The following is a 56,623-nucleotide window of genomic DNA, read 5'->3' as shown; positions in this document are numbered from 1 at the left end:
CGGTCGTTTGAATGAATAGAGAGTAAGAGGTGTAAGACGTGGAACATTCATCCTATGAAGGATACGTGGAGGACTTGATTTTAAACCGGTCACCGCTCTTAGCGGAGATGGAAGAGTTTGCGCGCGTTCATCACGTGCCGATCATGGACTTGACCGGCTCAGAGGTGTTATTATCGTTGCTTGCGATGCAACGGCCGCAGCGTATACTTGAAGTCGGGACGGCGATCGGATACAGTGCGATCCGCATGGCTGAGCTGTTGCCAGAGGCCGAGATCGTCACAATCGAACGCAACGCACGTCGTTACGAGGAAGCGCTCGGCTTTATCAGACGGTCGGACGTCTCGGACCGGATCACCGTCATTCACGGCGATGCGGTCGAACTGATTGGGTCGATCGAAGGACCGTTTGATGCGGTTTTCATCGATGCAGCCAAAGGCCAATATCAAAAATTCTTTGATGGGTATGGCGCTTTAGTACCAATTGGTGGTACTATTTACAGCGATAATTTGTTTTTGAGAGGAGACGTCCTGCTCGAAGACGTGTCAGTTCTTGACCGTCGGAGACGCCGGCTCGTCCGTCTCGTAAAACAGTTTACTGAGCAATTGATGGCACGGACCGATTATCACACCGCGATTTTGCCTCTCGGTGATGGCCTAGCAATCAGTCGTAAATTACGATGAGGAGGATTTAACTTTGATGCAACATAAACCCGTCATTATCGGCGTGGCCGGTGGGACTGGATCTGGAAAGACGACCGTCGCCCGTGCACTCGTGGATGCGTTCAAAGGACAATCGGTCGTCATGATCGAGCAAGATGCCTACTATAAAGACCAGTCAGAAATGACGATGGAAGAGCGATATAAGACGAACTATGACCACCCGTTCGCATTCGACAACGATTTGTTGATCGAACAGATCAAGCAGTTGCAAAATCATCAAGCGATCGAGAAGCCGGTTTACGATTATGCGGCCCATACACGTTCGGACGAGACGATTTTGATCCAACCGGTCGACGTCGTCATCGTCGAAGGGATTTTAGCACTCGAGGACGACCGTCTTCGTGAGTTGATGGATATTAAAGTGTTCGTCGACACAGACGCCGACGTCCGGATTTTACGCCGGATGCAACGCGATCTTAACGAGCGGGGACGCTCGATCGATTCGGTCGTCGCCCAATATACGAACGTCGTCCGTCCGATGCACTTGCAATTTTGCGAGCCGACGAAGCGTTACGCGGACATCATCGTCCCTGAAGGCGGCGAGAATTTTGTCGCCATCGATCTGCTCGTGACGAAGATCCGCTGGGTGCTCACGGAACGCAATCGGGCCTACTAAAATAAATCGTTTTCAATTCTGATTTGCTGTAATATACTAGGAGACAATGAAGGAGTGACGGATATGGCTGAAAAGCAACATTACATGACGTTAGAAGGACAAGACAAGATTGAACATGAATTGAATGAACTGAAGACAGTACGCCGTAAAGAAGTCGTTGAAAGTATTAAGATTGCCCGTGACTTCGGAGACTTGTCTGAGAACGCTGAGTACGATGCAGCGAAAGAAGAGCAGGCTATGGTCGAAGGACGCATCGCACAACTTGAAGAGATGCTTCGTAACGCCGTCATCATCAAAGACGATGGTGCGGACAATTCAATGGTCGCGATCGGGAAAACGGTGACGTTCTTCATTCAAGCAGACAATGAAGACGAAACATATACAATCGTCGGTAGTGCCGAGGCTGACCCGTTCACCGGGAAAATCTCGAACGAATCACCGATCGCGAAAGCGCTTCTCGGTCGTACCGTCGGAGACGTCGTGAACGTGCAGACACCTGGTGGCGACATGGTCGTCGAAATTAAAGAAATCAAATAATGACTAAAAGAGCGGCATCCAATTGGAGGTCGCTCTCTTTCTGAGGAGGCTATCACATGAAAATCGGAATCATCGGGGCGATGGAAGAAGAAGTGAACTTGCTTCGTAACGAATTGACAGAACGGACGGATACTGAGATTGCGAACTATCACTTCTATGAAGGATACCTTGGCAACGTCCAGGTCGTCATCTTAAAGTCGGGGATCGGAAAAGTGAACGCGGCCATCGGGACGACGCTCTTGCTCGACAAGTTCAAACCAGACGTCGTCATCAACACCGGTTCTGCCGGGGGCTTCAAGAAAGGGATGAAAGTCGGAGACGTCGTCGTCTCGACGGAAGTCCGCCACCACGATGTCGACGTGACAGCGTTCGGCTATGAGTACGGCCAAGTCCCGGGCATGCCTGCTGCGTATAAAGCGGACGCGCACTTGATGGACGTCTGTAAGGAAGTCATTGAGAGCTTGCACGATGTGAACGTCCACACCGGGCTGATCGTCACAGGGGACTCGTTCATCAACGATTCAAAACGAGTCGCGGAAATTTTAGGACACTTTGATGGTGTCGCAGCCGTTGAAATGGAAGCGGCCCCGATCGCCCAGACGTGCCACCAGTTCGGGGTGCCGTTCGTCGTCACACGTTCAATCTCAGACAGCGCCGACGAAGAGGCGAACTTGTCGTTCGATGAATTTTTAGAGACGGCATCGATCAACTCGGCGAAAATGGTCATGGCGGTCACGAAACGGCTCGGACAAAGTGAATAATTCGAGAGGGATGCGTTGACATCCCTTTTTCATTCCCTTATATTAGTACCAGATACTAAGAATAGGGGTTATAGCTATGAACATTGGAATCATCGGCATCGGTTCATTCCTTCCGGATAACCGGGTCACGAACGTCGATTTGGAAAAACGTATGGATACGAGCGACGAATGGATTCGGACCCGGACCGGGATCGAGGCGCGTCATTTGGCCGATGCGGACATGTCGGTAGCGGACATGGCGACTCGGGCCGCTAAACGAGCGCTTGCGAGCGCAGGGGTTGTAATCGAGGATATCGACGCGATCGTCTGCGCGACGGCGACGGCACCATCATTCCCGGCGACAGCTTGTCTCGTCCAAGCGAACTTAGGCGCGAAACGTGCCGTCGCATTTGACGTCAGCGCCGCCTGCAGCGGCTTCATCTTCGCGATGGATACGGCGAAGAGCTTGATGCAGTCGAAAGGCTTTAAACGTACACTCGTCATCGGAGCCGAAAAGATGGGCAATTTGATCGATTGGGACGACCGCTCTACTGCCGTCTTGTTCGGTGATGGCGCAGGTGCCGTCATATTAGGGGAAGATGACGTCGCGGCAATCGATTCGATCGTTCTTGGGAGCGATGGTACGGGTGGGAAGTTCTTATATGAGAATGAAGATGGTAAAATTGTCATGAACGGGCGCGAAGTGTTCAAGTTCGCGGTCCGGAAAATGCCGGACATCGTGTTAGAGGCGCTTCATCAAGCCGGTAAAGACATTGCCGACATGGACGTCTTAGTCCCGCACCAAGCGAACCGCCGCATCATTGACGCGGCGATAGAGCGGTTAGGGCTCGATGAAGACAAAGTAGTCGTCACGATTCAAGACCATGCGAACACATCGGCCGCCTCGATTCCGCTCGCACTTGCTGAAGCGGTTAAAATCGGGAAGGTCACGGCCGGACAAACGGTCGTCATTGCCGGCTTTGGTGCCGGGCTCACTTGGGGAGCGAGCTGTCTCACATGGAATAACGCTAAAATCACGGAGGAGATTTGTTCATGAAACGAGTAGTCATTACAGGGTTAGGTGTCGTATCACCGTTAGGCAATGATGTCACAGAAATGTGGGGTCGGCTATTGAACGGGGACAATGCGGTCGATACGTTGACGAAGATTGATATTAGCCAGTACCCGGCAAAAGTCGGCGCTGAAGTCAGAGAATGGAATATCGAGCATTTGGTTGAGCCAAAAGAAGCTCGGAAGATGGACTCGTTCATCCAATACTCAATTTTAGCAGCGGACGCCGCACATCGGGATAGCGGTCTAGATGTGACAGCGATGGCGGACAAAGTCGGGACGTGGATCGGGAGCGGCATCGGCGGCGTCGAGACGATCGATAAACAAGCGAGCATCTTGCATGAACGCGGACCACGCCGAATCAGCCCGTTCTTCATTCCGATGATGATCCCGAACATGGCGAGCGGCCAAGTCTCGATCTACCTCGGGGCGAAAGGACCGAGCAACTGCTCGGTGACGGCTTGTGCTTCGGGCACGAACTCGATCGGCGAAGCGTTCCGGGTCATTCAACGCGGCGATGCGCTCGCGATGTTCGCAGGCGGGGCCGAAGCACCAATCACTCCGTTGTCGTTTTCAGGGTTCTGTGCCAATAAGGCGCTATCGACGAACCCGGATCCGGCGACGGCATGCCGTCCGTTCGATGCAAATCGTGACGGGTTCATCATGGGCGAAGGCGCAGGCGTCCTCGTTCTCGAAGAATATGAGCACGCGAAAGCGCGCGGTGCCAAAATGTATGCCGAAGTCGTCGGATACGGGATGAGCTCGGACGCCTACCATATCACGGCACCGTCACCGGAAGCGGAAGGCGGGTCGAAAGCGATGAGTGAAGCGATGCGTGACGCCGGAATCGCACCGGAAGACGTCCAGTACATTAACGCCCACGGGACGAGTACACCACTAAACGATATGTTAGAAACGAAAGCGATCCGCAATGTGTTCGGGGAACATGCTGATCAGCTCGCCGTCAACTCGTCGAAATCGATGATCGGGCATTTGCTCGGTGCTGCGGGCGGCGTCGAAGCGGTCATCACGGCGTTGTCGATTCATGAGGGTCAGATTCATCCGACGATCAACTGTGACGAACCGGCAGAAAACTGTGACCTTGATTATGTTCGAGAAGGAAAGCGGGAACTTGATATTCAGTACGCACTGAGCAATTCACTCGGCTTCGGGGGCCATAATGCGACACTCGCATTCGCAAAAGTGACAGACTGATTGTAGAAAAATAGGTTAAAAACGGGTAGGGTATAAGGGTTGGTCTAACAGAAGGGAGAATGCCGAATGAAACGTTTTATCATCGGTGCCGCCTTGTTGGGTTCAGTCCTTATACTTTTTTTGATCATTTGGAACGGACAACGCGAGCAGGCACGTGAACTAGTACCGCAAGAAGAACAAGTCGTGACGATCCACGGGGAGACGTTGCCGGAGCAGCCGAACACGTTACTCGCCATCGACCCGAGTTCCCAGACGATATTGTCTCATGTCTATGAGGGATTGTATCGCTTCGGGGCGGACGGTGAAATCGAGCCAGGTCTCGTCGAGAACTTGACCCGGTCAGAGGACGGAGCAACGTACACGTTCTCGCTAAAGCCGAGTCAGACGGTGGGCGGTAAGGCGGTGACCGCCGAGACGTTCGTCGACCATTTCAGAAAACTCGCGGATGACGATACGAACTCACCGTTTAGTTTCTTACTTGAAGATGTTAAAAATGGAAAAGAAATCAGTCTCGGAACAGCCGAGCCGGAGACGCTTGGTATCAAAGCGATCGATGCGCAGACACTCGAATTGACGCTCGAACGACCGATGGAAGGGTTCGAGGAGATTTTGGCAATGCCGGCGTTTCTTCCGCAAACAGCCATCGGGGCTTGGCCAGAACTCGATGCGAACGGACCGTTTCAAATCGAATCGATCGATGCGGCCCAAGTGACGCTGACGAAAAACGAATCTTATCACGACGCTGATAATGTGACGCTCGAGCGCATCATCATGTGGGCGGACGAAGCGCTCGGGACGGAAGCAACGGGCATTCACCCGCTTCCTTATGGGACGGAAGAAAGCGTGATCGACTCACTTGAAAGTGAAATCATCGATGTACCTCGGAGCGGTGTCTTCTATTTGAAATCGAACGTCGATGAATATCCGTTCGATGACCCTGACTTCCGCCGGTCGCTCGCGATTGCGCTCGATCGAGAGGCGTTCAAAGACACACTCGCCCGCGCCGAACAAACGACGGACCGGTTGCTCGTCACAGACGGCAGTGCGCAAGACGTCTCGTTTGAAGAAGATGCGTCTAGTTTGTTCGAGTCGGTCAAAGAGCGCTACGAAGAAGAAACGATTGACATCGAATTACTCAGCTTTGTCGATGAAGAAGCGAGACAAATCGCCGAGACGATTGAAACCGAACTTGAAAAACTTCCGGGGCTGTCTGTTTCCATCACTGAACTGCCGCTCGGTGACAAAGTTAGGAAAGAAGTCGCAGGTGACTATGCGCTGTCGCTGTCTGGTTGGCAACCGGATTATCCGGCGTTCAGTGCTTATTTGACTCAATTTGAAACAGGAAATTATTTGAATTCGAGTGGTTATAAAGACGAGACGTTCGATCGGCTGATGGAGGAGGCACGCTCGACTGAGGTACTCGAGGCGCGGAACGAAGCGTATCGTCAAGCCGAAAAACGCTTGTTGGAAGAGGCAGTCGTTATTCCAATCTACCAAGCTGGAAGAACTTACGCGGTCGATTCCACCTATGCGGAAATTGGATTTCCGGTCATCGGTCCTTCGTACGTCCTAACTTTTTCAAAAGTTTATAAAAAATGAGCTAAAAGCCCGTCTCCCTAGGCGGGCTTTTAGCCTATGGTAAAAATTTTTTAGAAAAATCAAAATAAATACTTTGCAAAATTATCAGAATATTGTATTATTGCATCAACGGGATTGTGGTAACAAATTTTGTAAAGTTAACTTTCAGAATTTTCTACCATCGTTCATTTCGTTAAAACGAAAATAATCAGGGGGTCATCGTAATGAATAAGAAAAAAGGTTTTGCATTAGCAACGTCGGTAACGCTTCTATCTAGCGCGTTCCTAGCAGCTTGCTCGGGTGGGGAAGAAGAAACAACGACAACAAACGGAGACGGAGGTTCAGAAGGTAGTGCAGATGAAGCGCAAGTCCTCAACTTGCTCGACAGTGCAGACATTCCTTCACTTAACCCAACTCTCGCGACTGACGCAGTATCGTTCAACGTCTTGAACAACGTTAACGAAGGTCTCTACCGTATGGACGAAGAAGACAACCCAACACCAGGGATGGCTGAGTCACACGAAGTTTCTGAAGACGGTAAAACGTACACGTTCAAAATCCGTGAAGGCGCAACTTGGTCTAACGGTGAGCCTGTAACGGCAAACGACTTCGAATACGCTTGGAAAGAAGTACTTAATCCGGACAACGGATCACAATATGCTTACGTCATGTCTGTCATCGAAGGCGCTGAAGCTTACAACACTGGCGAAGGCGAGCGTGACGCGGTCGGCGTTACAGCAACTGACGATCAGACACTTGAAGTTAAATTGACAGCACCAGCTGAATACTTCCTTGGTCTCACAAGCTTCGGCGTATTTATGCCTAAACTTGAAGCGTTCGACGCAGAACAAGGCGAGAACTTCGGTACGTCTGCAGAGACGACGCTCTACAACGGACCGTTCAAACTCGAAAGCTGGGAGCGCGAGCAAGGCTGGAAAATGGTCAAAAACGACGACTACTGGGATGCTGAAGCCGTCAAACTCGACGAAATCGACGTTAAAGTCGTTAAAGAAGTTTCAACGGGCGTCAACTTGTACGAAAACGGCGACGTTGACCGCACTGGTTTGACTTCTGAACTCGTTGCTCAATACCAAGACAGCGAAGAATTCTCGACTGTCGTTGAACCGACACTCTTCTACCTCCAGTTCAACACTGAAGTTGAAGCGTTCGACAACCAAAATATCCGTAACGCGATCGACCGTGCTTACGATAAAGCAGCAATCTCTGAAACGCTTCTCGCGAACGGTTCAGTACCTGCGAACTACCTCGTGCCGAAAGACTTCGTAACAGGCCCAGACGGTGCAGACTTCCGTGACGCTAACGGCGACATCGGTGGTTACAACGTTGAAGAAGCACAAAAACTTTGGGAAGCAGGACTTGAAGAGCTCGGGACAGATTCTGTCGAAATCGAACTCCTCAACTACGACTCAGAGTCTGCGAAGCAAATCGGTGAGTTCATCAAAGGTGAACTTGAGAAGAACCTTCCAGGCATGACGCTTACGATCAAGCAACAACCGTTCAACAACAAACTCGACCTCGAGAACAAAGGTGACTTTGAGCTTACATTCGCAGGCTGGGGACCTGACTACCAGGATCCAATGACGTTTGTTGACCTCTTCGTAACTGACGGACCATACAACCGTGGTAAGTGGTCGAACGAAGAATTCGATGCACTCATCGAATCTGCGAAAGCGAACACAGATGCTGAAGCACGTTGGAAAGAGCTTCAAGATGCAGAGAAAATCGTTCTTGAAGAGAACGCGATCTCGCCAGTTTACCAACGCGGATCAGCTCGTCTCACGAAGCCGTACGTTAAAGGAATCGTTGAACACGGGTTCGGCGCTGACTACTCGTACAAGTGGGCATTCATCGAAGGCAAAGAGCAATAAGCAACATTCACCAGAAAGAGACAGGGACGCCTGTTTCTTTCTTTTTTTGTGTTCTTCCATAAAGAAGCCGCCCAACGCATGCGTTGGGCGGCTCTGTCTTATTTTTTCACTTTGGCACGTTTTCGGCTTAAGCCCATCGCTTTCTCGATCTTGGCGAGGTTCTTGTTCGCGACTGCTTCGGCTTTCTCACGGCCGACATCAAGGATCGCATCAAGCTCTGACGAGTCGACGAGTTCGTGATAGCGCGCTTGAATCGGTTCGAGCATGGCGACGACCGCTTCGGCGACGTCTTGCTTGAACGTTCCGTAGTTCGAGTCTGCGTATTGAGTCACGAGATCTGTTATCGAAGTACCCGTCGACAACGAGTAAATCTCGAGCAAGTTCGAGATGCCCGGCTTATTCTCCCGGTCGAAGCTGATGACGCCGCTCGAGTCCGTGACGGCGCTCTTGATTTTTTTACGGATGACGTTCGGTTCGTCAAGCATCGAGATGAAGCCTTTAATGTTCGCGTCCGATTTCGACATCTTCTTCTCGGGGTTCGTCAAACTCATGATCCGAGCCCCTTCTTTTTGAATGAGCGGCTCAGGAATCTTGAACGTCTCATAATAGCGTTTGTTGAACCGTTCGGCCAAGTCGCGCGTCAGTTCGATATGTTGTTTTTGATCGTCACCGACCGGCACGAGCTCTGTCCCATAAAGTAGAATATCCGCCGCCATGAGTGTCGGATAGATGAACAGCCCGGCCCCGACGTTATCGCTACCTTGCGATTTATCTTTGTACTGCGTCATCCGACCGAGTTCGCCCATCCCAGCGATACACGTCAACATCCATCCGAGTTGGGCGTGCGCTTTTACTTCTGACTGGACGAAGATCGTTGCCTTCTCAGGGTCAAGTCCGCAGGCGAGATAGAGCGCCGCCAGCTTGCGGGTGTTGTCCATCAGCTCGACGCGGTCAAGTTGGACCGTGATCGAGTGAAGATCGACGATACAATAGTACGCGTCATGTTCTTCTTGAAGATCGACGAATTGTTTCATCGCCCCTAAGTAGTTACCGAGCGTCACGACGCCGGTCGGTTTAATGCCTGAAAATATCGTTGCCATGCCTACACCTCCATAAAATATAAAAAACCGCAGTTCTCCGCCCGAAAAATCGGGACGAATAACCGCGGTGCCACCCAAATTTGCATGAAATCATGCCACTTGATCGCGTTAACGGGCGTAACCGTCTCACCGTACTACCATTCAGGTGAGCCACTCTGAAGTCCATTCGCTTGAACGCTCTCCGTCTACTCGCAGCAACGTAGACTCTCTGGGGGAGAGGGAGTTCGAGGTACTTGTCTTCTTCCTTGTGTTTCCTATGTTCTGCATTTAGTTTAGCATATTGGTGGAAAAACAAAAAGGTCAAACGAGGGTGATGACGTATGACAGGATCACACTGCCAATCCCGACGTATACCCAACGCCAAGCCGACTGTTTACGGGCGGAACGTTCTTCTTTCATCTCGTCGTCGTCTTTTTCGTCTTCTTCATAATCGGAATCGATTTCCTTTAGTTTGGCGCGGCGATTTCGTTTAAACCCGTACATGATCCCGTCGAACAATCCTGAAGCGCTCATCTGTGAGAACATCCCGTACGCGAAGACGATCATGCCGGCGACGAACAAGCCGCCGCTCAAATGAAACGCGAACGATTCCGCACGGTAATACGACACATACGACCAAACCGTATAGGCAATTGTGACAATTCCCCAAATGATTAATATACTTCTAAAATTTTTCAATGTGACAAACTCCTTTCAACGTGACGACGTCAATTTGTCACGTTTGCTTATGGTTCTATGATACGCGTAGTCCCGCTATTATGGCGAGAAGGAAGTTTTTCAAATGACAGCGGTTTATTTCGTAGTTGACAGTTTGATTAAAAATTTTTTACAATAGCCCTAACGTTCTTTCGTCGGATACTTTATGTAATATTCAGAAAATTAAAGAAAAAGAGTAAGATGTTAGTCCGACGGAATGATAAGCTTCACGAGATTGGAAAGGGGACATCGCAATGAAGAAAAAATCGATTTTGCTAATGATGACACTCATCTTAGCGCTCGGTTCAGTGCTCGCCGCTTGCTCGACTGGCGGAGACTCTGACGGCGGTTCGTCTTCGAACGGAGAGAAAGTACTTCGTTTGACGGACACGTCTGACATTACTACAGCCGACCCGGCGCTCGCAACGGACGCAGTCGCGTTCAACTTGATCGCCAACACAATGGAAGGTCTTTACCGTCTTGATCAAGAAGGTAAAGCTGTTCCAGCCATCGCCGAAGGAGAGCCGGAATTGAACGAAGACGAAACTGTCTACACGTTCACGCTTCGTGACGCCGAATGGTCGAACGGTGAGCCGGTCACAGCGAATGACTTCGTTTACGCTTGGCAACGTGCCGTGGACCCAGAAACTGGTTCACAATATGCGTATATCATGAACACGGTAAAAAATGCCGAAGCGATCAACACGGGTGACCTTCCTAAAGAAGAACTTGGTGTGAAAGCAATCGATGAGAAAACGCTAGAAGTTACACTCGAGCGTCCGGACCCATCGTTCGTCTCACTCACATCGTTCGGTACGTTCACACCGATCAATGAAGCGTTCGCAACTGAGCAAGGAGCGGACTTCGCAAAAAACACAGAGAACCTTCTCTACAACGGTCCGTTCACATGGTCAGAGTGGGATCGTGAACAAGGCTATGTCTTGACGAAAAACGATACGTACTGGGATGCCGACAACGTCGCCCTCAACAAAGTCGACGTTCGCGTCGTCAAAGATACGTCAACGGTCGTCAACTTGTATGAAGCAGGCGATGTTGATTACGCAGGCCTCGCGTCTGAGCAAGTCGCTGCTTTCCAAGAAGACGAAGACTACAACACAGGACTTCGTTCAGCGGTCGGTTACTTCAAGTTCAATCATGAAGATGAAGTATTCGCTGATGTGAACGCACGTAAAGCAATCGCTCGTGCCGTTGACCCAGCCGGAATTGTCGACCAACTGTTGAACAACGGTTCGATCGCAACGACTTCGTTCATCCCGAAAGAATTCATCAAGTATGAAGACGGAACGGATTATACGGAAGGCGTCCAACACTTCGAGACAAACACTGACGAAGCAGCAACGCTTTGGGAAGAAGCAACTGGTGGCGAAGCGATCACAATCGAATTGCTTTCATTCGACAGTGAAGTTTCAAAACAAATCTCAGAGTACATGAAAGGCCAAATCGAGTCGAACTTGCCGAACGTAACGGTCAACATCTCGCAACAACCGTTCAACAACAAGCTCGAACGCGAAGCGAACGGGGACTACCAGATGTCATTCGCTCTTTGGGGACCTGACTATCAAGATCCGCTCACAAACCTTGGCATCTTCACGTCAGATAACGGTCAAAACGATATCAAGTACAAGTCAGCAGCATACGACAAGTTGATCGATGAAGCTTCGGCTGAAACAGCGATCGATGCCCGTTACGACAAATTCAAAGAAGCGGAAACGCTCTTGATCGAACAAGACCAAGCGATCATGCCGATCTATCAGGCCGGTGTCGCTTACTTGATCCGTCCGAACATCGAGAACTTCAACCGTCAACTTTTCGGTGCTGATTACCAGTACAAATACGTTGATATAAACTAAATAGGCGAGGGGACATGCGCAAGCATGTCCCCACTTTTCTAAAAAAAATATCGAATTCAGAGAAAATACTATTCAAATGTTTTGTTGGTAAAGTATAATGGAGTAACAGTGAAAATTCAGAATACTTCAGAAACTGAGAGTTTTTTGATTTTCATATGCTGTGCTAAGAGCCTTGAGATGACGTTTGACCTATTCTTTCAGAAAATTCCTTTCATTTTGTGAATTCAAGAAAAGGGAAATATGTCATAGTGACGCTGTTGGTGCAAGCATAGAAACAATTAGAAAAACAGGGGGTTTTTATTATGGGACGTTATATTCTTCAGCGGCTGGTTTACGGCCTCATCACGTTCTTCTTGATTGCGACGTTCACATTTTTCCTGATGGACCTGCTTCCAGGTTCACCGTATCAGAACCAGGAAAAATTGACGGACACGCAAATTCAGATCTTGAACGATCGTTACGGACTCAATGATCCACTTCCAGTTCGTTATGCGACTTACTTAGGGAACCTTGTCCAAGGAGACCTCGGCGTATCGTTCCGTACGGCCAACCGGCCAGTGACGGAGTTGATCATGGAACGAATCGGACCATCGGCCCAGTTAGGTATTCAGGCACTAGTGCTTGGTACGCTGACAGGACTATTGCTCGGGATCGTTGCAGCGATTCGCCATAACACGTACATCGATTATGGTTCAATGTTCGTGTCGGTAATCGGGATCTCTGTCCCGTCGTTCGTCTTTGCGGCCCTCCTTCAATACTACGTTGGGGTAAAATGGGGCGTATTGCCTGTCGCGTTCTGGGACTCGCCGGCGCATACGATCCTTCCGACCATCTCGTTGTCGCTCGGGGTCACCGCGTCGATCGCCCGTTTCGTACGGACCGAGATGCTAGAAGTGACCGGACAAGACTATGTCACGCTCGCGAAAGCGAAAGGATTAACCGGGAATGCAATCGTGTGGAAACATATGGTGCGTAACGCGATGATTCCAGCAATCACAATCCTTGGACCGATGACGGCTGCGCTACTCACAGGTACGTTCGTTATCGAGAAAATCTTTGCTGTTCCTGGACTTGGTGAATTGTTTGTAACGTCGATTACGTTGAATGATTATTCGGTCATCATGGGTACGACGCTCTTCTTCTCGGCTCTGTTCATTGTAATTATTTTACTTGTTGACTTGCTCTACGGAGTCGTTGACCCACGTATTCGTCTTGGGGGGGATAACTGATGATTGAAAATAAAAAAGATTTCGAGCAGTTCGACCAAGACATGTTCCAACGTGTCGAGATGAACGAACAGCTCGGTGAACGAATTGCCGGGAAAAGTTTGAACTTCTGGCAAGATGCATGGCTTCGTCTCAAGAAAAACAAAGCGGCCATCTTCTCGTTGTCTATCATTTTAATTTTAGTGTTGCTCGCGTTGTTCGGTCCGATGCTTTCAGCCCGTGACGCCTATGAACAAAATATCTCACAAGCGAAACTACCGCCTAAAGTCACAGGACTTGAGTGGGCCGGATTTGACGGCATGGCCAACCTCGGTGGGCGTGACATCAACTTCTATGAACAGAAAAACGTCGAAGAGAACTTCTGGTTCGGTACCGATTACCTCGGGCGTGATCTTTGGTCGCGCGTTTGGGAAGGGACTCGTATCTCGCTCTTCATCGGTTTGATGGCCGCAATCATCGATACGGTCATCGGTGTCGCTTACGGCGGCGTCTCGGCTTACTTCGGTGGCCGCATTGACAACATCATGCAACGGATCGTCGAGATTTTGACTGGCGTTCCTAACTTGATCTTGATCATCTTGTTCATCTTGATCTTTGACCCAGGTGTCTTCACCATTATCTTGGCGATGGCCATCACCGGCTGGATCGGGATGAGTCGACTCGTCCGCGGTCAGATTTTGAAACTGAAAAACCAAGAGTTTGTGTTGGCTGCCCGTACGCTCGGTGCTTCAAGTAACCGTTTGATTTTCAAACACTTGATCCCGAACACGCTCGGTGCGATCATCATCACACTCATGTTCACGATTCCATCTGCCATCTTCTTCGAGGCGTTCCTCAGCTTCATCGGGATCGGACTTCAACCGCCACAAGCGTCACTTGGTACGTTGATCAACGACGGATACAAAGAGCTACGGACGTTCCCGTACTTGCTCGTCATCCCGTCAATCATCATCGTCTTGCTCATGGTCAGCTTCAACTTGCTCGCCGATGGCTTGCGTGATGCGTTCGACCCGAAAATGCGTAAATAATTTAAACAGAGGGGGACTCGTGCATGGAAACGATTTTATCTGTCCGAGACTTAGCGGTCTCGTTCCATACGTATGCCGGAACGGTACAAGCCGTCCGCAACGTATCGTTTGATTTGAAAAAAGGCGAGACGCTCGCAATCGTTGGTGAATCGGGTTCTGGTAAATCCGTCACATCGAAAGCGATCATGCGTCTCATTCCGAACCCGCCAGGTGAGATCACGAACGGAGAAATTTTGTTCGAAGGAAAAGACTTGGCGAAGTTGTCAGAAAAAGAAATGTTGAAAATCCGCGGGCGCGACATCGCGATGATCTTCCAAGATCCAATGACGTCACTCAACCCAACGATGACAATCTTCAAACAGATTGCCGAAGGATTGAAGCAACACCAAGGATTGACGGGTGAAGATGCGAAGAAGCGTACGCTCGAATTGCTCACACTCGTCGGGATTCCGAACCCAGAGGCACGTCTTAAACAATATCCGCACCAACTTTCAGGTGGTATGCGTCAACGGATCGTCATCGCGATCGCGCTCGCATGTAACCCGAAAGTGTTGATTGCCGATGAGCCGACGACGGCACTCGACGTGACGATCCAAGCCCAGATTTTAGAATTATTGAAAGATATTCAGCAAAAAACGGGTACGGCTATCATCTTCATCACGCACGACCTTGGTGTCGTCGCGAACATGGCTGACCGTGTCGCCGTCATGTACGCCGGTAAAATCGTCGAAAGAGGAACGGTCGATGAGATCTTCTATGAGCCGCGTCACCCGTACGCTTGGGGACTGCTCGGATCGATGCCGCGTCCGACCGATGATCCGAACGAAGCGCTCCCGGCCATCCCGGGCACGCCGCCTAACTTGCTTGACCCACCGAAAGGTGACGCGTTCGCACCGCGTAATCCGTATGCGATGAAGATTGATTTCGAGAAAGAACCGCCGATGTTCCAAATTAGCGATACACACTATGCAGCGAGCTGGCTCTTGCACCCACAAGCACCGCAAGTGACGCCGCCGAAAGCGATCCGCGATCTCGCACTCAAGTATCGTCCTGACAGCGCGTTCGCGAAATCGATTTTGAAAGGTGGTGCTGAATAATGGAACGTGAGAAATTATTAGAAGTACGAGACCTGAAGCAGCACTTTAAAATTGGCCGAGGCCGCGTCGTCAAAGCGGTCGACGGCATCTCGTTCGATATTTACAAAGGTGAAGTGCTCGGTCTCGTTGGAGAGTCGGGTTGCGGTAAATCGACGACAGGTCGTACGATCATCGGCCTTTACGATGCAACCGACGGCGATGTTCTTTTCAAAGGTGAGAACGTCCACGGGAAAAAGAATAAGGCTGAGAAGTTGAAATTCAACCGGGCTATGCAGATGATCTTCCAAGATCCGTATGCGTCGCTCAACCCGCGGATGACGGTCGCTGACATCATCGCTGAAGGCATCGATATCCACGGCCTTGCCAAGACGAATGAAGACCGGATGAACCGTGTGTACGACCTTCTCGAGACGGTCGGCCTCACGAAAGAGCACGCGAGCCGTTACCCGCACGAATTCTCAGGCGGACAGCGTCAGCGGATCGGGATTGCCCGGGCGCTCGCTGTTGAACCGGACTTCATCATCGCCGATGAGCCGATCTCAGCACTCGACGTGTCGATCCAAGCTCAAGTCGTCAACTTGATGAAAGAGTTGCAACGTGATCGTGATCTCACGTACTTGTTCATCGCCCACGATTTGTCGATGGTCAAGTATATCTCGGACCGGATTGGCGTTATGTACCAAGGTCACCTCGTCGAGCTTGCACCGGCAGAGCGCCTGTACGAGAACCCGATTCACGCTTATACGAAATCGCTCTTGTCTGCGATCCCGCTTCCGGATCCAGAACATGAACGGACACGTAAGCGGATCGTCTACGAGTCTGGCTCACTTGGTGCTGTAGGACGGTCGGATGAAGATTCGAGCATCCCTGCGCTTCGCGAAGTCGAACCAGGTCACTATGTTTCGCTCACAGACGCAGAATATGAGGCGTATAAAGCCCAGCTCGTCTAATACGAAAAGCCCCAAAAATCCAATTGGATTTTTGGGGCTTTTTTGCTCAAACGAAAACACCGTGGGAGACCCGGACGGTGTTAGGCGTTTGAGATGCGCGGCAAGTTCGAGAGACGCTCGACGACGGCATCGATTAAACGGACGCGAGCGAGCGCGTCTTCAATCTCCATCGTCTCGTAGTGGTGGAGGCCGCCCGGCTGTTCGACGAACGTATCGGCGTCATGGACGAGCTGTTGGAGCGGGGTCCGTTGGATGCGGTTAGGCGGAAGGTAAGAATCCGTATGAAGCAGGATCATGACGGAAATTTCCTTGGCCCGAGCCGGATCTTCTCCGAGCCGGATCAACAGTTTATGTGCTCGTTCCGCGCCTTTGATGGCGTGGATATCGTTTTGGCGATACAAGTCGTAGTTCCACTTGCCTTCGGTGTACCATTCGTAATGACCGATGTCGTGGAGCAGTGCAGCCTTCGTTGCTAGATCGGTGTCGAGCCCTCGTCGTGTCGCCAATTCGAGAGCGCGTTCACAGACGTCAACGGCATGTTTTAATCCAGATCGTGTCAAGTATTTCTGGGTGACGTGATGCTGCATGATCGTTTCTAACGTGATTCTCATTCGTGCTCTCCTCCTTGGTGATTTCAAAGATTATTTCTATTAACTATACGGGAATGGATAAGCAAATGCAAATTTGGAACATGTGAAATCATGATTTTTTACGAGATTGTTCAACATTTTTCAATAGAATGTGCTATAATTTAACTATAGATTAGTGCAACTTTAAGATTTTCAGATACAGTAATGGTTGGTTTTTTCCTTTCGTCCATGGGGGTGAGAGACCATGAAAGAGCGTGACAAAGTACTGCAACAGAAAAAGAAACTGTTAAAAGAAGTGCTCAAGAAGAAATTGAAAGACTTGCAAGTGAAGCCAGGGAAAGAAACGGTGTCACAACCGGTTTCTCGGATTCCAGCTTCGTAGAACGGTCGATCAAGGTCGCATTCTTCTGAATGCGTCCTCTTTTCTTACCCCGATGAGAAAGAATATCATTGAAGTTTCTATAAATAAGAATTATTATAATTACGTGAACGAGATTTTGGGTATACAAGAAGAGTCACTAAAAAAATGGACGAACATTTGATCAGGGAGGAACGAAAATGGTCACACTTTATACGTCTCCGAGCTGTACATCGTGCCGAAAAGCACGGGCTTGGCTCGAAGAGCATGATATCCCATTTACAGAACGAAACATATTCTCAGAACCACTCTCACTCAATGAGATTAAACAGATTTTACGCATGACAGAAGACGGCACAGATGAGATCATCTCGACCCGCTCAAAAGTTTTCTCGAAAATCGATGTATCGGTCGACGCACTTTCGCTTCAGCAGTTGTACGATTTGATTCAAGAATATCCGGGCCTCCTTCGCCGTCCGATTTTGATTGATGAAAAACGCCTTCAAGTCGGATATAACGAAGATGAGATTCGTCGATTCTTGCCTCGCAAAGTTCGTACGTTCCAACTTCAAGAAGCGCAACGACTCGTCAACGAGTGAGGAAGCATACTGTCTAAGCAGTGTGCTTTTTATTATCTCGTTTTTCCGATAAAATAGTGGTACACACCCCATCATCAATAGATTGACAGGTCAAAAAAAGGGTACTATGATAACAAGACAATTTCCCCTCTCCTCCTTAAGAAGTAGGAGTGAGGTCAGAAGGGAGTGGACAATCGTGAAAATTGAGCGCATCAATGACAATACCGTCAAGTTTTTCATCACTTATGTCGATATCGAGAAACGCGGATTCGCCCGGGATGAAATTTGGTACAACCGAGAACGTGGTGAGCAGCTGTTCTGGCAGATGATGGACGAAGCGCACGAACGGGAAGATATCTCGTTTGATGGTCCACTATGGATACAAGTACAAGCGTTCGAAAAAGGACTTGAAGTGACCGTCACGATCGCGAAAAATGTGATCGACACAGAAGACGACGCAGAACTCGGCTCGCTCTTGCGCAACGCAATCGACGAAGCACGTGATCAACAGTCTGTCCTTGACCAGTTGAGTGAACTCGATGAAGTCGAAGTTGAACCGGAGGCGTGGGCCCCGTTAGCTATGGATACGGATGACTTTGAGGCCATTATCGCTCTGAGTAAACGGGCCGGTGATACGTTGAGTAACGTCACCCTCAAGTTATTCCATTATGAAAACCGTTACTACTTGTGGATCGACTTCCCGGACGAGATGGAGCCGGAAGAAGAAGAGAACGTCCTCAGTCTTTTAGCCGAATATTTGTCGTTCAGTACGCAAACCCTCGCTATGCTCGAGGAGTACGGTAAACCGATTCTCGACGGCGACGTGTTCTCGAAAGTACGTCACTATTTCTAAACTCGAATCGCCTGTTCAAGCGGACAGGCGATTTTTTTACTAATCTATACATATTGAAGAGGTGACTTGATGCTCAAACGTTTACAATTGACGTTGTCAGACAGTACGTGGTTCGTCCCGTTTTTGTATGGGACAGGTGGTATCGTATTAACGTTTCTGACGCAATACTTCGGTAGCTTTTTCCGCGAACTGTTGCCAGAAATCATTTATTTGGATCAGGATTCAGCGGCTTCCGTCCTTTCGTCGTCGTTCACGAGTCTCATGACGATGATGACGTTCAGTTTTTCGACGATTTTAGTCGTGCTGACGACGTATTCATCTCAATTCTCGCCCCGTACGATCAACAACTTTTTAACAAACTCGGCTTCGAAACATACGCTCGGTATTTTCATCATGACTACCGTGTACGGGATCACGAATTTATTTCTCATTCGGACATCAGAAGAGGACGCCGTCCTCGCCTCAGGTGTCAGCGTCGTATTGGTCGTCAGTTCGATCTGGGCGTTCGTCAAGTTCATTCAGACGATCAGCGTCTCGATTCAAGCTGAACGCCTGTTATCGTCCTTACATCGAGAGGCATTATCCGTCATCGAAAAACAGAAGCAAGCGGTCGAAGATGGGAAGGTGAGCATCGTGCTGAAGCGATCGGTCCATACGTTCGAAGCAGGGCAGGCGGTGTACGCCTCACGGACCGGCTATGTTCAACTGTTCTCGAGCGAGAAACAAGAAGATCACGACATCAGTTTCGAATCGGTCGTCGCGGTCGGCGACTTTGTGGCGGAAGGAGATATTCTCGGATATTGGCTAGGGGATGACGCTCTCGACAAAGACGTGTTTCAAATCGGCGAGATCCGTTCATCGATTCAAGACCCGGCGTTCGTCATCGAAAAATTGAGTGAGATCGCCCTTAAAGGAGTGTCACCGGGAATTAATGACCCGAATACGGCGATTCATGCGATTCACTATATCGGGGACATTTTACGGGAATTGAGTGAACTTCCGGAAGGGGATTTCGTCTTCTCAAACGGCAAGAGTGATTGGCACATCAAACGGAAAGCGATGGAAGCGACGTTGTTCGAGGCGCTGGCGCCGATCAAGACGTACGCGAGCCATGACATTTTCGTGATGGCGTCGATTTTCGAGGCGATCCGAATCGGACGCCTGCGCGCTCATCCAACGCATCACGACACGTTTGAAGAGTTCGTCGATTACATTGAAGACGTGATCAACTGGGACGACTTACATCCGCGCGAAAAGGCGTTCTTGACGACCCAGATGATGCAAGCGAGGAAGATCAAGGCATAATATACAGCTGTTCGCACAAAAGTGAAAAGGGGGCCGTCTAATTCGTAGACGACCCCTTTTTGCGTTCAAGACAGGCTGTAGCCACCGTCGATGGTGATGGCTTGGCCGTTAATATAGCTCGACGCATCACTCAATAAGAACGTGACGACCGGTGCGACTTCTTCCGGTGAAGCGGCATTCCCACGGAAATGATGGCTCATCGCGTCTTTGAATTTTGCCTCGCCGCCGTACAGCTTATGGCTGAGCGGCGTATCGACCGGTCCGAAACAGACGGCGTTGAAACGAATCTTTCCTTTCATCCGATGGGCGAACGTCTTCGTCAACGCGATGACGGCCGCTTTCGAAGCGGCGTATGGACCGAGCATCGGCGGGAATTTGACGTGTCCGACGATCGCTGCGTTGTTGACCACGCTTGAACCGGTCGCGAGGAGCGGAATCGCGCGTTGAATGAGGCGGTTTGTCGCCAACACGTTCAGTTCGAACACTTCGTCAAAAGCAGAGGCCGGCAACCGTTCAGGCGTACCGGGACGACCGAACGTCGCGGCGTTATTGAATACTCCGTGCAGGACGACTTGATCGGCCACGAGGCGATCCATGAGCGCCTCGACCTCATCAGCTTGAGATAAATCACATTTCAGGAACGTGATCGTGTTATCCGATTCGAGTTCGAGTGCCGCACCTCTCGTCTCATCACGTCCGACGCCTAAGACGTCGTGTCCTTCTTCCGTTAACCGTAAGGCGACCGCACGACCGATGCCACTCGTCGCCCCCGTCACTAGAAAAGTCCCCATATTTTCTCCACTCCCCTCAAAAAGATATCGTTCCGATGTATAATTAATGATAATACATGACAGAAACGGGGTCAGCTTATAATATGTTGCGACGCATACAAGTACTATTATCCCTTCTTTTGCTCGCAGGGCTCATTGCCGTATTATCTTATTACTGGAGCTCGCAAGTGATTGGGCTGTTCACGATCCTCGTCTTTCTGACGACGTTTAGCATCCTGCTCGTCATCTTGCTCGAGAACCGTAATCCGCAACGAACGCTCATCTGGGCAATCGTCATGCTCGGATTTCCGGTTGTCGGTTTATTCGCATACTTCGTCTTCGGTCAAAACTATCGGCGGAGACGCATGTTCAATGAGAAGGCGATGTTGGATGAAGAAACGTATCTCGCTTATCGTCAAAAAGCGATGACACTCTCGCCATCGCTCATGTTTCCGCACGATGATTACGAGAAGTTGCTCCACTTAACGTCTTCATTGAATCAATTACCCGTCTCGTCGAACACGTATACACAAATCCTCACGAACGGAAAAGAAAAGTTTTCGAAACTATTGCCAGCCTTGAACGGGGCGACGCGTCACATTCACCTCGAGTATTACATTTTCCGGGAAGATCGTATTTCTCGGGAAATTCAACGTATTTTGATTGAAAAAGCGCGGTCAGGGGTCGAGGTCCGGTTTTTGTACGATGCGGTCGGATCGATCCATACGAGCAGTTCTTTTTTCGAAGAGATGCGACAAGCTGGTGTTCACGTCCAGGCGTTCTTTCCCGTCGTCTTACCGCTCGTCTCGAGCAAGACGAACTACCGGAACCACCGGAAAATTGTCGTCATCGACGGGACCGAAGCGTTCACAGGCGGTTTGAACGTCGGGGACGAGTATTTAGGAGAGCATACGAAGTTCGGATTTTGGCGTGACACGCATCTCTACGTCAGAGGGGAAGGGGTATCGGAACTGCAGCTGATCTTCCTACAAGACTGGTACTATATGACGGGTGAGCGCTTGTTCACGCCGTTCTACCTAGAGCCGCTCGAGACGGTGCGGAGCGCGAGCGGCGGTGTCCAAATCGTCGCCAGCGGACCGGACGAGCCGTACGAGACGATGAAGTCGATTTATTTCGCACTTATCAATGCCGCCAAAAAATCGGTGTACATCTCGTCACCGTACTTGATTCCTGACGAGGATATTATGAGTGCGTTGAAGACAGCTTCTTTGTCGGGGATCGACGTCCGCATCGTCTTACCGAGCTTCCCGGACCATAAAATCGTCTTCTATGCGAGCCGATCTTATTATGAGGAGTTGCTCAGCTCTGGCGTCAAGATTTATTTGTACGAGGAAGGATTCATGCACTCGAAAGTCATCGTCATCGATGACGGCCTGGCGACGATCGGGACGGCGAACATGGACTTCCGCAGTTTTCATCTCAATTTTGAAGTGAACGCACTACTGTACAACACGAACTCGGTTCATCAACTCAAGCAAGACATCTACAAAGATTTTGAAGGGTCTCATGAGTTGGAGTTGGGCGCGTTCGCAGAACGATCTTATTTCATCAAACTCGTTGAATCTTTGGCACGAATGTTTTCACCATTATTATGAGGGGGAAGCGGGATGCGATTCGCAATCGATCAGACAGGGGAGTACGTCGATGCCCATACGTTGAGTCGGAGGCAAATCGAACCGGCTGCCCCTTTTTCATGTCCACAGTGCGGAGAACGGGTCATTGTAAAACGAGGAGCGAAACGACGGCTCCATTTTTCCCACGTTCAAACGTGTGGGCGCGGAGAGTCGGCTGGTCACCGAACCGATAAATGGGGCGTCAGACAATGGCTGCAGGCGGGCGGATATGATGTCGAGCAAGAAGTGGATCTGAACGGGAGACGGGCTGACTTGGTCGCGACAAAAGCGGAGGCGTCGTTCGTCGTCGAAATACAGGCCTCACCGTTAGCAGTCGATTCTTACGTAGAACGGACGAGACACTATGAGCGAAACGGTCTTGCCGTCATCTGGATCGCGAGCGGATTGCGTCTTGAACCGGTGCCGTCCTTCTCACCGTGGATGAGGTGTGAGATCGCACGGCGACGTACGCTGATCGTTCCGGTCAAGAACGCGTTGTACCGGTTCGTCGGGTGTCCGATCTCGCTCAGACGGGCACAAGGCACGTGGGTGCCCGTGACATCTTTCGACGTCTCGCCGTTCGAACCTTTTTATCGATTTGATGCGCACCGATGGATTCAACTCGTGCGGCGTAAGCGTATGGCGCCGCCTTATCCGACACCGCTCTACAGACGGCTGATCTTGAATCGTCTCTATCCGCTCGGCATGTTACCGTCACTGTTGCCGACGGTCTGTTATTTGCCGCTCCCGGCGCTGTGGGGTGTTCATGTTCATCCGTTCGAATTTCAAACGGTCTTGTATTTAAATCGACGGGAAGCGCCCAAGGATTCGCTCGCTTGGAGCATCGAGAAGACATGCCGCCAGTTCAACGCGACCCCGACAAGCGACTTTGTTTCTTCGTTTCAGTTACAATGGAGACAACTCTTGAACGTATTCGGCTTGTCAGAGTATGTCATCGACTGGCAAGTCCCGGTCACGCTCGAAGCAGCACTTCGTGACGATATTCGTTTGTTTCAAGGGTTTCAGCGATTCATGGCGAAATCGTATATAAACTGAGAAAAGGAAGTGGACATATGTCAGAAGTACTAACACGACAACAAGTACCCGTCGAGGAGACGTGGAACTTAGAAACCATCTATGCAGACGACAAAGCGTGGGAGCAAGACTTTGAGACACTCAAAGCCCGAATCCCTGAACTCGTTGAATTCAAAGGGAAACTCGGGGAATCGGCCGAGACACTTTACGCGGCGCTGCAGCTCCGTGACGAGATCTCGCGTCAACTGCATAAGCTGTATACATACGCCCATATGCGCTATGACGAAGATACGGCCAACAGCCATTATCAGGCGCTGAACGACCGTGCCGGGTCACTCGCCGCTCAAATTTCGGCTCAACTCGCCTTCATGACACCAGAACTGCTCGCCATCGACGAAAGTGAGATCACAGCGTTCATGGGCGGCCACGAAGGGTTGACCGTCTACCGTCATGCGTTCGATGAGTTGGCGCAAGAGCGGCCCCACGTCTTGACGGAAGCGGAAGAAGCGATCCTCGCCCAAGCCGGCGACGTGCTCGGGCAATCGAGCTCGACGTTCGGCATGCTCAACAACGCCGATTTGAAATTCCCTAAAGTAAAGAATGAGCAAGGAGAAGAAGTCGAACTGACGCACGGACGTTACATTACGTTTTTAGAGTCGGCAGACCGCAGCGTGCGTGAGACGGCTTTCAAAGCGATGTATGGGACGTACAAACAATACTTGAACACGTTCGCGTCAACTCTGTCTGGGAGCGTGAAGAAGGACAACTTTTATGCGACGGTGCGCAAGTTTGAGAGTGCGCGTCAATCGGCACTCCACAACAACTCGATTCCTGAATCGGTATACGATGGACTCGTTGAAGCGGTGAATGAACGGCTCGATCTGTTGCACCGTTATGTCGCGCTTCGTAAACGAGCGCTCGGTGTAGACGAGGTGCACATGTATGACCTGTACACGCCACTCGTCAAAGACGTCGAGATGAAAGTGCCTTATGAAGAAGCGAAAGAGCTCATGGTCCAAGGTCTGGCTCCACTCGGAGACGAGTACGTCCAAATCGTCAAAGACGGTCTCGACTCACGTTGGGTCGACGTCCGGGAGACTCGCGGCAAACGTAGCGGTGCCTATTCGTCTGGCGCGTACGACACGCAACCGTTTATCTTGATGAACTGGCAAGACAACGTGAACAACTTGTTCACACTCGCCCACGAGTTCGGTCATTCGGTACACAGTCACTACACGCGTGCCACGCAACCGTACCCGTATGGGGACTATTCGATTTTCGTGGCAGAAGTCGCCTCGACGACGAATGAGGCGCTCTTGAACGACTATTTGTTGAAGACACGGACGGACAAAGCCGAGCGTCTTTACTTGCTCAACAATCAACTCGAGACGTTCCGGGGGACGCTGTTCCGTCAGACGATGTTCGCCGAGTTCGAACATAAGATCCATCAAGCGGCCCAAGATGGCATCTCGCTCACACCAGAATACTTGAACGAGACGTATCTTGAGTTGAACAAGCGTTACTTCGGCGACGACATCGTCATCGACGAAGAGATCGCGTTCGAGTGGGCCCGTATCCCGCACTTCTACTACAACTACTATGTATATCAGTATGCGACAGGAATTTCGGCGTCAGCGGCGTTGTCGCAACAAATCATGGACGAAGGCGCGCCTGCCGTTAAACGTTATATCGATAAGTTCTTAAAAGCCGGGTCGAGCGATTACCCGATCGAGGTGTTGAAGGCGGCTGGCGTTGACATGACGACGAAAGCACCTGTGTTAGCGGCGCTCGATCAGTTTGAATCCGTCCTCGATGAGATGGAATCACTCCTGTTTTCGTAAGCGTGCATGCGCGTGAACATTATGTGACAATATGAACAAAGTGCTTGTCAACAGGCGAGCCTATGGTTATATTATAAGTGTGAAATCAATCACAAACCCCTTTATTGACCGTAAACTTTCTCCCGTCTTGACACCTTCCCCGGGTGTTAAGATCGGCGTCTCTTGTCCCCGCTTGAGACGTCAAAAACCCACGGCTCCCCGGCCGTGGGTTTCTTTTTGTATCCGTTTATTTTTGTGTGGCCCATGCTTGACCGCTGCAGCCGGGAACAGGGCGGCAACGTTGCTGGAGCGACAGTTTTTTCAGTTCCCGCTCGATGATCGGCTTGTCGAGCTCTAAGATGAACGCGAGCTCAGTGATTGTCGAGGCGTCGTAGTGACGTAACACTTTTTCAACGTTCCAACCGGTTTGCCGATTCGGTACGTATCCGAGCAGTTCACTCATAACGGCTTGGTACACGTCGTAAGGATAGACGCCTTCGATTTTGAGCGCCTCGTCACGGGTGACGAACGTCATGGCGGGAAGTGATTCGATTTCCCAGTCTTTTAATATTTGATGGTCGACAGCGAGGGCGCTCAAGAGTTGATTCGACTGCATATCTGCCGCCAACTCATCGATATCGAGTCCGTATCCAGCGTAAGAGCGCGCGATCTCCCACAGGTCGGCATCGTTAGAAGCATCCTTCGTAAAGGCGTCGTTAATATGAAGGTGACGCAAAAAACGCATCGCATGGCGTTTCCCTTGTAATTCCATAGCCTTGATCATCGTGAGAAGGCGAACCTCTTCCTGACATCCGCCAACACAACTAGGAACCGTCGAGACCATCCGAAAACGAATCAAGTGCCCGTATTCGAGCTCGAGTTTTTTAATGAGTGTCATCACGTGAAAACCGTCGGGATCAGAGATGTCCATGAAATAGAATAACTCTAATGGCTTATATGTTACTTGGATAGAAGATTCTTCCAGTGAACAGGATGACTCATTACATTGTTCAAGTTCCATTGTGTCGCCTCCTCTCGTAAACAAAATCAAATATATCGTATGCTCATTGTAGCAACGAAAAAAAAAGGTTGGCAACGTATCTGCTCAACCTTCACTCCGTCCCATCTTTTCTTCCATGAATCGGACGATTTTATTTTTGGCCGGACGTAACGGGATATTGTGGCTCGAGAGCAGCTTTTCAAACGCGATTCGGCCTGCCGCTTCGTCCGTCACTTCGAATTCTATTTCATAATCACAAATCTCCAAATAATGACTTTCATCGAGCACGAGCAGACCGTCTGCCGTCTCGATTTCAGCACGCTTCGTCTCGAGGCGGCCCAAATGTTCGAGCGGTCCGGTCAAATTGAACGTGGCGAGGGCTTGTTTCATCTGTTCGTCGTGGACGATGCCGTACTTGAACAAATTTTCCGCCGCTTCTTCATTGATCGGTGCATGCGTCTCAAGCAGTCCGACATCGTGCGGTTGTTTGAGCGTCAAAACTTGACCGGTCTTCTTCTCGCGGATGCGCAAGGCCGCGCCTTGGCTGCGCAGTTCAAACGTGGGCGTATCGAAATAATCGTTGGCTTGCCATTTGACTTGGTCGGATAACTGATACGATTCGAGCAACGTCTCATACTCATCTTTCGTCAGCATCGATTTAAACTCAATTTCCACTTCTTGGGTCATTCATCATCGCTCCATTCTATGAACAATTGTTGGTTTATGATACCATACAATCGGATACATACGGAAAAAAGCAAGGTTTTCCGAAACGAACGAAAGTGGTGACAGCATATGCAATCAGTGGACTGGGATCAATTTTTAGTGCCGTATCAAATTGCGGTCGATGAGCTGAAAGTAAAGTTTAAAGCGATCCGTAAGCAATACAACTCGCAAAATGACCATTCTCCGATCGAGTTCGTCACCGGCAGGGTCAAGCCGGTCGGTAGCATCCTCGAGAAAGCGAAACGCAAACAGATCGCCTATGATCACTTGTCGACCGAGATGCAAGACATCGCCGGGCTTCGAATCATGTGTCAATTTGTGGACGATATCGTGCAGGTCCTCGAGCTGTTGCACCACCGGACCGACTTTAAAATCGTAGAAGAACGGAACTACATCACGAATCAAAAAGAATCGGGTTATCGGTCGTATCACATCATCATCGAATACCCGGTCCAGACGATCCACGGGGAATTCCCGACGCTCGTCGAAGTCCAAGTTCGGACGCTCGCGATGAACTTTTGGGCGACAATCGAGCACTCGTTAAACTATAAATACGATGGCGACATGCCGCAAGAAGTCCAAGAACGGCTGCGTCGGGCCGCGGAGGCGGCGTTTCTGCTCGATGCTGAGATGAGTCAGCTCCGCGTCGAGATTCAAGATGCGCAGCAAGTGTTTCGTGATAAAGAAATGAACGTCCAAACGGACCAAGACTAGGGGGGTGAGTGTATGCAGTTTGCGATTGTGTCAAGGGGAGATGCGCGTTCCGCGGAGATCGCGCGTGAGTTGACAGACAAGTTGACCGAGGCGGGACATTCCGTCTCAGAACAACCTCGGATCGTCGTTTCGGTCGGTGGGGACGGGACGATGCTACAGGCGTTCCATGAATATGTCGATCGGTTAGACGACACCCTTCTCGTCGGCATCCATACGGGCCATCTCGGTTTTTACGCCGACTGGCAACCGGACGAGCTCGATGAATTGACAGAGATGATCACGAGCGAGTCGTTTGAACCGGTATCTTATCCGCTCGTCGAAGTGTTGATCGACTATGAGGACGGGACGACGGAGCGGCAGTTGGCGATGAACGAGTGTACGATTAAAAATTACAAGCGCACGCTCGTGTGTGACTTGTCGATCCGTGATGATTACTTTGAAACGTTCCGCGGAGACGGGCTTTGCATCTCGACACCTTCCGGCTCGACCGCCTATAATAAAGCGCTCGGCGGTGCGATCGTCCATCCATCGATCGAGGCGATCCAAGTGACCGAGATGGCGTCGATCAATAATCTCGTCTACCGGACGATCGGCTCACCACTGTTGTTGCCGAAGCACCACCAAGTCAAAATCAAACCGCATACGAAAACGGAGTTTGAGCTCGCGTTCGACCATCAGGAAGCACTGTCGTGGTCGAACGTCCAGTCGATCCGTTGCGCGGTCGCGAGAGAAAAAGTGACGTTCGCCCGGTTCCGCCCGTTCCCGTTTTGGCGTCGGGTGCGCGAATCGTTCATCGAGGAAGGGAAGTAACATATGTACGGTTTTACATTACGTCGTGTCGCGGAGACGAACGTCCCGCTGCGCGATTTTTTGATGGGGGATTGTGGCATCTCACGCAAGATGTTGACGCAAGTCAAACACGGTGGCCTCATCTTAGTGAACGGGGAGCCGCGGACTGTTCGCTTTGATGTGTCGAGCGGCGATGAAGTGACGGTTCATTTTCCGCTTGAGCAGCCAGCGGAAACGATGGTCCGTTCACGGCGTCCGCTCACGGTCATCTACGAGGACGACTATTTGCTCGCCGTCGATAAGCCGGCAGGCATCGCGACGATCCCGTCTCGGCTTCATCCTGACGACACGCTTGCGAACGCTGTGCTCGGTTACTATGAACGAATTGGATTGCACTCGGCGATTCATGTGATCAATCGGCTCGACCGGGATACGTCTGGTGTCGTCTTGTTCGCTAAATATGCGTACGTTCACCATCGTTTCAGCGAACTTCAAAAGCGAGGTGGTTTGTCCCGGACGTATATCGCCCTCGTCGAAGGACTGGTCGAACGACAGACGATTGATGCGCCGATCGGTCGGGCCGAACACTCGATCATGGAACGTGTCGTCACAGACGACGGGCAACGAGCCGTCACACACGTCCGTCACGTCGAGTCGCACGGTGACTATGCGGCGTTGACGATCCAACTCGAGACCGGACGGACCCATCAGATACGCGTCCACATGCGCCACATTGGTCATCCGTTACTCGGGGATACGATGTATGGCGGACGTCCCGTGCTCGCCCGTCACGCGCTTCACAGCTCGTCTGCCGCGTTCAATCATCCGTTGACAGGGGAGAGTATCGTAATCGAAGCGGCTTACCCCGTCGACTTTCAACTCGAACACGAGTGAACAAAACATAGCCCCGCGCTCAAATGAGTGCGGGGCTATGTTTAATCGTCGTCAAACATATACGTTTTTGATTTTGAGGCGACGTTCATGACGAGCCCGATGGCAATCATGTTCATGATGATCCCGGTACCCCCGTAACTGATGAACGGCAAGGTTAGGCCGGTGATCGGGAGGACACCGATTGTCATTCCGATATTTTGGAAGATCTGGAACGTGAACATGGCGATGACGGCGGTCACGATGTAACTTCCGAACGGACTGCTCGCTTCGAGCGCGATATGAATCATCCGGTACAAGAACAAGAAGAAGACGATAATCACGATTGCTGCACCGATAAAACCATAATGCTCAGCGATGACGGCGAAAATAAAATCGGTCTGCGACTCTGGTAGATAGACTAAACCTTGACCATAGCCAGTTCCGAACATTTGACCAGAACCGATGGCTTGAAGCGATTTGATCAACTGGAACGCTAAATCGTCAGAGTACTCATATGGGTAAATCCATGCTTGGAAACGATTCAAGGCGTGGCCCGGAACGAAGCTTTGAAGCACCTCGAAATGCGAGAAAAACAAGTACATGAACCCACCGATCGTCACGGCGGCAGCGCTAAATAGGCCGAGCAACCATTTCCAACCGATCCCTGACACGATGATGATGGCACCGAGCATCGTGATTAAAACAAGCCCGGTCCCTAAGTCTGGTTGCGTGACAATCAGCCCAAGAGGTGGGATGGCGAGTAATACTAGTTTCATTAACAGCCACGCATCCTGTTGAGACGAACCGTAACGTTTATTGTGGTCGTAGACGATTGTGGCCATGGAAATAAGTAAAAACAACTTCATAAATTCAGCTGGTTGAAAACTGAAACCAGGCACATTATACCATCCATACGCCCCATTAATATTTGGAACGAGTGTGGTATCCCGGAGCGGAATTAAGCCAACTAAAAGCAATAAACCAAAGGAATAGAGATACCAATGAATTTTTCGCAACTGCTCGTATTCGATTGTCATGATGGCAAACATGGCGACGAATCCGATGATGTAACGGATTCCTTGATCGAAGGCGAAGTTAATATGTTGTAATCGTGTTGGCAACATCGGTTGTGCCGTGTAAATGGCACCTAGGCTAATGACCATCAAGAAAAAGACGATTGTCAGAAGTGTCGTGTCTAAACTTTTTAAATAAGATTGAATGTGGTTCATGATGAAGTCGTCTCACCCTTTCTATACGTAGTTTATCTTACCGTAACTATAAAAAATCGCAATACGTTACGAGGCGGTTGACAAAACAGACACCATTCTGTAATCTGATAACAGATGTTATAACCAGGTACTAAAAAGGGGAGTTCACAATGTCAATTTATCCAATGTTAACGAACAAGACGTACGTCGTCATGGGGATTGCCAATAAACGCTCGATCGCTTGGGCGATCGCGAAAACGCTCGACGCGGCAGGAGCGAAGCTCGTGCTCACTTATGCGTCTGAACGTTTCAAGTCAGGTCTCGAATCACTCGCTGCTGAATTGAGCCAAGAAGCACTGTTGCTTGAGTGTGATGTGACGAACGATGAAGCGATCGACACGACGTTCCGTTCGATCCATGAGCAAGTCGGTCTGATTCAAGGGATTGCGCATTCAATCGCTTTCGCGGATAAAGAAGCGTTGCGCGGTGAATTCTCGGAGATGACGCGCGGTCAGTTCGCACAAGCGCTCGATATTTCGGCGTACAGTTTGACGGCGGTCGTCAAGGCGGCAAAACCTTACTTCGCAGAGAACGCTTCGGTCATCACGCTCACGTATCTCGGCGGGGAACGGGTCGTACCGAACTATAACTTGATGGGTGTCGCTAAGGCCGCGCTCGATTCGAGCGTCAAATATTTGGCGAACGAATACGGCCCGCAAGGCGTGCAAGTCAACGCGATTTCGGCTGGACCGATTCGGACGTTGTCGGCGAAAGGTGTCGGCGACTTTAACAGCATCTTGTCTGAGCTCGAGCAAAAGGCACCACTGCGCCGGAACGTCTCGGCTGAAGAAGTGGCCTCGACCGGTCTGTTCTTGTTATCGGGCATGGGGAGTGGCATCACGGGAGAAGTCATCCACGTCGACAGCGGCTACCATATTTTATAAGTTTGGGAAAGGGCGCGTAAATGCGCTCTTTTTGTATTATAGCGTAACCGTTTGGGGTAAGGACTTGTGAGGGAGGGAAGATCATGGGTCCTTATCAGATTGATTTTACGGTCGTCCAATATGGGAATCGCCAGGTCCAACCGACAGAACGGGCGAACATCGAACCGGTCACTCGCATCCAGCGGGTCCAGCGGATTATTCCGCGTCAAGAAGAATGGTTAGAAGCTGAACAAGAAAAAAGCCCCGGTCGTTTCGTCGACCGGAGCGTATAATATTAACCTCGGAACCGGAACGTCTCATAGACGTTCCATGTTTCGTTTTCGAGCTCATACATGACGGCCATACGGTTGATCGTCTCTTCAAAATGGACTTGTTCCATCCGCATCCGTTCGAGCACATCGAACAGCTCGGCGTCGGTCAGATCTTGTCCGATCGTGATGTGCGGGAGGAACTCGTACTTCGGAGGCTGATCGAGTGCACCTTCGTGTAAGCGAGTTTGTAGCGCTGCGAGTTCGCGCGTCGGCAACACTTTTAAGTAAAGGACGTTGTTCGTCGGCGCGAACGAGCGGGCACCGTCGATCTTCAACTGAATCGGCTTCGTCGTTTCAGCGATTTGTTGTAAATACTCGAGCACTTTTGGTAACTCGGCTTCGTCGACTTCGGTACGTTCTTTGATCGTCACGTGTGGCGAAATCAAAGCGTACTTCGTATCGTACCGTTTTCGATACGAGTTGGCGAAGTCTTGAACTTGTTTTGATGGAAATAAGACTACCCCAATCTTCATTCCAGTTCCCCCTTTATGAATGGTCTACTAGTTTATGATGACCGATTTATCGAATGAAGTCAAAGTGGGCTTAGTGTTTTTTTTTAAGTTTTCAGTATAATAGAGAATGAGTACTTCGAGACATGCTGTTCTCGAGATGAAGGGATGTGACGCGGGTAATTGCCCGCAACAATTATGAAACAAGTACCACACTCACGAGACGTAACAGAGGCTGCACGGGCCCGTTTGATTGAACGGGGCGTATCGATCGAATCGATCGCAGAGATCGTCTACCAAATGCAGGCGCCCTATTCACCGCACTTATCATTAAAAGACTGCATTGAGTCGGTTGAGGCCGTCCTTGAGAAACGCGAACTCCAACACGCGATTCTCGTCGGCTCAGAGCTCGATATGTTAGCCGAAAAAGGGCAGTTGTCAGAACCGCTCCTTTCTATCGTCGCTTCAGATGAAGGCTTATTCGGCGTCGATGAGACGATCGCGATCGGGGCCGTCAACACGTACGGATCGATTGCCGTCACGACGTTCGGTTACTTAGATAAAGCGAAGATCGGGATCATCAAGCAGCTCGATACGAAGATGGACGACGGTCAAGTTCATACGTTCATGGACGACCTTGTCGGTGCGATCGCGGCTAACGCATCGGGCCGTCTCGCGCACCGGTTGCGCGACATGAACGATTTCGGTGAAGACGAGATGCGTGAACGCAAAGGATTATATTGATGCATCGCGCAAAAACACTGACAATCGCCGGGACGCTTGGCTTCGCCATCGTCTCGGTGATTGTCATTTTAGGTGGGGCGGTTTCGCTCGACGGGTTCGTCTATCGGATTGTCGCGCCGTTGTCTGGCCCGCTGTTCGTCTATGTGACGGAACTCGGCAGTGTGAAGGTGTTGATCGCCCTCTCCTTTGTCGGCATGCTTTATTGGTTATGGCGCGGGGACAAACTTGAAGCGTTTCGATTACCGCTCGTCGTCATCGGGACGTTAGTTTTGACTCAACTATTGAAGCGCGTGTACGGGATTGACCGGCCGCTCATCGATGCCGCTCTCGATGCGACGACGTATAGTTTTCCGAGCGGGCACGCCTCGGGTTCGCTCGCCTTGTACGGTTTGCTCGCTTTTAGTTTATACCGGCGAAAGTACTCGCCCGTTTGGGTCGCGGTGCTCGTCGTGCTGCTCGTAGCCGTCTCGTTCAGCCGGGTCATTTTGAACGTTCACTATTTCAGTGACGTCGTGGGCGGATGGCTCGTCGCGTTCACGGTGATTGCCGGATCAGAATGGATCATAGGGAGGAAGAATCGTTGATACTCGTGTCTGAAGTTGAAAGTTGGTTGTTTATGGGAAGGGATCAAGCGGACGCGGCGAGTTCGCCGACGATATTGGTCGAAAAAGATGCGACTGGCGCGAAGTCATTTGCGTCGATGCGGACGTTGTTTCAATTGAAGAAATGGACGGGACAACGCCGCTTCGTTCCGCTCCTATCATGTGATGAAACGGGCTATCGCGCCTACGAGGTGTTTCATGTCGACGCGAAGCCACCGTTCGCGCTGCTCGAGCACGGACGTGTTCTGTTGAAAGATAATGAGGTGGACGCGGCCTATGCAGCGGCTCTTGCGAACGAGGGAACAATGTCTGCGGATGAAGTGATCACGTTTGCTTCCGACTACATCGAAGCAGCACTCGGTGAACCGGTCGTGCTCGCAATCAATCGAGAGATTCCGTCGCATGCACACGTGCCGATGGAACTGTTCGTACCGGGCGACGCGATTCAAACGGGTGAGTACTTATTTGCCTGGGCGAACGAAGCACAGAAGGAAAGGAATGAAGCAAAATGAACGAGTGGGAACAAAAGGTAAAAGCGTTACTCGACGGCTCAATCGATGAGTTGCTCGTACCGAAAGACGACTTTTTGACAGTACGGTCACTGTTGATCGAGAAAGAGTGGTTGTTCCAAGTCGTGGGCGCCGCCAAACATGGGGGCGTCACCATCTATCGGAGGAATGAACAAAGCGCGCCCTCATGAGGACGCGCTTTTATTAAGCGTTTGAAGCCAATTTGATTTTTTGTCGTTTTAATTTGTGAAGCAGCCATGCATATAACACTTCACAAGAATGGTGAGGAAGGGTCAGTTCCACGAGTGGGCGCGACTGACCGAATATAGTGAAGCGCGAATGGTCCTCGTCGAGCATCGAGACTTGAATATCGGTCGCTTCTTGAAGCGAAATCCGCTGCTCGCCGGCAATTGCGTCTTTTAATTTCAGCATGTTTCCATTCGTCGCAAACTTGGTGAACGAAGAAATTCCCTGTACTTTCAGTTGTTCCATTTCGTAGATCTATCCATCGACAGATGAATAGATTTTCACCTCGCTTTCTCTATATTGCCTTCCGTCCCTCAAGAAGGTTATTCCTAGTATACCGTCCTGTCGTTAAAAGAAAAGACTTAATTTAACGAAAAATTAAGACAATTTGTTATCAATTTTTAAAAATAACGATAAAGTCGTTGGACAAAGCGATTTGGAACGAAATAAAGACGAGCGCGATAACAAAAAAGAGCCTGAATTCTACAGGCTCTTTTGACTTTCATACACGTATGAACTTAAAATCGTTCGATTTCCCATGTTCGGCGGCGATAGGTCAATTGCCCTTTTAAGGCGATCGATTCCTTTTTGGCGTCAAAGTCTTCTTCAAGCACAGACATGTCCTCGTATCGTCCGGCGACGTAAAACGAGATGGCGACTTGTCGATTGAACAGACTGCGTTTCGTGTGGTCGAAATCGATAATCAGCCCTTGTGGGGATAAAGCCACGATTTCATCGATGACAGGCAGCGGGATCGGGACGAAGCTGATATTACGGATGTCACGGTCGAGTTTACTTTGAAGCACGCTTTGCAGGAACTGATTGATCGTCGACCAGTCTTTTATGTAGAGGCTACTGTGACGATCGTTCGACTCGTTGAAATAAGCGATCTCATTTTGAATCGAGTTGAGGAACGGCGCTTTCAGCCCTCGTTCCATGTGGCTCAAAAACAATATTTCCGCAATCTCGTGGTCTGATAATGACTCGAGTAAATTATAGTCGGGAAAGTCGATGGCGGTGAAACTCGTCTGGTTGTTCAAATATTTCGTCGAGAACGTTGAGAGTTCGTGTGCCTCGATATAGCGAAACCTCGTCCGGGATGATTGTCTCATCCCTTTAATGTCTGTTCGACAGATGATCATCGGTCGGGCGAGTGATAACGCTTCGACGACATCCGTCAGTGTCACCCCATGAAGGGTAAAACGTTGTAGTTCCCGGTCTTGTTTAATGTAGAACAACTGTTTTGACATATTAATCCCCTCAGTTCGAAGTCACTACAATTTGATTTTAGCAAATCCGTCTCGAGTGTGCCATGTTGGAGCGGTCGAGATGATTGAGATGATGGTTTTTGAGGAAAACTAGGTATAATTAGAGAAAAGGTAGAAGAAAGGCGGGTTCAGCATGTGGGGGTTGAAGAAGAGTTTTCCAGAGCTCGCTACAGATCGCTTTATCCTGAGAGAACTCGAGCCTAGGGACGCACGGGCACTCTACGTGATCCTCTCGACCGAGGAAGTCATGCGCTATTACGGATCTGATCCGTTGCTTGCCGTGTATGAGGCGAAGAACGTCATCGCCTATTTTAAAGATCAATTTCAACAAGGGAAAGCGATTCGATGGGCGATATGTGACCGTGTGACCGATGAGCTCGTCGGGACGATCGGCTTTCATAACTGGACGCCCCAATATTTCAGGGCTGAAATCGGATTTGAAGTCGCGCCTAGTCATTGGCGCAGAGGTGTCGCCTATGAAGCGGCGACAGCCGTCATCGGGTACGGGTTCGACGAGTTCAAGTTTCACCGGATCTCGGCGCTCGTCGCACCAGAGAACGATGGGTCAAATCGGTTGGTGCGAAAGCTCGGCTTCACCGAGGAAGGCTTGCTGCACGACTATGCTTACAGTCACGGCCGTTTTATGGACTTGACGATGTACCGTCTACTAAAAGACGAATGGTCACAGAGAGGGAGATGACGATGAGACAAGTTGTATTGCTTCACGGCCTATGTGGGTCACCGGATTATTTTGACGAGCTTGTCCCGATGCTTGAAGCGGATGTGTACGCGTTGACGCTTCCAGGACATGATGACACCGAATCGGGTCCCGAGACGATCGATCAATTCGCGGATTGGGTGATCAAAGAGATTCGTTTGCGCGAGCTCGATCGTCCGGTCGTACTAGGACATTCGTTCGGCGGATACATCACGACGAACCTTGTTCGACGCTATCCGGATGAATTATCTGGCTTCGGGTTGATTCATTCGACGGCCGGCGCGGATTCGGATCAAGCGAAGGCGAAACGAAACGCCGCGATTGAGAAAGTGATCGAAGAAGGTGTCCATCCGTTCATCGACGAGATGATTCCAGGCGTGTTCGCCCCGGATTCTGATCAGACACTCATCGAACGTGCGAAACGAATCGGCTTCAAGATGTCGAAAGAAGGAATCATTTCAGCTCAAGAAGCGATTCGGGACCGGAATGACGAGACAGGAACGGTGCGCGAGACGAACCTGCCCGGATTGTTTATTTACGGCTCGAAAGACCCGAACATGGACGCGGAACGAGCTTTCATAGGGGCGGAGCGTCATACAAAACAGACGGTGCAAGCCAGTCATATGGGGATGATGGAGGCGCCTGAAACCGAAGCGCAACTCATTAACGCTTGGCTCGACGCGGAAGTGCGCTCGGTGCATAAGTTCAAGCTGATCGCCGTATCAGGCAGTTTGCGTAAAGCATCGTTCAATACGGCGCTACTTCATTCGATCATCGAACTCGGTCGTGATCGGTTTGACGTGGAGGTCGCATCCATCGAATTGCCGCTCTATAATGACGACTTGATCGACCCGGATGAACCGGACGCCGTTGTCGCGTTCAAGCGAGTGGTCAGAGAAGCGGACGGTCTGCTCGTCGTTACCCCGGAGTACAATCACAGCATACCCGGCGTCTTAAAGAATGCGATCGACTGGCTATCGCTCGAACCGGGAACGCCACTTCGTGATAAACCGGTCATGATTGCCGGCGCCTCACCCGGCATGCTCGGGACGGTAAGATGCCAAGTCCACCTCCGACAAGTATTTGCCACAAATCGGGCAAACGTTTTACCAGGAAACGAAATCTTTATCACGCATTGCAAAGAGAAGATTGGTGCTAAAGGACTTGAGCATGAACCATCAATCCAACAAATTGATAGAGTGTTATCTGAGTATTACAATTGGATTGATTTTTGGAAGCGTAACGCAAAAAAATAACTTGAAGTCACGACCTTTGTCTGATAGAAATGAATTGTGAAAACAAACACAAAGGGAGCGACAACACATGGAAACGTATATCGAACTGTACAACGGCGGCGAGTTAGGGGACCAGGCAGTCATCAATGACGGGATGACGTTCGGCCGGGTCACGATTGTGGAATTATTTTATCAGACGAACCACATCTTCGGTTACGTGAAAGCTGACGGGGAGAAACGCTTCTTCCTAGAACCGATTGCTGGAGATGACACGTTCGACGTCGAAGGAGAGCGCTATTCCCTCCAACAGTTCATCGCCCTATTTTGATATTCACGACGCAAGCGACTCGCTTGCGTTTTTTTGTTGTTTTCGTCACGATTGGTGTGAGGTGATGAAGATGAAACTTGTAGCAATTGAACCAACACCAAGTCCGAACAATTTAAAGATCATTGTCGAACCGGCTTTTTCTGGCCGCGGGATCACATATGACAAGGCGAGTCAGGACGTCCCGGAGACGATCCGAGACATCATCGCATTACGAGGCGTCAAATCGGTATACGCTGTCTCCGATTTTTTAGCGGTCGAACGGCATCCGAAACACGATTGGCACGACGTCATGAACGACATCCGTCGTGCGTTCGGCGAAGACGTCGCTGAAGGAGAAGCGAGCCAGTTGACGGCAGACTATGAGCCGGTCCACGTATCGGTCCAGTTCGTATTAGACGTCCCGATGCAGTTGAAACTCGTCAAAGGCGACGAGGAGAAACGGGTCGGTTTGTCTAAACGCTTTGTCGACGCAGCGATGCAGGTACAGCAGCAAGTGAAAAACGTCATTCAAGATCGCCGCTGGGTCGAACAAGCACCTCGCTACGGAGAGCTTGAAGACGTGAGCGGTGTCGCCCAAGAAGAACTTGAAGCGGCCTATCCAGAAGATCGCGTCGCTCGGATTGTCGCCCGTGCTTTCGGGCGCGAGGCGGATTACGAGGCCAACGTGTCGCAACTCCAGTCGGAGGACTGGAAAGCACGGATGGCATTCTTGGATGAACTGCAAATCGAACCGGAGAACATGAATTACTTCCGCCGGGCACTCGAGGACAAGGTGATGGCGATCCGTCGTCAAGCAGTCGTCATGATTGGTATGTTTGAAGAAAATCGGGAGGATTACGTCACCTATATCGAGCAGGCACTCGTCGATCCGTCACCGATCGTGAGACGGACCGCGGGGGACACCGTCTCTGATTGGGCGTTGTCAAAATCTCAGCCATCGATGATCGAGGCGCTCAAAGATAAAAGTAAGCTTGTCCGTTGGCGGGCCGCACGCTTCTTGTTCGACTGTGGTGATGAGCAGGCCGTACCGGCTTTGAAAATCGCCGAGGACGACCGTGAGTTCGAGGTTTCTCTCCAAGCACGTCTCGCCAAAGAGCGAATTACGAGCGGAGAAACGGCACTCGGAACGGTATGGCAACAAATCTCGAACCGTTCGAAATAAACCATTCGACAAGTCAGGTTTGTTCAAATTTACAATTATAGGAAGTGAGAGGAGTTCGCTTGGCGAATTGCCTCTCTTTTTCGTTTGTCCTTACATAATTCAACCAATCGGTTAACAATCGGTGCCAGTTATTCGACAGACAAGTCGAGCTCGGAGCGGGACTGTCGAACGATAGGACGTTTTTATTTGAATAACGTTGGTACACTGAAAGTATCTTATTTGGACAAAGGAGCAACACTCATGATTCTTTTTGCAGAAACAACTGAACTCGTAGCTTACAAAGAAGTGGTCGATGGCATGATCACCGTCATTTTTGAGACGATTCATAGTGAGACGTTCTCAATCTCTGCACAAGTTCGTTCTGACATCGACGTCGCTGACTCGTTGTTCGTGACCGGTTGGCAGCAATACGTGGAAAACCTACAAGTTTCTTAAAAAAGGTAAATAATATAGGGAAATCCATTACAAACGTCTGCACGAACGTATACACTAGTGCTATAGACGTTTTTTTATTTTGTTGAGGAGAGTGGAATACGTGAAAAAAACTTGGTTGCTAGTCGTGGTCGCTGCGATGATGCTCGTGGTAGCGGCGTGTGGTAAAGAAGAAGCAACTCCGAGCGATGTGGACGGGAACTCGTCGGCAGCTCCAGCTTTATTGACGCTTGAGACGGACGCGAGCTACAATGCCGACACAAAACAATTATCGGCGACGGTTTCGATGACGAACCCGAATGAAGGACCGGTCAAGGTGACCTTCAATTCATCGCAACGTTTTCAGTTGACGGTCATGAACGGAGAAACGACCGTTTTTGATTACGGCAGCGAATATATGTTCACTGAATCAATTATCGAAGAGACGTGGGAACCGGGTGAGACGAAAGTGTTTGACGAAGTGTTCCCGCTCACACTCGAGAGCGGAGAGTATACGGTTGATTTCGTCAGTCTCGCTCAAGTCGAAGGCGCACCAGAGATGGCAGCCACCGATCAAAAAACGTTATCAGTTGAAGCGGTAGAGGCGCCGCCTGCGGAAGAACCGGCAGAAGAGCCTTCTGAAGAGCCAACGGATGAGCCGAGCGAGCAGCCGGCCCAAACGGACGGTGCGTTCAGCGATGTCTCGATTAAGAGAAACGGGAATTTGATTGAAGTGGCTGGGTACACGAACGTCGAGGAGTTCGAATGGAGCGTCTCGGACGGGCATAACGTGTTTGCGCAAGGGGCGTCGCAACCGACGGCCGGCGGCTTCACGTTCGGCGTGTTATTAGATGAGGAACCGACATCAGGACAGTCGCTCTTCCTAGAGATGACACCGATCGGCGGAGACGTCGCATCGTTCCGCGTTCAATAACCGTTAGACGGAAACTCACGTTTCCGTCTTTTTTTTGGAATCCAAACGTATTGACGACAAAACCAGATTGTCAGACAATAAGGCAAACCGACTTACAAACAAGGAGGAAACGAAAGATGCAACAACACATCATCGAATCGACTCATGTGAAATCGCACATCGATCCAGTTCAAGAAGTCCGTCGACGAATCGACTTTTTAAAAACGTACGTCAAACGTGTGGGGGCGAAAGGACTCGTCCTCGGTATTTCAGGTGGACAAGACTCGACACTCGCGGGCAAGTTATGCCAACACGCGATGGAAGAGTTGCGGGCTGAGACCGGCGGCGACTATACGTTTTATGCGGTGCGCCTCCCATACGGCGAACAACATGACGAAGACGACGCCAAGCGGGCGCTTGATTTCATCCGGCCTGACAAGACGTTCACCGTCAACATCAAGCCGGCCGTCGATGCTTCGGTCGAGGCGTTCAAACAAGCAACGACGCTCGAACTCGGCGATTTCCATAAAGGGAACACGAAAGCGCGTGAACGGATGAAAGTCCAATATGACATCGCGGCGACGTTCGGGGCGCTTGTCGTCGGGACTGACCATGCGGCAGAGTATGTGACTGGATTTTATACGAAGCACGGGGACGGGGCAGCCGATTTGACGCCACTCACGGGACTGAGCAAGCGTCAAGGAAAAGCGTTGCTCCATGAGCTCGAAGCGCACGAGAGTCTGATTTATAAAGTGCCGACGGCTGACCTCGAGGACGACAAACCGGGTCTTCCCGATGAAGTCGCACTGGGGATGACGTATGACCAACTCGACGATTATTTAGAAGGGAAAGCCGTCGACCCGGCTATCGCCGAGCGGATCGAGACGATCTTTAAACGGTCGCGCCATAAGCACCATATGCCGGCGTCGCTCTATGACGAGTGGTGGCAATAAGCTAAATAAAGAGGAGACGCGGTCAATTTCGACCGTGTCTCCTCTTTCCATTCAACGAACAGTACGTTTTGGAACGAATTGAATAGCTAAAATCAGCGTGAACGCGATGAAGCTCAAGAGCGGGATCGTGACGAACCCGAAGTAGTTCACCCAACGGATGAGACAGTCGTTGCTGCAAAACGCATCCCCGTTCGGAATCCGTTCGAGCACGACGTGGTATAGGCTGATCAGCCAGCCGGCACCGGCCATCAGTCCGATGAAGAGACGGTTGACCTCACGGTTCGTCAACATGATAGTCAAGTAATAAATCGCGAGCGGGTACATGAATATGCGCTGAAACCAGCACAGCTTGCAGGGCAGATAAAGCATGACTTCGGAGAAGTACAAACTTCCGAGCGTCGCGACGGTCGCGACAATAAAGGCAAAATGATGACGTTGCATACGATTTCCTCCTGACGACTCAAAAATTGCGAATGAACATGATATGATACAGGTTAGCAACAATGAATTTAGTATACAGTCTTAGAAACGATATAGAAATAGGTGACGTCATGCAAGTATCAGAAGTGGAAGTGTTGATCGTCCTCGCCGAAGAGTTGAATATGAGAAAAGCCGCCGAGCGGTTGTTCGTCTCCCAACCGGCTTTAAGCCAACGCCTCGTCACAATCGAGCATCAGTGGGGCAAAAAGATTTTCGTCCGCTCGACGCGAGGCCTCGCCCTCACCCCGGACGGTGAGAAAATCATCGACTTCGCGAAAAAGATGTATAGCGAAGAGCAAGAACTTCGGGGAGAGTTGACGGCCAAACAAGGCGAAGTGTATGGGACGCTCAAAATCGCGGTCGCCTCGATCATGGGACAGTATTGGTTGCCCCGCGTCTTGAAACGATTCATGGAACGGTATCCGTCCGTCCGGGTCAAACTCGTGACGGGCTGGTCGAGCGAGATGATGCGCTATATGCTCGAAGAGAGTTTCCATATCGGGATCATTCGCGGTAATCCGGACTGGCGCGGAGAAAAGATGAAACTGTTCTCAGATTCGCTTCACCTCGTTGATATGCGGATGACCGATTTAAAGCAGTTGAAAAATAACGAGCGCTCGTTCATTCAGTTTAAGAGTGACTCGACCTATTATCAAGAAATCCTTGAATGGTGGCAAGAGCGGTTCTCGAGTCCTCCGCTCACAACGCTCGTCGTCGATCAAATCGAGACGTGCAAACAGATGGCGCTGCATGGGATTGGTTTTGCCATCTTGCCGGAGTCGACGATTCGCGATGTCGAGGCGATCAATAAGATCCCGCTTACGTCGTCGAACGGGACACCGCTTGTGCGTGACACGTGGATGTTGTCGACCGACTCGATGCTCGAGCTCGCGCAAGTGAAAGCGTTTTGGGAAATCGTTGAAGAAGTGACAAAGGAGAGTGTGGAATGAGTTGGGCCATAGAAGCTAGAAGACAGTTACATTTGATTCCAGAACCGGGTTACAAAGAGTTTAAAACACAAGCGACGCTTGAGGAGTTGATTCGTTCGTTTAACTCGTCACGGGTCCACATCTCGCATTGGCGAACCGGACTGTTCGTACGTGTCGACGGTCTTGTCGGCGACAAGACGATCGGGTATCGGGCCGATATGGACGGATTGCCGATCACGGAAGAGACCGGACTTGAGTTCGCCTCGGTCCATGAAGGCATGATGCATGCCTGTGGCCATGACGTCCATATGGCGATCGCGCTCGGCTTGATCAAACGCGCGATCGAAGAGCCGCTCGATCATCATCTCGTCGTCTTTTTCCAACCGGCCGAAGAAGGGCCGGGCGGTGCGGAACCGATGGCGATGTCGGAGTTGTTCTATCATTTCCGTCCTGACGCGATGTTCGGTCTCCACGTGGCGCCGGAATACCCGGTCGGCACGATTGCCTCACGACCGGGCGTCTTGTTCGCGAGTGCGCGTGAGCTCCACCTCACGATTCACGGCAAGGGTGGGCACGGCGCTTTCCCGCATGCCGGGATTGACGCTGTCATCGTTCAGGCGGCATTGATCATGCAGCTGCAGACGATCATCTCTCGCAACATCGACCCGATGGGGAGCGCCGTGATCAGTATCGGTAAAGTCGCTGCCGGCACGAAAGAGAACATCATCGCCGAGACGGCCAAGCTCGATGGGACGATCCGGGCACTGTCGGATAAAGAAATGGTCGTCCTTGAGCGCCGGATCCGTCAAGTCATCGCCGGTGTCGAGATGACGTATAACGTCCATATCGACCTCGAGTTCGGCAACCGGTACCATGAAGTAGTGAACGACGAACGATATTTGTTCCAGTTCGAGGAAGCGGTCGAAGACGTCGGCTATTCGTATAAGACGTGCGTTCCGGCCATGACCGGTGAGGATTTCGGCTATATGTTGAAACAAGTGCCGGGGTTCATGGTATGGCTCGGGGTGAACGACATGGGTTCAGGTCTTCATCAAGCGACGCTCAATCCGGATGAGCGGGCGATCGATGTCGCGGTCGAACTGTTCGATCATTTCTTTAGAACGGTCATTGTGAAGTGAACGAAGCGGACACGTTGCTGTCCGCTTTTTTTGTTGGAATGTGTTGAATTGTGCTTCCGATGTGAGGAAAAAGGGAATTTATTATGATTGTAAAGCGTCAATATTGTTAAGCTTGTTCAAATGTGAACATTTTGCGAACTCAAGCATTGAGACATTACAGCGCTATATAAAATCATTATGATAGGGTTATCCAAAGGAAATCATCTGTGATGTTTCGTTTCACGCATCGTGTGAAGCGCTAGAGAGAGATAGGAGGTAATCAATAGATGTTTCAAGATCCGGTCCTGATGAGTCGGGCGTTAACGGCACTCACGTTAGGCTTTCATGTGATTTTTGCCACAATCGGCGTCGGGGTTCCACTTTTAATTTTATTGGCAGAGTTTTTAGGTATTAAAAAGAAAGATCCGAAATACATCTTGATGGCTCGTCGGTGGTCGCGAGGCTATGTCGTGACCGTCGCGGTCGGTGTCGTCACCGGTACAGCCATCGGGCTGCAGTTATCACTGCTTTGGCCAAACTTGATGCGCGTCGCCGGTCAGACGATCGCGCTGCCGTTGTTCATGGAAACGTTCGCGTTCTTCTTTGAAGCGATCTTCCTCGGCATTTATTTGTACACGTGGGATCGGTTTAAAAACCCGTGGCACCATATGCTGATCGGGATTCCAGTCGCTGTTGGTGCACTGTTCTCAGGCTTCTTCATTACGACAGTCAACAGCTTTATGAACCAACCTGTCGGATTTGATATCGTCGATGGAAAACTTGCGAACGTGAGTCCGCTCGAGGCGATGTTCAGCCCGGCGATGCCGACAAAGATGGCGCACGTATTAACGTCTGCCATTTTGACATCGGCGTTCATCTTAGCGGCGATTGCGGCCGTGCAGTTATTGCGCCAACGCCGTAACCAGCTCGACAAATTGTCTATCGAGTATCACAAAAAAGGTCTTCGCTTAACGATGACCGTCGCGCTCATCTTTGCGATTGCGACTGCGCTCGTCGGGGACTTCTCAGGTAAATACTTGGCGAAGTATCAGCCAGATAAGTTGGCGGCGGCAGAGTGGCATTTTGACACCTCCTCCGAAGCCGAACTCATCTTGGGCGGATGGCTCGAAGACGATGGTGAAGGTGGTTACGAAGTACGCGGGGCCATTAAAATCCCTTATGCGTTGTCAATCTTAGCGGGCGGTGTCCCAAACTATGAAGTGACGGGTCTTAATGAATTTGCGAAAGAGGACCAACCGCCACTGTTCATCCACTATCTGTTTGATGCGATGGTCGGAATCGGGATGCTTCTTGCGCTCATCTCATTCCTGTTCGTCCTCGGACGCTACATTAAGCGATTGCCTCAATTCAGCAAACCGATGCTGATCGCGATTGCGGCGGGAGGCCCTCTCGCCATGATGGCAATCGAGTTCGGGTGGTTCTTCGCCGAGTTTGGCCGTCAGCCATGGGCGCTCTATGATTTGATGCGCACGAGTGAGGCAGCGACGACGTCGGCTAACGTAGGTTGGATGCTCATCGCCTTCGCGATCCTATATGCGGTTCTTGGCGTGGTCACAGTGCTCGTCTTGACACGTCTGTTCAAGGACAACCCAGTCGGGAAAGAACTAAAACAATCGGAACATCGCGGCGAAGCGATGTTTGCGGATGAAGTGTGATCGGAGGATATGACATGCAAATTCAAGAATTAGGGATTGCCGTATTATGGACGTTTTTATACGGCTATCTCATCGTTGCATCGATTGATTTCGGTGCCGGCTTCTTCGCTTTCTATAGTAAGTACACGAAGCGAGACCAAAAAATCAATCGCCTGATTCAACGGTATTTGTCACCGACATGGGAAGTGACGAACGTCTTCTTCGTCTTCTTCTTCGTCGGAATCGTCGGGTTCTTCCCGGATACGGCTTACTATTATGGAACGGCCTTGTTAGTACCGGCCTCTGTCGTGTTGATCTTGCTCGCGATTCGCGGAAGTTTTTATGCGTTCGCGAACTACGGTTCGAAAGAGAGTACGTTTTACGTGTTCTTGTACGGGGCGACAGGTTTATTGATTCCGGCGGCGATGTCGACCGTGCTCACGGTCAGCCAAGGCGGATTCATTAACGAGACAGAGTCGGGTGTGTTCTTTGACGGATTGAAGTTGTTCACAAACTTCTACTCGTGGACAGTCGTTATCCTTGCGATCGTGTCGGTGCTCTATATTAGTGCGATGTTCCTCTTGTTCTATGCGGACAAGGCACGTGATGTCGAAGCAGTCGGCCTCGTGCGCAAGTGGGCGCTCTTCTGGAGTGTTCCGACGATCCTCGCTTCAGGACTCGTCTTCTTCGGCTTGAAATCGCAGGCGGCATGGCACTATGAAAACATTTTGGCGGGTAACTGGTGGTGGTTCGCCGCGAGTTTCGTCTTCTTCATCATCGCCGTATCGTTCGTCTACTTGAAACGCAACTACGGACTCGCTTTCTTAATGGTCATGGGTCAGTTCTTCATGGCGTGGTTCGGATATGGTTATACGCATTTGCCGTATATCCTCTATCCGTATATCGACATTAACGGAAGCGTCGTCAACGAGTCGATGGCGATCGCGCTCGTCATCGTGTTCATTTTAGGATTGCTCTTACTCGTACCAGCGTTGTATTTATTGCTTCGTCTGTTCTTGTTCGACAATGACTATGTGCGTGGAAAACGTTCAAGCGGTAAAGCATAAGACCGGGATTTCCCGGTCTTTTTTGTATAGTTTTTTTAGGGCGAATCGGTTACACTGTACGAAGAATCGGGAACAGAAACCGCTGTAGGGAAAGGGATGTTTTGAATATGACAGGTGAATTTGCAGTCATCGGGTTAGGTCGGTTTGGTGGGTCGATCGTGCGGGAGTTGTCGTCGAACGGATATGACGTGCTCGCCATCGACGTGGATGAAGAACGCGTCAATGAGTTCATGGGCCTAGCCACGCACGCGGTCATTGCCGACACGACCGATGAGAACGTCTTAAAGAGTCTTGGGATTCGTAACTTCGAACACGTGATCGTGGCAATCGGAGAAAATATTCAAGCCTCGATTTTGACGACGTTGATTTTGAAAGAGCTCGGTGTCCAAATCATCACGGTGAAAGTGACGAACGACTACCACGAAAAAGTCCTACGTCGAATCGGTGCGGATAACATCGTCCACCCGGAACGCGATATGGGCGTCCGGATCGCCAACGGATTGATGAGCCAAAGTATCTTGGACTACCTCGAACTTTCAAATGAACATTCGATTGTCGAGATCAAGGCTTCTGATAAACTATCGAATAAATCACTGATCGATTTGGACCTTCGTGCCAAATACGGAGTCAACATCGTCGCCATCCGTCGTGGTGACGACGTCTTGATTTCTCCTCAAGCCGACGAGATGATCCTGCCGGAAGATATCTTGATCATCATCGGAAAAGATACTGACCTCGACCGGCTCGAACGCTCGCTTCGGTCAAGATAAAAACGAGAGGCGCGCGCCTCTCGTTGTTTTTTAGATTAGCTTCATAGTTTTTAGTCCGTACTCGATCCCGTCTTCAAGAATCGATTTCGTCACAAAGTCGGCCGCTTCTTTTGCCTCGGCTCGTCCGTTGCCCATCGCGATGCCTGTACCGACGTATCGGAGCATCGCCAAATCGTTCAACGCGTCACCGAAGGCGTATGTGTTCTCGAGGCGATAGCCGTTCGTCTCGATGAAGTGGCGAATGCCGTCCGCCTTGCTCGCCCCGCGATTGATGACGTCCATCGCATGCGGGTGCCACCGGATAAAATCGAATTCGCTATAAGCGTCGAGATAATGATGCTCCTCTTCAGCCGTGCAGTAGAGCAACGTCTGATAGACGTCCTGTTCAATGTGGAAGTTTGGCGCGTACGTCGGGATCGGCATATCGAGTTCACCGAGCGACTGTTCGACGACGTGGTCGTTCGGTTTAGTCGCGCCGCCACGGTCTTGTCCGAGATAGACGAGTGTGTGGTCAAACGTTCCCGCATGGTCCGTCAAACGGCTGAGCGCATGAGTCGGTAGCGTGTTCCGATAGACGATTTCCCCACGGTGGACGACGATTTGGCCGTTGTAGCACACCATGCTCTCGATTCCAAGTTGCTGCGGGATGTCTGAGAGCATCGCCGGGCCTCGTCCCGTCGCGATGAACGTCTCGACTCCGTTCGCACGAAGTTGTTCGATCGCCCCAATCGTCGAAGGCGGAATATACGTCCCTTCGTGGAGAAGCGTGCCGTCAATATCAAAAAAGACTACTTTTTTATCTTCCATTCGAATCACCATGCTTTCTCTGTCTTGTTTAGGGTATTTCTATACAGAAAAGCATACCACGAAATCAAGAAACCGCCCTCAATCTGACGTCATTAGTGAAATTTTGTCACAATATGAGCTATAATGAAGAAAGAATCTTACGGAGACATAACTTTATCACGAGAATCACTTATGTATCACATAGATGAAAATCAACTAACTAGAAGTAAGGAGAGATTAAATGAAGTTTGTAAAGAACCATCAAACCGCTGTGTTCGCATTAGGCGGACTCGGAGAAATCGGGAAGAATACGTACGTCGCTCAATTTCAAGATGAGATTATTGTCATCGACGCCGGGATTATGTTCCCAGAGGATGACTTGCTTGGGATCGACTACGTCATTCCAGATTACTCATACTTGATCAAAAACAAAGAAAAAGTAAAAGGGGTGTTCATCACCCACGGTCACGAAGACCATATCGGTGGAATCCCGTTCTTGTTGAAACAAGTCAAACTGCCGATCTATGCGACAAAGCTCGCCCTCGGGTTGATCAAAGTGAAACTTGAGGAGCATGGCTTGCTTCGCGAGGCCGAATTGCATGAAATCGATGAGGATACGATCGTCAAGTTCAGAAAGACGAGTATCTCGTTCTTCCGGACGACTCACTCGATTCCGAACTCGCTAGGTGTCGTCGTCAAGACGCCACAAGGCAACATCGTCCATACCGGCGACTTCAAGTTCGACTTCACACCGGTCGGCGAGCCGGCTGATATCGCCAAAATGGCTGAGATCGGGAAAGAAGGCGTCCTTTGTCTCTTGTCGGACTCGACGAACGCAGAAATCGAAGGGTTCACGATGAGTGAAAAAGTCGTCGGCGGGACGATCAGTGAGACGTTCCGTAAAGCGGAAGGGCGCATCATCTTCGCGACGTTCGCCTCGAACATCTATCGTCTGCAACAAGTCATCGACTCTTGTGCTGAGACGGGCCGCCACTTGCTCATCTTCGGTCGCTCGATGGAAAAAGTCATGACGATCGGACAAGATCTCGGCTTCATCAACGTACCAAAAGGAATGATTATCGAGACGAACCAGATGCGCAACTTCCAACCACATGAAGTGGCGATTCTCTGTACCGGATCACAAGGTGAACCGATGGCTGCGCTCAGCCGGATTGCGAACGGGACACACCGTCAAGTTTCGATCATCCCTGGCGACACGGTCATCTTCTCATCGTCACCGATTCCTGGTAACGCCGTGTCGGTCGGTAAAACGATCAACCAACTGTACAAAGCGGGCGCTGACGTCGTCTACGGTAAACTCACGAACATCCATACGTCAGGTCACGGATCGCAACAAGAGCAGCTGCTCATGATCCGGTTGCTCAACCCGAAATTCTTCATGCCGATTCACGGAGAGTACCGCATGTTAGTGAAACATGCCGAGCTCGCGCAATCGGTCGGGATCCCGAAAGAGAACACGTTCGTAATGGACAACGGCGAAGTGCTCGCCGTCGATGCCGATTCGGCTGCCATTACAGGCAAAATTTCGGCGAACGCCGTCTATGTTGACGGAAACGGCATCGGTGACATCGGCAATATCGTCTTACGCGATCGCCGGATCTTGTCAGAAGATGGACTTGTCGTCGTCGTCATCAGCATCGACGGCAAGACGCGAAAACTCGTCTCCGGACCCGATATCATCTCGCGCGGATTCGTGTACATGCGTGAATCGGGCAGCCTGATTCGTGACGGTGAGCGCTTGCTCAAGAAGACGGTCGAACAAGGCTTATCGAACAAGCAGATGAAATGGTCAGAGATGAAGCAACTTGTCTCGGATACACTCACGCCATACTTGGCTCAAAAAACACGAAGACACCCAATGGTTCTTCCGATCATTATGGAAGTATAAACGAACGGGCTGTAGGTGACTACAGCCCGTTTTTTAGAGAATGAAAAAAGGGGCGGTGCGTATGGAACGGAAGAAGCGTAAGACAGGTTGGCTCAAGTGGGGACTTGCCGCATTTGCGATCTTATTTTTAGTCACGATGATTTATCATCAAGTAAAACCGCTGCCAGAAGGGGTGTCTCGAGCATCCGAACCGGTAAACATCTCGGATGACCAAATCGATTTTTTGTCTGATTTGACATACCAAGGAGAAGACACCGAAGTCAATGAGCAAGAGATCTTCCAAGATGTCGAACGATCGATCCGCGAGGCCCGGGAGTATATCGTCATGGACTTTTTCTTATTCAATCCATATTCAAATGAAGATCGACCGTATCCGGACATCACGGCCCGCCTGTCGTCAGCACTCATAGAACAGATGGAGCTATATCCGGACTTGAACGTCGTCTTGATCACAGACGAGATCAACACGACGTATAACGGTCACGCGTCTGACCATTTAGACGTGCTCAAGGAAGCGGGCGCGGAGATCGTCTACACGAACCTCGACGCGTTACGTGACCCGAATATCTTGTACTCGACGTTGTATCGCATCGGATTCCAATGGTTCGGGGACAGCCAAAACGGTTGGCTCCCGAACCCGATGGCGAAATCGGCACCGGACATCACGATTCGTTCTTATTTACGGTTACTGAACGTGAAAGCGAACCATCGCAAAGTCATGGTGACGGAGAACGACGGGTTCGTCCTCTCGGCGAATCCGCATGACGCGTCCGGTTACCATTCAAATGTCGGCGTCCGACTCGACGGTCCGATCCTAGCTGACATTCTTGAAGGGGAAGAGGCGATCGCCCGGTTCTCGAAAGGGGACGCGAGCCGTTTCCCGAGTGAAGAAAAGCTCGCCGCCTTACGTGACGAGGATTCGGACGGACCGATGCAGGTTCGTTACGTCACCGAGTCGAAAATTCAAGAAGCCGTCGTGAAAGCGATGGACGAGGCGGAAGCGGGCGAGACGATTTGGATCGGCATGTTCTATTTGGCCGATCGGAACATCATCCAAGCAATCCACGATGCCGCCGAGCGCGGCGTGTTCGTCAAGCTCATCCTTGACCCGAACACGAACGCGTTCGGGCGTGATAAGTCGGGTCTCCCGAACTTGCCGGTCACGGCTGAGCTCGTCGAAGTCAATCCGGAACAGATCGAGGTCCGTTGGTACGAAGTCGGGAAAGAACAATATCATCCGAAGATGCTCTACGTCGAAGGCGAGCAGCGTGTCGTTGTGATGGGGTCAGGCAACTATACGACCCGGAATATGAACGACTATAACCTCGAGGCGGACGTTGAAGTGACGACTGCGACCGAGACCGAGTTCATGCGCGAAGTCGATAGCTATTTCAAACGGCTTTGGAACAACGAGGACGGGACGTACACCGTCGCTTATGATGAGATTCAGACCGACTTGCCGATCGGCAAGTACTTGCTCTACTGGTTACAGAAGTTGACGTGGACGATGACCTACTGACCTAAAAACAAGCCCGTCCTCATCAGAGGGCGGGCTTCAGCTTGTTGACTAACATGATTGCTATGGCTCGTCCTTTCGGCGCCCACGCTTTCCGCAGGCAATCCCGGAGCCGCATCGCGACTCGTGTCGCTGCTGGGTCTCCGTTGGATTGCTATCCTGCAGGAGTCGCGGCGCCATCGGACGAGCAACGCACACGGTCCCATCTGGCGGCGGTCACCGCACAAAACATGAAGAAGCTGACTAGTTTATTGGCCTGGAGAGACCGTATACATACCATTTTTTCAATCTTGTGCCGGGCAGAGTGACTCGAGGTCATCGAACATAAAAAAGACGAACCAATTCGCGAAAAGCGAATTGGTTCGTCAACAGCCTAAGCCCGTCCTCATCAGAGGACGGGCTTGTTTTATTGCGTTTCGACTGGATTGAACTCATTTGAATACTCGTATAAGAACTCGCCCGTCTCACGGAGCACGTCCGTCTTCCGATGAAGTGAGAAGTGATCGTATGGGACGGTCTCGGTACCGATATTATTCGTGTATTCCTCGAGCAAGAGCGAGCTCGACGGTTCGATCAAGTTGAACTCGCCGCCTCGTCCTGAGAACGAATACACTTGGACGGAGCGGGGCCACGTCTCAAGCTTGGCCTGGAACGACTTGAGCCCATCAGAACTCGGCGACAAGTCGCGGATGGCCGGACTGCCCGTGTTCACACCGAAGTTGCTGGCGGATAAACCGAAGTTGGCGAGGCGCGTCCCGGCGAACGGGCTATCAAACGTAACGAGCTTATCGACGATATACTCGTCTTGGTTCAAAATGTAGTTGGCTGCGGCGACACCGCCCATACTGTGACCAATTACATACATGCGGTCGAATGAACGGTTTCGTTCCGCTTTGTACTCTTCGATGGCGAGGTTCAACCATTTCGTCTGGTTGTTCAAGGACGCTTCAGCATCCTCATATTCAATCCGGACGATCGGTCGGTTCGAACTGTAATCATTGATGACGCAGTCGACCGCTCCTTTCGCTGTCACCGTACAAAGCGCACCGTCTTTGGCAAATCCGCGCTGCTCCATGTATTGGGAGAAGCGGAGGAACGTCCGGTCGGTCCCGAGCAGGCCGTGGACGGCGAACGTCGGGATGAACTCATCGGTTTGGGCGGCTTGACGGATGGCTTCGACTTTTCGATCGTTCGTCAGTTCTTCACGTACGGTCACGATAATGATGGCTAACGCTAACAGGATGATCAACATACCGAGCACGCGCGAACGGATTGATGTCCGGTCGGGGTTTCCGACATTTTTCCTAGATCTCCGCCAAACGAAGAAAGCAGTCACACTAGCAATGAGGGCAACGACGATCGTGATGATCCACGCTTTGACGTTCGGTACGTGCGCGACAAGCATCATATTGTTTTGGCGTCCGCCGTACACTTGCCACTCGACTTGTTTCATCGAACGAGGGTCAAGGCCGGTCCCGTCCTCGACGAACACACCGGTCGGTACCGTCAAATTGAAACGGATGTCGGCTTGGCGGATGTAACGCTCGGCGAGTTCTTTCGGGGAACCGCTCAAGTTGACACCAGGCAAGTCGACGCGATCGAGACGTAAATCCAAGTTCGTCTTCAATACGTATGAATCGAACCAAATGCCGTCTTCCTTTTGAACGTCAAATTCCACGTCGGGGGGAACGAGGACACCGGCCGGTCCGGTCTTCCATTCCTGTTTAATGTTTTGCAGCTCATCGACGTTTTTGAACGTCTTCTTTAACACCATACCTTCGTAATCGTCTTCGCTCGAATAGTCTCGAGTCGCATAGCCGTTATCGTTCGCTTGTTGTTTCCACGTTTCCCAGTCGAGCCGTAAGTTTAATAGCTTCATGACCGGGTGATCGCGGAACGCATACGTCGTCTCGAGCGTGACAGACTGATCGTAGTGGACGGTGGCGTCATATTCGATCCGGACGCATCCACCGATTAAAAGAAACAAGAATGGGAATAGGAACAACAGTGTCTTTTTTTTCACGCTCGTCACCTCAGATCGGTTCACCGTATGTTTCTAGCGGATTGGTCGTATTAATGCGGTCATAAAACAGGACGCCGTCCAAGTGGTCGAGTTCGTGTTGGCAGACGATGGCTCGCATCCCGCGAAGACGTAACTTGATCGGATTGCCGTTACGGTCAAATCCTTCGAGGGTGATGCGACGGTGACGGGGTACGTTGCCTTTGACGATGCGATCGACAGATAAGCAGCCTTCACCGCCGTTCAAATACGTCTGTTCGAGCGAGTGACTCGTGATTTTCGGATTGAAGATCGACAGCTTGAACGTCTCTTCTTCCTCTTTTAGCAGGACGGTGAAGAACCGGCGATTGACACCGAGTTGTGGTGCAGCAATTCCGACACCGCCGCGAAGCTCATATTTCTCACTGATCTCAGGGTCTTGGCTGTTGACGAGGAACGTTTCCATCTCGTCGAGCAGGGCGAGGTCTTCTGCCGTAGGTGGAAGCGAGACTTCACTTGAACGGTTACGGAGCCGCTCATCTCCTTCACGAATCACGTCTTTCATTGTTAACATGGGTAAACTTCCTTTCCAATTGCGATATGTCCAATTATATCATATTTAATGAGCGAATCGCTCAGATGGTACAGAGGGTGAAATGAAAATGATACAGAGCGTAAAACATTCGAAAAATGTGTTCATGTAAGCGTTTTTATGGAGTGAGCATATTTTTTGCGTTATTGTAACAACCCGTTTTATACTGACAAGGAAACGGCAGGAGAAGTCATACTTTCCTGAATCACGTTAATACAGATTGCTTTTTTGGACAGATACACTTAAGATTTGAGATAGTGTTTGATCACAAAAAAAGACAATTGTCTCATAGTTGAAAGGATGAGGTGAAACGAATGAACAACGTTCAGGTACTTCAAAACGTGGAAGAAAACTTCCAAACGTTCCGTATTCTCGACGAGAAGGGCGAGGTCGTCAACCAAGACGCAATGCCAGATGTAACGGACGAGCAACTTCAGGAGCTTATGCGCCGCATGGTCTATACTCGAATTTGGGATCAGCGTGCCATCTCGCTTAACCGTCAAGGACGCCTAGGTTTCTACGCGCCAGTGGCAGGGCAAGAAGCAACGATGATCGGGACGCAATACGCGCTCGACAAGCAAGACTGGATTCTTCCGGGTTACCGCGATATCCCGCAACTCGTATTCCACGGACTTCCGCTTTATCAAGCGTTCTTGTTCTCACGTGGTCACGTGGCAGGAAACCGCATCCCAGAAGACGTTAACGTCTTAATGCCACAAATCATTATCGGTGCACAAATCATTCAAACAGCGGGTGTGGCCATGGGTCTCAAACGCAACGGCAACACGAACGTCGCCATTACTTACACGGGTGACGGCGGATCGTCACAAGGTGACTTCTACGAAGGTATGAACTTTGCAGGTGCATTCAAATCACCAGCTATCTTCGTCGTTCAAAACAACCGCTTCGCAATCTCGACACCTGTTGAGAAGCAGACGGCAGCTAAAACGATCGCGCAAAAAGCTGTAGCAGCGGGCATCAACGGAATCCAAGTTGACGGTATGGACGTACTTGCTGTCTTCGCCGCAACACAACAAGCGCGTAAAGACGCACTTGATGGGACACCGACGCTCATCGAAGCACTCACATACCGTTACGGACCACATACGCTCGCTGGGGATGACCCAACACGTTACCGTACGAAAGAACTCGATTCAGAGTACCAAGAAAAAGATCCACTCGTACGTTTCCGTCTTTTCCTCGAAGGCAAAAAGCTTTGGAGCGAAGACATGGAGAATGAAGTGATCGAACAAGCGAAAGCAGACGTGAAAGAAGCGATCAGCCTCGCGGACAAAGAACCAAAACAAAAAGTTTCGGACTTCATCAACAACATGTTCGAAACACTCCCTTCAAACTTGAAAGAGCAGCTTGAAGAATATACAGCAAAGGAGTCGAAGTAAGTTATGGCTCAAATGACAATGATCCAAGCGATTACTGATGCGATGCGCGTTGAAATGAAGCGCGACGAGAAAGTACTTCTTTTCGGAGAAGACGTTGGTAAAAACGGTGGGGTCTTCCGTGCAACGGAAGGTCTCCAAGACGAGTTAGGCGAAGACCGCGTCTTCGATACGCCACTCGCTGAGTCTGGTATCGGCGGTCTCGCGATCGGTCTTGCACTCACAGGCTTCCGTCCAATCATGGAAGTTCAATTCTTCGGATTCGTATTCGAAGTATTTGACTCAGTTGCTGCCCAAATGGCACGTATGCGTTACCGTTCAGGCGGCGCTTACAGCCAGCCGGTTACAATCCGTTCACCTTTCGGTGGCGGCGTTAAAACACCAGAACTTCACGCGGACAGCCTTGAAGGATTGATGGCTCAGACACCTGGTCTTAAAGTCGTCATCCCGTCAACACCGTATGATGCAAAAGGTCTTTTGATCGCGTCAATCCGTGACAACGACCCAGTCGTATTCCTCGAGCACATGAAACTTTACCGTTCGTTCCGTGGCGAAGTACCAGAAGGCGACTACACGATCGAGCTTGGAAAAGCAGACGTGAAACGCGAAGGTACTGACGTTTCGATCATCACATACGGTGCGATGGTTCATACTTCACTCAAAGCAGCTGAAGAACTCGAAAAAGAAAACATCAACGTCGAAGTAATCGACCTCATGACAATCAGCCCGCTTGATATCGACACAATCGTCGAGTCAGTTAAAAAGACTGGCCGCGCGATCGTCGTTCAAGAGGCACAGCGTCAAGCAGGGATTGCGGCGAACGTCGTAACTGAAATTCAAGAACGCGCGATTCTTCACCTCGAAGCACCAGTGCTTCGTGTAACTGCACCAGACACGGTCTTCGCTTTCGCACAAGGTGAAGATGCATGGTTACCTGACCATAAAGATGTCGTTGCAAAAGTTAAAGAAGTTATCAACTTCTGATCGTGTTCATTTAACGATAAGGGAGAATTGTCTCCCTTGTCG

The 56,623-nt window shown here is 50.6% G+C and carries 59 protein-coding genes and 1 other annotated feature; of the genes, 45 read left to right on the top strand and 14 right to left on the bottom strand.

The window, feature by feature from the left end:
* The first annotated feature begins 38 nt into the window (after positions 1-38).
* From BJU60_RS04405 to BJU60_RS04370, 8 genes are all read left to right on the top strand, one after another.
* Positions 39-680 carry an O-methyltransferase gene (locus BJU60_RS04405; RefSeq protein WP_070327648.1) on the top strand — a complete coding sequence of 214 codons (642 nt, stop codon included), beginning with the start codon at positions 39-41 and terminating at the stop codon, positions 678-680.
* A gap of 16 nt (positions 681-696) precedes the next feature.
* Positions 697-1,335, top strand: a complete 639-nt coding sequence (udk, locus tag BJU60_RS04400; protein WP_070327647.1) for a uridine kinase — start codon at positions 697-699, stop codon at positions 1,333-1,335.
* 63 nt (positions 1,336-1,398) lie between these two features.
* The gene (gene greA / locus BJU60_RS04395) at positions 1,399-1,872 is read left to right on the top strand and encodes a transcription elongation factor GreA (protein ID WP_070327646.1); all 474 of its coding nucleotides are present in this window, start codon (positions 1,399-1,401) and stop codon (positions 1,870-1,872) included.
* Between the two features lie 56 nt (positions 1,873-1,928).
* Entirely contained in the window at positions 1,929-2,633 is a 705-nt protein-coding gene (gene mtnN, locus BJU60_RS04390) for a 5'-methylthioadenosine/S-adenosylhomocysteine nucleosidase (protein WP_070327645.1), read from the top strand.
* A gap of 76 nt (positions 2,634-2,709) precedes the next feature.
* Positions 2,710-3,669: a beta-ketoacyl-ACP synthase III gene (locus tag BJU60_RS04385; RefSeq protein ID WP_070327644.1), complete on the top strand. Its 960-nt coding sequence runs from the start codon at positions 2,710-2,712 to the stop codon at positions 3,667-3,669.
* Positions 3,666-4,898, top strand: a complete 1,233-nt coding sequence (fabF, locus tag BJU60_RS04380; protein WP_070327643.1) for a beta-ketoacyl-ACP synthase II — start codon at positions 3,666-3,668, stop codon at positions 4,896-4,898. Before BJU60_RS04385 ends, fabF begins: the two co-directional genes overlap by 4 nt.
* A 66-nt stretch (positions 4,899-4,964) precedes the next feature.
* A complete protein-coding gene (locus tag BJU60_RS04375; RefSeq protein ID WP_070327642.1) occupies positions 4,965-6,497 on the top strand; it encodes a peptide ABC transporter substrate-binding protein in 1,533 nt (510 codons plus the stop codon).
* A 203-nt stretch (positions 6,498-6,700) separates the two neighbouring features.
* Positions 6,701-8,365: a peptide ABC transporter substrate-binding protein gene (locus tag BJU60_RS04370; protein WP_070327641.1), complete on the top strand. Its 1,665-nt coding sequence runs from the start codon at positions 6,701-6,703 to the stop codon at positions 8,363-8,365.
* Positions 8,366-8,463: 98 nt separating this feature from the next.
* Here the strand turns inward: BJU60_RS04370 and trpS are convergent, their stop codons facing one another.
* Both trpS and BJU60_RS04360 read right to left on the bottom strand, forming a co-directional pair.
* Positions 8,464-9,465, bottom strand: a complete 1,002-nt coding sequence (gene trpS / locus BJU60_RS04365) for a tryptophan--tRNA ligase (protein ID WP_070327640.1) — start codon at positions 9,463-9,465, stop codon at positions 8,464-8,466.
* A gap of 47 nt (positions 9,466-9,512) precedes the next feature.
* Positions 9,513-9,720 (bottom strand) — a binding site (T-box leader).
* 45 nt (positions 9,721-9,765) lie between these two features.
* Positions 9,766-10,143: a DUF3899 domain-containing protein gene (locus tag BJU60_RS04360; protein ID WP_070327639.1), complete on the bottom strand. Its 378-nt coding sequence runs from the start codon at positions 10,141-10,143 to the stop codon at positions 9,766-9,768.
* Between the two features lie 272 nt (positions 10,144-10,415).
* On the opposite strand from BJU60_RS04360, the gene BJU60_RS04355 reads away from it, so the two are divergent.
* From BJU60_RS04355 to BJU60_RS04335, 5 genes are all read left to right on the top strand, one after another.
* Positions 10,416-12,032 (top strand): peptide ABC transporter substrate-binding protein, encoded by a 1,617-nt coding sequence (locus tag BJU60_RS04355; RefSeq protein WP_070327638.1) that lies wholly within the window; start codon positions 10,416-10,418, stop codon positions 12,030-12,032.
* 302 nt (positions 12,033-12,334) lie between these two features.
* Complete coding sequence (gene opp3b / locus BJU60_RS04350) at positions 12,335-13,261, top strand: oligopeptide ABC transporter permease (protein ID WP_070327637.1); 927 nt, start codon at positions 12,335-12,337, stop codon at positions 13,259-13,261.
* Positions 13,261-14,286 carry an oligopeptide ABC transporter permease gene (gene opp3C / locus BJU60_RS04345; RefSeq protein ID WP_070327636.1) on the top strand — a complete coding sequence of 342 codons (1,026 nt, stop codon included), beginning with the start codon at positions 13,261-13,263 and terminating at the stop codon, positions 14,284-14,286. The genes opp3b and opp3C overlap by 1 nt, the downstream gene beginning before the upstream one ends.
* 23 nt (positions 14,287-14,309) lie before the next feature.
* Positions 14,310-15,383, top strand: coding sequence for an ABC transporter ATP-binding protein (locus BJU60_RS04340; protein WP_070327635.1), 1,074 nt, complete (start codon positions 14,310-14,312; stop codon positions 15,381-15,383).
* Entirely contained in the window at positions 15,383-16,333 is a 951-nt protein-coding gene (locus BJU60_RS04335) for an ABC transporter ATP-binding protein (RefSeq protein ID WP_070327634.1), read from the top strand. The genes BJU60_RS04340 and BJU60_RS04335 overlap by 1 nt, the downstream gene beginning before the upstream one ends.
* An 80-nt stretch (positions 16,334-16,413) precedes the next feature.
* Here BJU60_RS04335 and BJU60_RS04330 read toward each other — a convergent pair whose 3' ends face one another.
* Positions 16,414-16,944 (bottom strand): HD domain-containing protein, encoded by a 531-nt coding sequence (locus BJU60_RS04330; RefSeq protein ID WP_070327633.1) that lies wholly within the window; start codon positions 16,942-16,944, stop codon positions 16,414-16,416.
* A gap of 223 nt (positions 16,945-17,167) precedes the next feature.
* Here BJU60_RS04330 and BJU60_RS15210 point away from each other — a divergent pair, with 223 nt between their 5' ends.
* From BJU60_RS15210 to BJU60_RS04315, 4 genes are all read left to right on the top strand, one after another.
* A complete protein-coding gene (locus BJU60_RS15210; RefSeq protein WP_167331259.1) occupies positions 17,168-17,305 on the top strand; it encodes a hypothetical protein in 138 nt (45 codons plus the stop codon).
* A 176-nt stretch (positions 17,306-17,481) separates the two neighbouring features.
* Positions 17,482-17,880 carry a transcriptional regulator SpxA gene (gene spxA, locus BJU60_RS04325; protein WP_015881217.1) on the top strand — a complete coding sequence of 133 codons (399 nt, stop codon included), beginning with the start codon at positions 17,482-17,484 and terminating at the stop codon, positions 17,878-17,880.
* Between the two features lie 175 nt (positions 17,881-18,055).
* Positions 18,056-18,712 carry an adaptor protein MecA gene (mecA, locus tag BJU60_RS04320; RefSeq protein ID WP_070327632.1) on the top strand — a complete coding sequence of 219 codons (657 nt, stop codon included), beginning with the start codon at positions 18,056-18,058 and terminating at the stop codon, positions 18,710-18,712.
* Positions 18,713-18,781: 69 nt separating this feature from the next.
* Positions 18,782-20,017 (top strand): DUF2254 domain-containing protein, encoded by a 1,236-nt coding sequence (locus tag BJU60_RS04315; RefSeq protein ID WP_070327631.1) that lies wholly within the window; start codon positions 18,782-18,784, stop codon positions 20,015-20,017.
* 65 nt (positions 20,018-20,082) lie between these two features.
* Here the strand turns inward: BJU60_RS04315 and BJU60_RS04310 are convergent, their stop codons facing one another.
* On the bottom strand, positions 20,083-20,808 hold the full coding sequence (locus BJU60_RS04310) for an SDR family NAD(P)-dependent oxidoreductase (protein WP_070327630.1): 726 nt from the start codon (positions 20,806-20,808) through the stop codon (positions 20,083-20,085).
* Between the two features lie 83 nt (positions 20,809-20,891).
* Between BJU60_RS04310 and cls the strand changes: the two genes are divergently transcribed.
* From cls to pepF, 3 genes are read left to right on the top strand one after another with little or no spacing between them, the layout of a single operon-like run.
* The gene (cls, locus tag BJU60_RS04305; RefSeq protein WP_070327629.1) at positions 20,892-22,403 is read left to right on the top strand and encodes a cardiolipin synthase; all 1,512 of its coding nucleotides are present in this window, start codon (positions 20,892-20,894) and stop codon (positions 22,401-22,403) included.
* Between the two features lie 12 nt (positions 22,404-22,415).
* Positions 22,416-23,477 (top strand): competence protein CoiA, encoded by a 1,062-nt coding sequence (locus BJU60_RS04300; protein ID WP_070327628.1) that lies wholly within the window; start codon positions 22,416-22,418, stop codon positions 23,475-23,477.
* A 17-nt stretch (positions 23,478-23,494) separates the two neighbouring features.
* Positions 23,495-25,297, top strand: coding sequence for an oligoendopeptidase F (gene pepF / locus BJU60_RS04295; protein ID WP_070327627.1), 1,803 nt, complete (start codon positions 23,495-23,497; stop codon positions 25,295-25,297).
* Between the two features lie 226 nt (positions 25,298-25,523).
* On the opposite strand, the gene BJU60_RS04290 is transcribed toward pepF, so the two are convergent.
* Both BJU60_RS04290 and BJU60_RS04285 read right to left on the bottom strand, forming a co-directional pair.
* Positions 25,524-26,048, bottom strand: a complete 525-nt coding sequence (locus tag BJU60_RS04290; RefSeq protein WP_236633408.1) for a DsbA family protein — start codon at positions 26,046-26,048, stop codon at positions 25,524-25,526.
* A 333-nt stretch (positions 26,049-26,381) separates the two neighbouring features.
* Complete coding sequence (locus BJU60_RS04285; RefSeq protein WP_174545507.1) at positions 26,382-26,963, bottom strand: CYTH domain-containing protein; 582 nt, start codon at positions 26,961-26,963, stop codon at positions 26,382-26,384.
* Between the two features lie 108 nt (positions 26,964-27,071).
* Between BJU60_RS04285 and BJU60_RS04280 the strand changes: the two genes are divergently transcribed.
* From BJU60_RS04280 to BJU60_RS04270, 3 genes are read left to right on the top strand one after another with little or no spacing between them, the layout of a single operon-like run.
* The gene (locus BJU60_RS04280; RefSeq protein ID WP_070327625.1) at positions 27,072-27,716 is read left to right on the top strand and encodes a GTP pyrophosphokinase; all 645 of its coding nucleotides are present in this window, start codon (positions 27,072-27,074) and stop codon (positions 27,714-27,716) included.
* Positions 27,717-27,728: 12 nt separating this feature from the next.
* Complete coding sequence (locus BJU60_RS04275; RefSeq protein WP_070327624.1) at positions 27,729-28,526, top strand: NAD kinase; 798 nt, start codon at positions 27,729-27,731, stop codon at positions 28,524-28,526.
* Between the two features lie 3 nt (positions 28,527-28,529).
* Positions 28,530-29,399: an RluA family pseudouridine synthase gene (locus BJU60_RS04270; protein WP_070327623.1), complete on the top strand. Its 870-nt coding sequence runs from the start codon at positions 28,530-28,532 to the stop codon at positions 29,397-29,399.
* 41 nt (positions 29,400-29,440) lie between these two features.
* Here the strand turns inward: BJU60_RS04270 and BJU60_RS04265 are convergent, their stop codons facing one another.
* Entirely contained in the window at positions 29,441-30,607 is a 1,167-nt protein-coding gene (locus BJU60_RS04265) for an FtsW/RodA/SpoVE family cell cycle protein (RefSeq protein WP_070327622.1), read from the bottom strand.
* Positions 30,608-30,756: 149 nt separating this feature from the next.
* On the opposite strand from BJU60_RS04265, the gene fabI reads away from it, so the two are divergent.
* A complete protein-coding gene (gene fabI / locus BJU60_RS04260) occupies positions 30,757-31,530 on the top strand; it encodes an enoyl-ACP reductase FabI (protein WP_070327621.1) in 774 nt (257 codons plus the stop codon).
* Positions 31,531-31,613: 83 nt separating this feature from the next.
* The gene (locus BJU60_RS04255; protein ID WP_016510315.1) at positions 31,614-31,802 is read left to right on the top strand and encodes a hypothetical protein; all 189 of its coding nucleotides are present in this window, start codon (positions 31,614-31,616) and stop codon (positions 31,800-31,802) included.
* A 2-nt stretch (positions 31,803-31,804) separates the two neighbouring features.
* Here BJU60_RS04255 and BJU60_RS04250 read toward each other — a convergent pair whose 3' ends face one another.
* Positions 31,805-32,314, bottom strand: coding sequence for a YjcG family protein (locus tag BJU60_RS04250; RefSeq protein ID WP_070327620.1), 510 nt, complete (start codon positions 32,312-32,314; stop codon positions 31,805-31,807).
* 174 nt (positions 32,315-32,488) lie between these two features.
* Between BJU60_RS04250 and BJU60_RS04245 the strand changes: the two genes are divergently transcribed.
* From BJU60_RS04245 to BJU60_RS04230, 4 genes are read left to right on the top strand one after another with little or no spacing between them, the layout of a single operon-like run.
* The gene (locus BJU60_RS04245; protein WP_070327619.1) at positions 32,489-33,034 is read left to right on the top strand and encodes a phosphatidylglycerophosphatase A family protein; all 546 of its coding nucleotides are present in this window, start codon (positions 32,489-32,491) and stop codon (positions 33,032-33,034) included.
* Positions 33,034-33,618 carry a phosphatase PAP2 family protein gene (locus tag BJU60_RS04240; RefSeq protein ID WP_070327618.1) on the top strand — a complete coding sequence of 195 codons (585 nt, stop codon included), beginning with the start codon at positions 33,034-33,036 and terminating at the stop codon, positions 33,616-33,618. The genes BJU60_RS04245 and BJU60_RS04240 overlap by 1 nt, the downstream gene beginning before the upstream one ends.
* Positions 33,615-34,148, top strand: coding sequence for a hypothetical protein (locus tag BJU60_RS04235; RefSeq protein WP_070327617.1), 534 nt, complete (start codon positions 33,615-33,617; stop codon positions 34,146-34,148). Before BJU60_RS04240 ends, BJU60_RS04235 begins: the two co-directional genes overlap by 4 nt.
* Positions 34,145-34,336 carry a hypothetical protein gene (locus BJU60_RS04230; RefSeq protein ID WP_070327616.1) on the top strand — a complete coding sequence of 64 codons (192 nt, stop codon included), beginning with the start codon at positions 34,145-34,147 and terminating at the stop codon, positions 34,334-34,336. Before BJU60_RS04235 ends, BJU60_RS04230 begins: the two co-directional genes overlap by 4 nt.
* Positions 34,337-34,349: 13 nt before the next feature.
* Here BJU60_RS04230 and BJU60_RS04225 read toward each other — a convergent pair whose 3' ends face one another.
* Both BJU60_RS04225 and BJU60_RS04220 read right to left on the bottom strand, forming a co-directional pair.
* On the bottom strand, positions 34,350-34,637 hold the full coding sequence (locus BJU60_RS04225) for a hypothetical protein (RefSeq protein ID WP_070327615.1): 288 nt from the start codon (positions 34,635-34,637) through the stop codon (positions 34,350-34,352).
* Between the two features lie 272 nt (positions 34,638-34,909).
* Entirely contained in the window at positions 34,910-35,641 is a 732-nt protein-coding gene (locus BJU60_RS04220; RefSeq protein ID WP_070327614.1) for a hypothetical protein, read from the bottom strand.
* A 151-nt stretch (positions 35,642-35,792) separates the two neighbouring features.
* Here BJU60_RS04220 and BJU60_RS04215 point away from each other — a divergent pair, with 151 nt between their 5' ends.
* The 7 genes from BJU60_RS04215 to nadE all read left to right on the top strand — a co-directional run bounded on the left by BJU60_RS04215 (position 35,793) and on the right by nadE (position 41,379).
* Positions 35,793-36,359 (top strand): GNAT family N-acetyltransferase, encoded by a 567-nt coding sequence (locus tag BJU60_RS04215; RefSeq protein ID WP_070327613.1) that lies wholly within the window; start codon positions 35,793-35,795, stop codon positions 36,357-36,359.
* A 2-nt stretch (positions 36,360-36,361) separates the two neighbouring features.
* Entirely contained in the window at positions 36,362-37,633 is a 1,272-nt protein-coding gene (locus tag BJU60_RS15150; protein WP_070327612.1) for an alpha/beta fold hydrolase, read from the top strand.
* A 67-nt stretch (positions 37,634-37,700) separates the two neighbouring features.
* Positions 37,701-37,940, top strand: a complete 240-nt coding sequence (locus BJU60_RS04205) for a hypothetical protein (protein WP_070327611.1) — start codon at positions 37,701-37,703, stop codon at positions 37,938-37,940.
* Positions 37,941-38,010: 70 nt separating this feature from the next.
* Positions 38,011-39,102 carry a virulence factor gene (locus BJU60_RS04200; RefSeq protein ID WP_070327610.1) on the top strand — a complete coding sequence of 364 codons (1,092 nt, stop codon included), beginning with the start codon at positions 38,011-38,013 and terminating at the stop codon, positions 39,100-39,102.
* A gap of 240 nt (positions 39,103-39,342) precedes the next feature.
* Entirely contained in the window at positions 39,343-39,537 is a 195-nt protein-coding gene (locus BJU60_RS04195; protein WP_070327609.1) for a hypothetical protein, read from the top strand.
* 100 nt (positions 39,538-39,637) lie between these two features.
* Entirely contained in the window at positions 39,638-40,447 is an 810-nt protein-coding gene (locus BJU60_RS04190; RefSeq protein WP_236636553.1) for a BsuPI-related putative proteinase inhibitor, read from the top strand.
* 116 nt (positions 40,448-40,563) lie between these two features.
* The gene (gene nadE / locus BJU60_RS04185; RefSeq protein WP_070327608.1) at positions 40,564-41,379 is read left to right on the top strand and encodes an ammonia-dependent NAD(+) synthetase; all 816 of its coding nucleotides are present in this window, start codon (positions 40,564-40,566) and stop codon (positions 41,377-41,379) included.
* 51 nt (positions 41,380-41,430) lie between these two features.
* On the opposite strand, the gene BJU60_RS04180 is transcribed toward nadE, so the two are convergent.
* Positions 41,431-41,820 carry a disulfide bond formation protein B gene (locus BJU60_RS04180; protein WP_070327607.1) on the bottom strand — a complete coding sequence of 130 codons (390 nt, stop codon included), beginning with the start codon at positions 41,818-41,820 and terminating at the stop codon, positions 41,431-41,433.
* Positions 41,821-41,930: 110 nt separating this feature from the next.
* Between BJU60_RS04180 and BJU60_RS04175 the strand changes: the two genes are divergently transcribed.
* The 5 genes from BJU60_RS04175 (at position 41,931) to BJU60_RS04155 (ending at position 47,398) form a co-directional block, all read left to right on the top strand.
* On the top strand, positions 41,931-42,809 hold the full coding sequence (locus BJU60_RS04175) for a LysR family transcriptional regulator (protein WP_070327606.1): 879 nt from the start codon (positions 41,931-41,933) through the stop codon (positions 42,807-42,809).
* A complete protein-coding gene (locus BJU60_RS04170) occupies positions 42,806-43,927 on the top strand; it encodes an N-acetyldiaminopimelate deacetylase (RefSeq protein ID WP_070327605.1) in 1,122 nt (373 codons plus the stop codon). Before BJU60_RS04175 ends, BJU60_RS04170 begins: the two co-directional genes overlap by 4 nt.
* A gap of 266 nt (positions 43,928-44,193) precedes the next feature.
* Positions 44,194-45,582: a cytochrome ubiquinol oxidase subunit I gene (locus tag BJU60_RS04165; protein WP_070327604.1), complete on the top strand. Its 1,389-nt coding sequence runs from the start codon at positions 44,194-44,196 to the stop codon at positions 45,580-45,582.
* Between the two features lie 14 nt (positions 45,583-45,596).
* Positions 45,597-46,628: a cytochrome d ubiquinol oxidase subunit II gene (locus tag BJU60_RS04160; protein WP_070327603.1), complete on the top strand. Its 1,032-nt coding sequence runs from the start codon at positions 45,597-45,599 to the stop codon at positions 46,626-46,628.
* Positions 46,629-46,735: 107 nt separating this feature from the next.
* Positions 46,736-47,398 (top strand): potassium channel family protein, encoded by a 663-nt coding sequence (locus BJU60_RS04155; protein WP_070327602.1) that lies wholly within the window; start codon positions 46,736-46,738, stop codon positions 47,396-47,398.
* Between the two features lie 30 nt (positions 47,399-47,428).
* On the opposite strand, the gene BJU60_RS04150 is transcribed toward BJU60_RS04155, so the two are convergent.
* The gene (locus BJU60_RS04150) at positions 47,429-48,217 is read right to left on the bottom strand and encodes a Cof-type HAD-IIB family hydrolase (RefSeq protein ID WP_174545506.1); all 789 of its coding nucleotides are present in this window, start codon (positions 48,215-48,217) and stop codon (positions 47,429-47,431) included.
* Positions 48,218-48,425: 208 nt separating this feature from the next.
* Here BJU60_RS04150 and rnjA point away from each other — a divergent pair, with 208 nt between their 5' ends.
* Both rnjA and BJU60_RS04140 read left to right on the top strand, forming a co-directional pair.
* Positions 48,426-50,093, top strand: coding sequence for a ribonuclease J1 (gene rnjA, locus BJU60_RS04145; protein ID WP_070327600.1), 1,668 nt, complete (start codon positions 48,426-48,428; stop codon positions 50,091-50,093).
* Between the two features lie 61 nt (positions 50,094-50,154).
* Complete coding sequence (locus BJU60_RS04140) at positions 50,155-51,612, top strand: phospholipase D family protein (RefSeq protein ID WP_083273978.1); 1,458 nt, start codon at positions 50,155-50,157, stop codon at positions 51,610-51,612.
* Between the two features lie 403 nt (positions 51,613-52,015).
* Here the strand turns inward: BJU60_RS04140 and BJU60_RS04135 are convergent, their stop codons facing one another.
* Together BJU60_RS04135 and def are read right to left on the bottom strand one after the other, a co-directional pair.
* Positions 52,016-53,641, bottom strand: a complete 1,626-nt coding sequence (locus tag BJU60_RS04135; protein WP_070327958.1) for an alpha/beta hydrolase — start codon at positions 53,639-53,641, stop codon at positions 52,016-52,018.
* 1 nt (position 53,642) lies between these two features.
* Complete coding sequence (gene def, locus BJU60_RS04130) at positions 53,643-54,182, bottom strand: peptide deformylase (protein ID WP_070327598.1); 540 nt, start codon at positions 54,180-54,182, stop codon at positions 53,643-53,645.
* 332 nt (positions 54,183-54,514) lie between these two features.
* Between def and pdhA the strand changes: the two genes are divergently transcribed.
* Positions 54,515-55,600 carry a pyruvate dehydrogenase (acetyl-transferring) E1 component subunit alpha gene (pdhA, locus tag BJU60_RS04125; RefSeq protein ID WP_070327597.1) on the top strand — a complete coding sequence of 362 codons (1,086 nt, stop codon included), beginning with the start codon at positions 54,515-54,517 and terminating at the stop codon, positions 55,598-55,600.
* Between the two features lie 3 nt (positions 55,601-55,603).
* Complete coding sequence (locus tag BJU60_RS04120; RefSeq protein WP_070327596.1) at positions 55,604-56,581, top strand: alpha-ketoacid dehydrogenase subunit beta; 978 nt, start codon at positions 55,604-55,606, stop codon at positions 56,579-56,581.
* The last annotated feature ends 42 nt before the right edge of the window (positions 56,582-56,623 follow it).

Source organism: Exiguobacterium aurantiacum (assembly GCF_001766415.1).
GTDB lineage: Bacteria > Bacillota > Bacilli > Exiguobacteriales > Exiguobacteriaceae > Exiguobacterium > Exiguobacterium aurantiacum_A.
Note: the sequence above shows the minus strand (reverse complement) of the source record. Positions and strands in the feature narration are given on the sequence as shown.

What these genes read in the sequence shown, in the direction of transcription:
- BJU60_RS04245 (WP_070327619.1), top strand. Translation starts at nt 32,489, where the DNA reads ATGAAACAAGTACCACACTCACGAGACGTAACAGAGGCTGCACGGGCC.
- BJU60_RS04140 (WP_083273978.1), top strand. Translation starts at nt 50,155, where the DNA reads ATGGAACGGAAGAAGCGTAAGACAGGTTGGCTCAAGTGGGGACTTGCC.
- opp3C (WP_070327636.1), top strand. Translation starts at nt 13,261, where the DNA reads ATGATTGAAAATAAAAAAGATTTCGAGCAGTTCGACCAAGACATGTTC.
- BJU60_RS04215 (WP_070327613.1), top strand. Translation starts at nt 35,793, where the DNA reads ATGTGGGGGTTGAAGAAGAGTTTTCCAGAGCTCGCTACAGATCGCTTT.
- BJU60_RS04340 (WP_070327635.1), top strand. Translation starts at nt 14,310, where the DNA reads ATGGAAACGATTTTATCTGTCCGAGACTTAGCGGTCTCGTTCCATACG.
- BJU60_RS04280 (WP_070327625.1), top strand. Translation starts at nt 27,072, where the DNA reads ATGCAATCAGTGGACTGGGATCAATTTTTAGTGCCGTATCAAATTGCG.
- BJU60_RS15150 (WP_070327612.1), top strand. Translation starts at nt 36,362, where the DNA reads ATGAGACAAGTTGTATTGCTTCACGGCCTATGTGGGTCACCGGATTAT.
- BJU60_RS04165 (WP_070327604.1), top strand. Translation starts at nt 44,194, where the DNA reads ATGTTTCAAGATCCGGTCCTGATGAGTCGGGCGTTAACGGCACTCACG.
- udk (WP_070327647.1), top strand. Translation starts at nt 697, where the DNA reads ATGCAACATAAACCCGTCATTATCGGCGTGGCCGGTGGGACTGGATCT.
- BJU60_RS04265 (WP_070327622.1), bottom strand. Translation starts at nt 30,607, where the DNA reads ATGAACCACATTCAATCTTATTTAAAAAGTTTAGACACGACACTTCTG.
- BJU60_RS04255 (WP_016510315.1), top strand. Translation starts at nt 31,614, where the DNA reads ATGGGTCCTTATCAGATTGATTTTACGGTCGTCCAATATGGGAATCGC.
- spxA (WP_015881217.1), top strand. Translation starts at nt 17,482, where the DNA reads ATGGTCACACTTTATACGTCTCCGAGCTGTACATCGTGCCGAAAAGCA.
- BJU60_RS04290 (WP_236633408.1), bottom strand. Translation starts at nt 26,048, where the DNA reads ATGGAATTACAAGGGAAACGCCATGCGATGCGTTTTTTGCGTCACCTT.
- rnjA (WP_070327600.1), top strand. Translation starts at nt 48,426, where the DNA reads ATGAAGTTTGTAAAGAACCATCAAACCGCTGTGTTCGCATTAGGCGGA.
- BJU60_RS04330 (WP_070327633.1), bottom strand. Translation starts at nt 16,944, where the DNA reads ATGAGAATCACGTTAGAAACGATCATGCAGCATCACGTCACCCAGAAA.
- greA (WP_070327646.1), top strand. Translation starts at nt 1,399, where the DNA reads ATGGCTGAAAAGCAACATTACATGACGTTAGAAGGACAAGACAAGATT.
- def (WP_070327598.1), bottom strand. Translation starts at nt 54,182, where the DNA reads ATGTTAACAATGAAAGACGTGATTCGTGAAGGAGATGAGCGGCTCCGT.
- BJU60_RS04270 (WP_070327623.1), top strand. Translation starts at nt 28,530, where the DNA reads ATGTACGGTTTTACATTACGTCGTGTCGCGGAGACGAACGTCCCGCTG.
- pepF (WP_070327627.1), top strand. Translation starts at nt 23,495, where the DNA reads ATGTCAGAAGTACTAACACGACAACAAGTACCCGTCGAGGAGACGTGG.
- BJU60_RS04240 (WP_070327618.1), top strand. Translation starts at nt 33,034, where the DNA reads ATGCATCGCGCAAAAACACTGACAATCGCCGGGACGCTTGGCTTCGCC.
- BJU60_RS04230 (WP_070327616.1), top strand. Translation starts at nt 34,145, where the DNA reads ATGAACGAGTGGGAACAAAAGGTAAAAGCGTTACTCGACGGCTCAATC.
- BJU60_RS04160 (WP_070327603.1), top strand. Translation starts at nt 45,597, where the DNA reads ATGCAAATTCAAGAATTAGGGATTGCCGTATTATGGACGTTTTTATAC.
- BJU60_RS04205 (WP_070327611.1), top strand. Translation starts at nt 37,701, where the DNA reads ATGGAAACGTATATCGAACTGTACAACGGCGGCGAGTTAGGGGACCAG.
- mtnN (WP_070327645.1), top strand. Translation starts at nt 1,929, where the DNA reads ATGAAAATCGGAATCATCGGGGCGATGGAAGAAGAAGTGAACTTGCTT.
- BJU60_RS04170 (WP_070327605.1), top strand. Translation starts at nt 42,806, where the DNA reads ATGAGTTGGGCCATAGAAGCTAGAAGACAGTTACATTTGATTCCAGAA.
- BJU60_RS04180 (WP_070327607.1), bottom strand. Translation starts at nt 41,820, where the DNA reads ATGCAACGTCATCATTTTGCCTTTATTGTCGCGACCGTCGCGACGCTC.
- BJU60_RS04225 (WP_070327615.1), bottom strand. Translation starts at nt 34,637, where the DNA reads ATGGAACAACTGAAAGTACAGGGAATTTCTTCGTTCACCAAGTTTGCG.
- fabI (WP_070327621.1), top strand. Translation starts at nt 30,757, where the DNA reads ATGTCAATTTATCCAATGTTAACGAACAAGACGTACGTCGTCATGGGG.
- BJU60_RS04315 (WP_070327631.1), top strand. Translation starts at nt 18,782, where the DNA reads ATGCTCAAACGTTTACAATTGACGTTGTCAGACAGTACGTGGTTCGTC.
- BJU60_RS04250 (WP_070327620.1), bottom strand. Translation starts at nt 32,314, where the DNA reads ATGAAGATTGGGGTAGTCTTATTTCCATCAAAACAAGTTCAAGACTTC.
- BJU60_RS04155 (WP_070327602.1), top strand. Translation starts at nt 46,736, where the DNA reads ATGACAGGTGAATTTGCAGTCATCGGGTTAGGTCGGTTTGGTGGGTCG.
- BJU60_RS04355 (WP_070327638.1), top strand. Translation starts at nt 10,416, where the DNA reads ATGAAGAAAAAATCGATTTTGCTAATGATGACACTCATCTTAGCGCTC.
- BJU60_RS04275 (WP_070327624.1), top strand. Translation starts at nt 27,729, where the DNA reads ATGCAGTTTGCGATTGTGTCAAGGGGAGATGCGCGTTCCGCGGAGATC.
- BJU60_RS04175 (WP_070327606.1), top strand. Translation starts at nt 41,931, where the DNA reads ATGCAAGTATCAGAAGTGGAAGTGTTGATCGTCCTCGCCGAAGAGTTG.
- nadE (WP_070327608.1), top strand. Translation starts at nt 40,564, where the DNA reads ATGCAACAACACATCATCGAATCGACTCATGTGAAATCGCACATCGAT.
- opp3b (WP_070327637.1), top strand. Translation starts at nt 12,335, where the DNA reads ATGGGACGTTATATTCTTCAGCGGCTGGTTTACGGCCTCATCACGTTC.
- BJU60_RS04310 (WP_070327630.1), bottom strand. Translation starts at nt 20,808, where the DNA reads ATGGGGACTTTTCTAGTGACGGGGGCGACGAGTGGCATCGGTCGTGCG.
- BJU60_RS04200 (WP_070327610.1), top strand. Translation starts at nt 38,011, where the DNA reads ATGAAACTTGTAGCAATTGAACCAACACCAAGTCCGAACAATTTAAAG.
- cls (WP_070327629.1), top strand. Translation starts at nt 20,892, where the DNA reads ATGTTGCGACGCATACAAGTACTATTATCCCTTCTTTTGCTCGCAGGG.
- BJU60_RS04195 (WP_070327609.1), top strand. Translation starts at nt 39,343, where the DNA reads ATGATTCTTTTTGCAGAAACAACTGAACTCGTAGCTTACAAAGAAGTG.
- BJU60_RS04150 (WP_174545506.1), bottom strand. Translation starts at nt 48,217, where the DNA reads ATGGTGATTCGAATGGAAGATAAAAAAGTAGTCTTTTTTGATATTGAC.
- BJU60_RS04300 (WP_070327628.1), top strand. Translation starts at nt 22,416, where the DNA reads ATGCGATTCGCAATCGATCAGACAGGGGAGTACGTCGATGCCCATACG.
- BJU60_RS04335 (WP_070327634.1), top strand. Translation starts at nt 15,383, where the DNA reads ATGGAACGTGAGAAATTATTAGAAGTACGAGACCTGAAGCAGCACTTT.
- BJU60_RS04370 (WP_070327641.1), top strand. Translation starts at nt 6,701, where the DNA reads ATGAATAAGAAAAAAGGTTTTGCATTAGCAACGTCGGTAACGCTTCTA.
- BJU60_RS04375 (WP_070327642.1), top strand. Translation starts at nt 4,965, where the DNA reads ATGAAACGTTTTATCATCGGTGCCGCCTTGTTGGGTTCAGTCCTTATA.
- BJU60_RS15210 (WP_167331259.1), top strand. Translation starts at nt 17,168, where the DNA reads ATGAAAGAGCGTGACAAAGTACTGCAACAGAAAAAGAAACTGTTAAAA.
- BJU60_RS04120 (WP_070327596.1), top strand. Translation starts at nt 55,604, where the DNA reads ATGGCTCAAATGACAATGATCCAAGCGATTACTGATGCGATGCGCGTT.
- BJU60_RS04220 (WP_070327614.1), bottom strand. Translation starts at nt 35,641, where the DNA reads ATGTCAAAACAGTTGTTCTACATTAAACAAGACCGGGAACTACAACGT.
- fabF (WP_070327643.1), top strand. Translation starts at nt 3,666, where the DNA reads ATGAAACGAGTAGTCATTACAGGGTTAGGTGTCGTATCACCGTTAGGC.
- BJU60_RS04385 (WP_070327644.1), top strand. Translation starts at nt 2,710, where the DNA reads ATGAACATTGGAATCATCGGCATCGGTTCATTCCTTCCGGATAACCGG.
- trpS (WP_070327640.1), bottom strand. Translation starts at nt 9,465, where the DNA reads ATGGCAACGATATTTTCAGGCATTAAACCGACCGGCGTCGTGACGCTC.
- BJU60_RS04285 (WP_174545507.1), bottom strand. Translation starts at nt 26,963, where the DNA reads ATGACCCAAGAAGTGGAAATTGAGTTTAAATCGATGCTGACGAAAGAT.
- pdhA (WP_070327597.1), top strand. Translation starts at nt 54,515, where the DNA reads ATGAACAACGTTCAGGTACTTCAAAACGTGGAAGAAAACTTCCAAACG.